The organism is Maribellus sp. YY47 (assembly GCF_023111095.1).
Classification (GTDB): Bacteria; Bacteroidota; Bacteroidia; order Bacteroidales; family Prolixibacteraceae; genus Draconibacterium.
The window spans coordinates 57,672-115,342 of the sequence record NZ_JALGYW010000008.1 but is presented as its reverse complement, the minus strand read 5'-3'; the positions used below and the strand labels follow the sequence as shown (position 1 = coordinate 115,342).

The window sequence follows — 57,671 nt, the reverse complement described above, 5'->3', positions numbered from 1 at the left end:
TTTAAAGTTCTCCTGATTTCGATTTCAACGAAAATCCTTTTCCTGCGGCGACAAGGCGCTATTTTCCATACACTATTTTGTCGTCGAGTACCACTACATGGTTTGCCTCCAGTCTTTTTTTGGCTTCAATAAAGTCCTGTACCACCAACAGCAGAACTGCTATATTCTTTTCGGCAATCAGGCGGGTATACGCATTTTCGACATGAATTCCGGCTTTAGCAATTTTAAGGAGCATTTCATCCAACCCTCCGGCCTCGTCTTCCATTGCCACTGCAATTACTTCTTCCATCGACACCGAATTACCCTTATCCGACAGCAATTTATAAGCGCGTTCGGGCTGATCGACCAGCAAATTAAGTATTCCCCAGCCATGAGGCATGCCGGTTAACGACAATGAACGAATATTGATACGCTCGCTTCTTAACGAAGCTGTTACTTCCTCAAAGCGGGTAATTTTATTCTCGAGAAAAACCGATAGTGTAAATGCCATGATCTCTTTTTTTGATTAGTTTATTACCAGGAACATAAAAGTAAAACTTATCGGACAAACATTATCCATGCAATTATTATTTTATTCCCCGGTAACATTTACCAAGGTGTTCTTCCGATACATTTTCGGTAAACAGCGATACCAAAACCAGAACAACCACGGAAACGGGTAATGCAATTACAATTGGATCCATAATCATCCAGGGGTATCCGCTGGCAATAGTTGGTGCTCCGAAAATGGCCTGACAAATACCAAGCGGTTCCGATTCTTTCAGGTGCATAAAGCCAAGAGCAAAAGCGCTCGCCAACAATCCGGCAAGGATGCTCCAGACCACTGCAGCTTTTGTTGTCCGTTTCCAATACAAGGCTCCAAAATAAACGGGTAAGAAAGTGGCGGCACAAATACCAAAAAAGATAGCTGTTCCCCTGGCAACAATTCCTCCCGGAAGTTTATAACCGATAATGATGCTGATGACAATAGCGACCAAAATGCCCAATTTGGAAATCAGCATCGAATTCATTTTTTTCTTCGGAAAAATATTCTCGATAAAATCGCGGCCCAAAGCAGTCCCCATGGTATGGAATTGCGAGCTAAGGGTCGACATTCCTGCAGACAGTAAGGCCAGCATAAACAGGTAAACAAACCATTCGGGCATTGCTGAATTAATGTAATTTGGAATGATCAAATCGACATTTCCCTGTGCCGCATCGATGGCCAGTTGCCCCGATTCTCTGTAAAAATAGACATTGGTAAGAGCGCCAACGGTATAAATAAAACCGGTTACTACGAAGATAAAAATGCCGCCAATCAAAACGGCGCGATTCAGTTCCCGGTTGCTTTTCACGGTCATAAAACGCACCACCAGCTGAGGTTGTGCCAGTACGCCAATTCCCACACCCAGAAAGATGTTGGTCGTTAAAATCCACCACCAGGCTGAGTTCATTTTCGGAAATGCAGTCCAGCCTTCGTGCCCTTTGGCCTGCAGGCTTTCCGGAACAAGGTTGGCCATATTGGTCAGCGCTTCGTGTGCCGAACTTACACCACCCAGTTTTACATAACTGACAATCAGCAGGAAAAACATACTTAAAAACATAATAGTCCCCTGGAGGGCATCGGTGTACATCACACCTTTCAGGCCGCCCGCAATTACATAGGCAGCTATAATGATCGAGAAAAAGGTAAGCGCCAGTGAAAAATCGATTTCAAAAATGCTTTCGATAAACCGTGCCCCGCCAATAAGCACCACGGCCGCGTACAGCGGCATGGAAACAAAAATTATTGCTCCGCTGATGATCTGTATCTTTTTCGATTGAAACCTGTTCCCCAAAAATTCAGGGAAAGTGTGTGCGTCAAGGTTGTGCCCCATCCTACGGGTGATACGCCCAAAGAAAATAAAGGCAATAAATATCCCGATAATAATATTGAGCGCTGTCAGCCAGATCAATCCCATGCCATAGACACCGCCAATACCGCCAAAACCAATAATTGCAGAAGTGGATATAAAAGTTGCCCCATAAGACATTGCCATTACAAAAGGATGAATTTCGCGCCCTGCAAGCAAATAATCTTTAGCGGTTTTGGTTTGTGTATACCCCCGGTATCCTAGATAAGCGATAACGAGGAGGTAGATTACAACTACCAATCCCAAAGTAAATGTATTCATAGTAGTTGTCTTAAATCTCTTCGGTTAATTGATGATCTTTATTTTCCCATTCCAAATCTTCCTGAATTTCTTCGGAAGTAGCTACCCCTTTGTTCCAAAACAGAAGGCCATAAACCACGCAGGCCACTAATCCTAAAATTGAAAACAGATAACCCAATATTATACCGGGGTCGTGTATTCCAAGCATAAGTCTGATTTTTATAGTTTAATTAATTTGATTCGTTTTGTCGTCCATACACCGTGCTGTCATCCAGAATCTTCAGTCCTTGTTTTTTCAATTTTTCAATTGTTTCCTCATAGTCAGGCACATCCAGGATAAGTATAGCCCTTCCGGTTGCTTCAATGATCCGTCCGGCAGCATTATTAAAATTCACCCCGGCTTGTGCAACCTGTAACAATAAATCGTCGAGGCCACCGGTTTCGTCCTTCATTTCAAGGGCAATTACCTCTCGTAAGGCAACTGAGATGCTTTTTTCGGAAAGTACTTCGTATGCTTTTTCCGGCTGATCGACCAACAAATTAAGGATGCCCCACCCATTGGCCGTATCGTTGATGAAAATCGAGCGGATATTGATTTTATTCTCTTTCAGAACCGTTGTTACCCGTTTAAAATGCCCGATTTTATTTTCAAGAAAAATAGATATTTCGTAAGCCATTTTTTTAGTTTAAGTCGGTTGATTTGATGTTAATTCTTTATTCCGCCGTTTCGCAGATCAATAACCCGTACAGCTTTTCCTTCCGGTTTGGGCAGCGAACCTGCTTCCACCAGTTTCACCGCAGGTTTAACCAGCACTTCATCCCTGATTTGTGCGGTAATCGACCGGGTTAAACTTTCGAGCCGACGGATATCGCCCCTGAACCAATCCTTTTTTACTTCCACTTCCACCACCATTTCATCGTTGCCGTTCATGGTTTCGAGCGTAATCATATAATCGGAGCCCACTTCAGGGATTTTCAGCAAAATGCCTTCGATTTGCATCGGGAATACATTACATCCTTTTATGATAAACATATCGTCGGAACGCCCTGTAATACGGTCGATGCGGCGGTGTGTGCGGCCGCATTTACACCGGTCCGGAATAATGCGGGTGATATCGCGGGTGCGGTAGCGGATCAAAGGCATAGCCTGACGGTCGAGCGTAGTAATTACCAATTCGCCATAGTCGCCGTCAGGAACCGGTTCCAGGGTATCAGGATTTACAATTTCGACCAGGTAAGCATCTTCCCAAATGTGCATTCCGTCCTGATATTCGCATTCGAAAGCCACTCCGGGCCCATTCATTTCGGTTAATCCAAAAGAATTATATGCCTTTACGCCGTACATTTCCTCGATGCGTCTGCGTTGTTCGTCGGTATGCGGCTCGGCGCCGATAACAAAAATCCGCAATTGAGTATCTTTCTTCGGGTCCAGTCCTTCGGCCTCAAAAACTTCGTACAAACGCCCCAGATAACTCGGAATGGCATGTGCCGCAGTAGTACCGTAGTCGCGCATCAGTTTTATCTGACGAAGACTGTTTCCTGCTCCTGCAGGAATGCTCAACGCCCCCAGCTTCTCAATTCCGTACTGAAAACCCAGCCCTCCGGTAAAAAGTCCGTAACCACAAATATTCTGAAACACATCGGTATCGCGCACGCCGGCTATAAACAATGAACGGGCCACTAAATTTGCCCACGAATCCAGGTCGTGGCGGTTGTGAAAAACAACAGTAGGGTTTCCGGTAGTACCGCTTGAACTGTGCAAACGAACAATTTCCTTTTTGGGCATGGTAAGAAAACCATACGGAAAATTTTCGCGCAAATCCTGTTTTGTTGTAAAAGGCAAATCCCAGATTTGTTCAACATCTTTTATATTGTCTGCCTTTATATTTTTTTGTTGAAAGACTTTATTGTAGAAAGGCGAACGCCCCGCATGGCCGAGGGTAGCCTGCAATCGTTCAACCTGTAATTTTTTTAGCTCGTTTCGGTGTAAAACCTCCAACTCCTCCTGCCAGTATTCTCTTTTCATCCGCTAAAAATTGTACATCAACATCAATAAAATTCGGTGGTTAGTAGCATTTGTTGTATCCTCGTACAAACCATCCTTAAAATCAAAGTTCCCGGTTCCGTAATCAGCTGAATCCAATTCATATTCCGCAACAAAGCGCAGGTTTTTATAATTGTAGGCAAAATATGGCGCAACACGGCAAGCCTGTTTAATATTAGGCATCAGCCCCAGGGTTTTGGCGGCGCCATCGAAATTATAAAGCTCCTCGGCGGTACCTAAATTTCCGGAAAGCCCGGCAAGGAATCCAACCTGATATTCATTTCCGTAAACAATATTGAGCAAAGAACTGTAATTGGAATAGTTGGTATAGGTCATTGCTCCTGTTGCTGCATCGTAATCTTTTACGCCGTATCCACCCAGCATCAGCATGTTTACCATATTCTGCCCCAGCATTCCTTTGGCCAGCACAAACAGTTTATCGCTTTTGTAACCCAAATAAGTCATGCCAACGAAACTGGTATTCAACTCTTCCGTTTTAAATTTCCCTTCGGTGCCTTCGGTAACATCAATGGGCTGAATGACATTGAATGCACCAGCCACACCTACACTTACACCACCCGAATTATAATAAAGACCTGCTACCAGTTCGGGGATTCCCGCATTTCGTTTGGCAAGGTTGGTACTGTTGGTATTGGGTGTATCGTAAAATCCTTTTGAAGCATATTGTTGCTCATAAAGCGCTGTCAATGACAATGTGAGCGTTTTGCTCATCCGGTAATCGAAGTCGACTTGCGGCGAACGGTTGAACGGGTTATAAGGGCTACCTGTATTTAAACCGCCTACCTGTGGGAAAAACGCACCGCTTCCGTTCCACAATGGATGCCAGGTTTGTCCGACCAGCAACGATGTTTTCTCCCAATCGAGTTTAACGTATGCTTTTCTTAACCGAAGCACCTCTGGATAACACGAAACGATTCCCGCGAAATCGGTTTCGAAATTTGCCGACGATTTGGCCCCCAAAATCTCGGGCCCGGTAATGTTCATACCGAAACGTGTCGCCATAGCAGTAAAACCGGTAATTCCCTGCCGGTTAAGATCTTCTCCGTTACCATCTTGTCCTTTGTAAAGTGGTACTAAATAGAAGTTATCTTGTGCGGCGTTTACTCCTTTGTATGAATCGTAATAATACTCACTTCTAACAAATCCGTAGAGCTGAACTGATGCTTTACCGACTTGTACAAAGTTTTGATCTTGTGCATGCGTTATTCCTGTAAGGACAAGAAATATCCATGCTATTGAAAAAAATTTGTTCATCTGATTTTTGGTTTTTTGTAAAGAAAGAATAAAGGTTGAATCGTTCCGGGACGGTATTAACTTCCCGGCCAAATAAAGGTTAATTCCCAAAGACTATTATGTGTAGCAATCCCAAACATCGCATTCAAAATTAACAAAATAAGAAGCCAAATCAATCGGGAGCTTACAATTTGACACCAATGACTTCTTATTTATTTTGATTTCAAACAAGCAGATAAAAAAAGACCCGTTCATTATGGTAAAAACATAAAAAACGGGACTTCTTTGGGTTGTCAGAAACCGGGATTACTTGTTCGCCAATGCAAACTCTCTTCCCGACATAAAAGCATTTCGGTTTAACTCTACAACAGCCTCGCCCTTGCTTTTAAAAATATGCTCAATCCCTCGAATAATTTTATCCGGATCAACCTGTACAAAAGGAGTTGCTGCTCCCAGCATCACCATATTCATGGCTCGTTTGTTGCCTATTTCGGTAGCAATCTGATCCGCATCGATGGCGACGAATCGCGGTTGTTTGCGAACTTCCTCCATCAGTTTTTCAACATCCGGATAATTGGGAATATTGATAAACGGCGTGGTATTGGTAACAATATATCCGGTGGGCGAAAGAAAGGGCAAATAGCGCAATGCTTCCATGGGTTCTACAGAAAGAATAATGTCGGCGCCTCCTTTGGGAATTAGGTCGGCTGCAATTGGCGCATCCGAAATACGCAGATGCGAGACCACAGCTCCTCCCCGCTGGCTCATTCCGTGTGTTTCTGCCTGTTTCAGAAAAAGGCCTTCTTCAAGCGCAGCGTCGCCCAAAATTGATGCGATGGATAAAATTCCCTGACCGCCAACTCCGGCTAATATAATATCAGTTTTCATCTGTTTTAATTTTATTGTTTTATGGGAATCCCGGGCTCCCGGGAGAATTCGCACCAAGTAGATTAAAGGATAACCCTGTATCCGTGCATGAATTCCATTCCCATGCTTACTTTATAATGGTTACAATTTTGGGTTTTGTTTGATTTTCTTTTCAGCACGGAGTCTTTTCGCTGCGGCCTGAATACATTCACGTCTGAAAATAATCACCGACACGCCTTCATAAGCAATTTCCTCTTCAATAGTGCTCACCATCAGTTCGTGGTACTTTTTCATCGGAACCAACATGCGGATGTGTTTCGGGTCAACGCCCACTCCTTCGCAAATGCTTTCGATTTTCCCAAGCGCTGAAGATTCCTGTCCGCCGGTCATCGAAACCGATTCATTGTCGGAAATCACCACCACAATATTAGAGTTATCGTTCACGGCATCGAGCAAACCGGTAATTCCTGAATGAGTAAAAGTAGAGTCTCCGATTACGGCAAACGAAGGAACCAAACCTGCATCGGCAGCTCCTTTGGCCATTGTAATGGAAGCTCCCATGTCGACACACGAATAAATACTTTGATACGGAGGCAAAGCGCCAAGCGTATAGCAACCTATATCAGAGAAAACCCTTCCTTTTGAATATTTATCCGCAGCTTCGTTCAGCGCCTTGTACATATCCTGGTGGCCGCATCCCTGGCAAAGTGCGGGTGGCCTGTTTACCACCAACTCAGGAACAGTTGCGCCTTCCAACGTTTCGAGTCCTAAAGCTGCGGCAACCAGGTCGGCATTCAGTTCGCCGTCGCGAGGTAAAGTACCGCTTAAGCGCCCACTTACTTTAATATGCTTGTTAAAGATGCCTTTCACAGCCTCTTCCACCAGTGGATAACCTTCTTCAAGCACCAGTACTTCTTCACACTCTTTCTCTATTTCGTGCAACATCTTTTCGGGCAGCGGATACTGCGAAATTTTCAGAATTGTGTACGGACATTCCTTGGTTTTATAATGTTCATTCAGGTAATTAATGGTAATTCCACAGGCAATAATCCCCAGGGTTTTATCGGTACCTTTCTTCAGAAAATTATATTCCGAAGTAAACGAGGCTTCTTCAAAGTCTTTCTGTTTTTTTAGCAAGCCTTTATACCGCTGACGGGCAATAGCGGGCAGCAACACAAATTGCGAAGGCTGCTGCGAAAGTTTTAACGGATTGGTTTCCTTCTCTGCCTTTCGGATCACTCCGGCACGCGAATGCGCTAAACGAGTGGTAATTCGCACCATTACCGGCACTCCCAGTTCTTCAGAAAGACTGAATCCATTGTAAACCATATCGTAAGCTTCCTGCTGATTGGAAGGTTCCAGTATCGGAATCATGGCAAACTTGGCGTAAAAACGTGAGTCCTGTTCATTTTGAGAAGAGTGCATCGACGGGTCGTCGGCTACGGTAACAATTAAACCGCCGTTAATTCCGGTGATCGCTGAGTTCATGAACGCATCAGCAGCCACATTCAGTCCCACATGTTTCATACAAACAATCGATCGTTTCCCGGCATACGACATTCCCAGCGCAGCTTCGTAAGCCGTTTTTTCATTGGCCGACCATTTACTTCTGATCCCTTTTTCTGCTGCCTGTTTACTGTCCTGGATAAATTCGGTAATTTCAGTAGAAGGAGTTCCCGGATAGGCATAAACGCCGGAGATTCCTCCATCGATAGCTGCCTGTCCAATAGCTTCAACTCCCAAATATAGGTTTTGCTTCATCTTGATTTTTTAATAAATAGACCGACAAAAATAGAAAAGCATCGTTATTAAACCGCTTTTAATTGTCAGTTACATATCAATTTCAGATTAAATAGAATCATTCAACGTAACGATTCTTTTCGGCAAGTAAAAACCAAACATAAAACGCGATTTTGTAACATCTGTTACAAAATATTGAAGCGAATTGCCGGATTTTTATCTCCGTAATTAAACCCATTACAACCATGATAAAAAAGTTGCTGCCTCCTGAAAAATGGAAATTCCCGGTGCTAATGATTACCAGCGTATTTGCGGGTCTGATTGCTTTCACATTTTATGTTTCGAAAGCCCACTCTTATCTTTCCGACCGACCGGAAACCTGCACCAACTGTCACATCATGGCGCCACAGTATGCTACCTGGACACACAGCTCTCACCGTGAAGTAGCGCACTGTAACGACTGCCATGTTCCGCATAACAATGTACTGAACAAATACTATTTCAAAGCCAAAGACGGTTTGCGGCACGCTACCATGTTCACCTTAAGGATGGAACCACAGGTGATATTTATACACGAAGCCGGGAAAGAAGTGGTTCAGAATAATTGTATTCGCTGTCACAGCCAACTGGTAACCGATCCCAAACTGACATCGTCAGTGCAAGCGCATGTTGCACATACCCAGGACCGCATATGCTGGGAATGCCACCGCGAAGTACCACACGGCAGAGTGAACAGCCTTTCGAGCGTACCAAACGCCCAGGTACCACTACCGGAAAGCCCGGTTCCTGCATGGATCAAAGAATATATTAAAAACAACTAAATACCTTTTCTATGACAACTCATTCAAAATCATCAAAACGAACCCTGTTAAACTGGGGACTTTTTATTGCAACTGTCGTGGTCGTTTTTTTATTGGGACTTTTAGCGTCGTCCATTATCGAACGACGCGCCGAAGCCGCCTATGTAAACGTGCCCAAAGTAGAAATCGGTCAGTTTGAACCCAGAAACGAAGTTTGGGGACAAAACTATCCGCGCGAATTTCAATCCTATTACGGAACTGCTGACACCACGTTCCGCAGCAAATACAACGGAAACACCATGATCGATATGCTGGAAGTGGATCCGAGACTCGTGGTTCTGTGGGCCGGCTATGGCTTTTCGAAAGATTACAACCAGGGACGCGGACATTATTACGCCGTTACCGATATACAAAATACTTTGCGCACCGGAGCTCCGAAAACAACAAAGGAAGGACCGATGCCATCCACCTGCATGACTTGTAAAAGCCCCGACGTACCGCGCTTAATGAATCAAAAAGGAGTAGCTGCCTTTTATACCGGAAGCTGGGCAGAACTGGGAGCTGAAGTAGTAAATCCTATTGGCTGTGCCGACTGCCACGATAATGAAACGATGAACTTAACCATCACCCGCCCCGCATTGGTGGAAGCTTTTGAACGAATGGGACGCGACATCAAAAAAGTGAGTCACCAGGAAATGCGCAGCCTTGTGTGTGCTCAATGTCATGTGGAATATTATTTCGACAAAAAGAAAGTAGATGGTGCACAGTACCTCACTTTCCCCTGGGATAATGGTTTTTCGGCTGAAGCCATGGAAGAATACTATGACAACATTGAATTCAGCGACTGGACTCATTCGATAAGTAAAGCTCCCATGCTAAAAGCCCAGCATCCGGGATACGAAACTTACATGACCGGTATTCATGCACAGCGCGGTGTTTCTTGTGCCGACTGTCACATGCCATACAAAAGCGAGGGAGGCCAGAAATTCACCGACCATAAAATGCAATCGCCGCTGAACAACATTGCCAATTCGTGCCAGGTTTGCCACCGCGAAGAAGCCGGAACTTTAATGGCCAATGTTTACGAACGTCAGGATAAAATCATCGAAAACCGCGACAAACTGGAAGAGTTGCTGGTAAGGGCCCATGTGGAAGCAAAAAAAGCCTGGGACCTTGGCGCCACCGATGCCAGCATGAAAGATATTTTACTTGGAATCAGACATGCACAATGGCGCTGGGATTATGCTGCTGCCAGCCACGGCGCATCTTTTCACTCGCCTGTTGAAGTAGGGCGTGTAATTTCGACCGGCATCACCATTGCTCAGGAAACCCGCATAAAACTGGCTCGTTTGCTCGCCAACCTTGGACACAACGAGGAAGTTCCTTATCCTGATATCGAAACAAAAGCCAAAGCTCAAAAATTTGTTGGCCTCGATATGGATCAACTCAACGCAGACAAAAAGGAATTCCTGGAAACTGTTGTTCCTGAATGGATGAAGCAGGCGGAAGAACGGGAAAAAACCTATGATCTAAACTAATCACACAAAAACTACGACATGATCAAAATAAAAATTATTGCTCTACTAGTATTGAGCCTCGTCGTCGCTCAAAACTCGATGGCACAGTTCTCTCTGAGCGGAGAATTCAGACCAAGAACCGAATTAAGTCACGGGTATAAAACGCTGGCTGCGGAAGATCAGGATGCATCGACGATAACCACGCAGCGTACCCGGTTGAATTTCGGATTCAAAAATGAATTCATAAATACGGGTTTGGTTTTGCAGGATGTCCGGCAGTGGGGAAATCAACCACAACTGGTTTCGAACGAAGATTTCTCTGCGTCGCTGCACGAAGCCTGGGCCGAAATACTTTTTACACCGGAGTTCTCTCTTAAAGCAGGCAGACAGGAACTGGTGTACGATGATCAACGAATTTTTGGAAATGTAGGCTGGGCACAGCAGGCACGGTCGCACGATGTGGCCCTGTTCAAACTAAAAAAAGACTTTGACCTCCATTTCGGAGTTGCGCATCACGAAAACGGAAACTTAACGGATAGTTATTACGACGGTCCGGATGCCTACAAAGATTTACAATTTGTTTGGTTTCATCAGAACTGGGAAACCATTCAGCTAAGTCTTTTGGTTTTAAACAATGGTGTTCCGGTTGTGGAAAATGCCGATCAGAAAACAAAATACAGTCAAACGCTAGGAGGAAGAATTACCACCAACGTAAAACCGCTTAAGCTGGCCGCCAATCTTTACTATCAGGGAGGAAAACATGTTTCGGGGAAAGACATCAGTGCACTTAATTTGTTATTGGAAGCATCGGCAGATCGTTTTACGCTGGGTGTTGAACATCTTTCAGGAACCTCCTACAACGATTCAAAATACAAAGCTTTCACCCCGTTGTATGGCACCAATCACAAGTTCAACGGTTTTATGGATTATTTCTATGTGAGTAACCACATCGGCAGTGTTGGGCTAAACGATGTTTATCTGAAATATGACTACAGCGGTGAAAAATGGGGATTCAATGCCCACCTGCACTATTTTGGTGCGGCGGCAGACTTCGCTGAAGATTTTGACCGCTATCTCGGTACTGAACTCGATTTGGCGGGAACATGGAAAGTAAATCCTATGACTAAAATATCACTTGGTTTATCGACGCTTTTTGCAGGTGACAGCTTAGAGTTAATTAAAGGCGGCGACAGTTCCGTTTTTCAATATTGGGGTTACCTGATGCTTTCAGTAACGCCTCGTTTTATGAATTAACTCAAGCCATTGTTGTTTTTGAATGTTCCGGACAGAAGGGACAAGAAAGAAGAGAGGGTAAAGAAGGGGAACATTCACCGCAGGTCAGCCGAATTGACCTGCGGGTGTCCCCTCTTTTAACAGATCGTCAAAAAAAGATCATTAGCTATTGAACATCATTCTGAAATTTTTATTCTTTAACCATCGGTTGTAAGCCGATAAACCATTAATTTCCTTTTGGGAATGAAACGAACGCGAATCATAAAGACTTTTAAAAAGCTTCACCGGTGGCCGGCTGTTGTCATTGCTTTTATTTCGGTTCTTTTTGCCACGTCCGGAATCATCATGAATCACCGCGGTGTGTTTTCAGGTGTTGATGTTTCCCGTAGCCTTTTACCCGAAAATTACACCTACAGCAACTGGAATCAATCTGCGGTAAGAGGCTCGCTGGAAATCGATTCGGCTACTGTTCTTATATACGGAAATATAGGGGTTTGGAAAAGCGATCCGGCTTTTTCAGCTTTTGAGGACTTTAACAACGGCTTTCCCAAAGGAATTGACAACCGAAAAATATATTCGCTGATTGCCTTCAAGCAAAACCTGTACGCAGGGACGCACCTCGGATTATATTTTCGTTCGTCAACAAACGGGAATTGGGAGAAAATTACCTTGCCCGTAAAAAACGACCGGATTACGGACGTTATCCTAAAAGGCGACTCCCTATTGGTGCTAACCCGCGATTATCTGCTAAGCAGTACCGACGGAGTCCGTTTTCAAACCGTTCAGCTTCCGGCACCAGTCAATTATAAACGAGAAACAGGTTTATTCGACACTTTCTGGCAACTTCACAGTGGGGAGTTGTTTGGATTAACAGGGAAACTAATTGTCGATTTGTTGGGCATTATTACCATCGTTTTATCGGTTACAGGCTTATTGCATTTCTTCTTTCCCGAAATTATCCGCCGGAGGAAAAAGAAAGCCCGGCCAACACAAAAATATGTTGGCATAAAAAAACAAAACCTCCATTGGCACAATGTTCTGGGCTATATTTTTGCACTGTTCCTGATCATTAACACCTTTGCCGGAATTCACCTGCGTCCGCCGCTATTGATTGCCATTGCAAGCAAACAGGTCGGAATCATTCCGGGAACGCACCTCGACAGCCCGAATCCGTGGATGGACAAACTCAGAAGAGTATATTGGGATGAAACCCGGGACAGATACATCTTCTCCACTTCCGATGGCTTTTATTTTGCCGATGAAACGCTCCAGCGTCCGTTACAGCCTGCACAAAACCAGCCACCGGTAAGTGTTATGGGATGCAACGTACTGGAAAAATTAAATCAACACCAATTACTGGTGGGATCGTTTAGCGGAATGTTTATCTGGAATATTGAAACCGGCCGGGTTTCCGATTTCTTCAGTGGAGCGCCGTACCAGGCGCCGTCGGGAATGGTACGTCCGATTGGAGCAAATATGGCTGCCGGACTTGTAAAAAGCAAAAACCAGGCCTGGTGGTTCGATTACAACAGCGGAGCGATCAGTCTAAGCGGAAAAGTTTTCCCCGATATGCCACAACAGATACGCAAGGCCTCTCCCATGTCGTTGTGGAATGTTTCGCAGGAGATTCACACCGGGCGAATCTTTGAAAGCATCCTCGGGCCCTTTTACATTTTATTTGTTCCGCTTGCCGGGATCTGTTTATTGATTGTTTTGATCAGCGGCGTAATCGTTTGGTGGATGGTGTATCGGAAAAAACGCGGTTAAATTCTACATCATTTTTTTTAGGCGATTGCAAATCGCCTGTCCAGTTCGTATCGTATTTTAAATGCAACTTACCACAAGAGGCAGGTGTTTTCCTCCAAACGGGTCCTGTTTAAAGTTAGAATAGAGATTGATTTCAGAAAAACCGGCTTCCGTTAGCGCTTTTAGCAAATCTTTGCTTTTTAAAGCCAGTAAACGAGTTTCGTTGCGGATGCTTAAAACTTTGTGTTTTAGCACCAGCTCGGTTTGAAAATCGATGTAATCGCCTGTTTCCCGAAACTGATAATGGCGAAGAAAAGTAATGTTCTCAGCATCGATACAGGGAAGTTCTGTTACCTTATCCTCCAGAATATAATCGTAGTTCAGAATTTGCAAAAGTAAAGTTCCGCCGGGCTTTAGAACGATACGCGTTGCCTTAAGCATATCAGTAACATCATCCAGCGATTTTAAATGCACCAGCGTATTTCCGAAACAAAGCACTGCATCAAACTGAGTTGCTGGAAAATCGGTTTCCAAATTCAACATATTTCCTTTTTGAAAATGCAGATTCGGATGGATTTTATTTTCCTGAGCCTGTTCGAGCAAATCTTCATTTAGATCAATTCCTGTAACCGATGCACCGCCAAGAGCCAGATTATAAGCCAGTTCTCCGGTTGCACAGCCAATATCCAGAATTGTCTTACCCGATAAACCGCTAAGTTTCGCCTCTACAAACTTTAGTTGTGCCGGGTTATACGGGAAAATTTCGGAATAATATTTCGAAATGGAGGTGTAAAAGATATTTTGAGCGTCAGCCAAAACAGTCGAATTTAATTATCGATCTGGGCCTGTACAATCAATTTAATTTCATCGGCCGAGCGAACACCTAAACCTGTCCACTTTGGCTCACCGTCTTTAAAAAGCATCAACGTTGGAATGCTGCGAATCTGGTATTTTGTCGCAATCTGCGGATTTCGGTCAACATCCACTTTTATGATCCTCACCTGTTCTTTTAGTTCGTCTTTTACTTGCTTCAGAATGGGCGGCATTTGTTTGCACGGACCACACCACTCGGCATAAAAATCAACTAAAACCGGACGGCTCGAATTAATTATATTATTGAACTTCCCTATCATCCTTATTTCCCTTTTTCTTTTTTACCCTGACCAGAAGATCGTTAATAAAGTCTCCCAGCAGATAACCAACAGCCGCGCCCCACAAGGTACTCCAGTACCAAACCGATTTTATCGCACAGGTTCCGCTGGTACAACCAACAAATTTCCAGTACAAAAATCCTCCGATGGCACCCAGTGCCAGAAAAATGAGCGCTATCTTTTTCTGTTTAATTATTTCCATAATTTGTTTTTCATCATCTAACAACAAGCGGAAATGCATTTGGTTTCAGCACGTTCGATAGATAATTGATATTAGAAATAGATTTTTTTGAAGCCCTTTTCTGCACTGAGGACGTATTGGTTTAAAAAAGGAAAATAAACTTTTTATTTTTTGAGCGAATGCAATCCGCATTCTTTACCCGATCCTTGCTCCCACCACCAGCGACCGGCACGAAAATCTTCGCCGGGTTGAATGGCTCTTGTACAAGGCTGGCAACCGATGCTCACAAAACCTTTATCGTGCAACACATTGTATGGAACACGGTTGGCTTTCACATACTCGATGGTTTGTTCCAGGCTCCAGTCCATCAACGGATTGAATTTGATGATACCGTTGCCTTCGTCCCATTCAAATTCCTGCATCCCGCTCCGGTTGTTTGATTGTGACGCACGTAAACCGGTGATCCAGATTTCGTTTTCGGCCAAAGCACGTTTTAACGGAATTACTTTCCTGATATAACAACATTCTTTGCGATTTTCGAGCGACTCGTAAAAACTAAACGGACCTTTCTCTGTCACCAACGCTTCCACTTCCTCAGTCGGAGGATAGTAAACCCGAATCGGTTTCTTGTATCTTTCCAGGGTACTTCGGTACACTTTGTAAGTTTCAGGGAAAAGCCGGCCGGTATCAAGCGTAACCACTTTTATATCCAGATCGTTGGCAAAAATAATGTCGGTAATTACCTGATCTTCGTAACCAAAACTCGTGGTAAAAACTACTTTCCCGGGGTGTTGTTCCACCAGAAATTGCAGCTTTTCGAGCATCGTTTTTTCGCTGTGCTGAGCGTTGTATTGTTCGGTTAACTGTTGTAGTTCCATATCTAAAAATTGTGACTTGTTGCAACTTATTGTGATTTGTAGTAATTGATTGTTTTAGTGACAATTAATCTCAACCAATCACGATCAATTACTATAAATATCTGTTCTTCGCTATTCCACGTACAAAACCAATCCTTTCAGGTATTCACTTTCCGGATGATAAATATCGATCGGATGATCAGCCGGTTGAGTGACCTGGTGCAGGATACGTACTTTTCGTCCGGCAATGGCAGCGGCCGAAAAAACAGCCTCGCGAAAGCGATCTTTTGTTACCACCTGCGAACACGAGAACGTAAATAAAACACCTCCGCTTCGTATCTGTTCAAACGCCCGTGTGTTAATCCGTTTGTAACCTTTCAGCGCCTGCGACAATGCGTTCTGATGTTTGGCAAATGCCGGCGGATCAAGAATGATCAGGTCGTATTTATCCTGAATGTCTTTTAAATATTCAAAACCATCGGCTACGAAAGCTTCGTGACGCGGATCGCCCGGGAAATTCAGCTCCACATTTTCGCGGGTCAGTTCGATCGCTTTTCCGGAAGCATCGACAGAATGTACGATGTTGGCGCCACCTTTCATGGCATAAAACGAAAATCCGCCGGTGTAACAAAACATATTCAGCACATCGCGGCCTTTTGAATAGGTTTGCACCAGCTTGCGGTTTTCGCGCTGATCGACAAAAAAGCCGGTCTTCTGCCCTTCTTCCCAGTCAACCTTGAATTTCAATCCGTATTCGAGCACTTCGCCAGTACTTTCGTTTCCCCACAGGTAGCCATCTTCCGATTTTACCTCGGCTTTAAACGGCAGTGTTTTACTGCTCTTGTTGTACACCGCTTTTAACTGATCGCCCAACACCTCCTGCAAGGCTTTTACCAGCACATCGCGGTTCAGGTACATCCCGATCGAATGCATCTGCAGCACAGCCGTTCCGTTGTAATAATCCACTACCAGCCCCGGCATTCCATCGCCTTCGCCATGAATGAGGCGAAAAACATTGGTTTCCGGATCGTCAACCAGGCCAAGCCGTTTCCGCAGGTTCCAGGCACTTTCAATTTTGCCTTTCCAGAATTCGAAATCAAGTGCTGTATCTTTGAACGATACGATACGAATGGCAATCGATCCGATCTGGTAATGCCCGATTCCCAGAAATTCGTTGTTGTTCGAATATATTTTTACGGAATCGCCCTCGGCAGGAGCGCCATGTATTTGTTTAATTGCGCCCGAAAACACCCAGGGGTGAAAGCGCCGCAATGATTGATCTTTCCCTGATTTCAGGACGATTTTCACCTCTTTGCCCGACATAAATTAATTATTTGAAAAATGTTCGAAAATCACCAATGCAGCCCAGGCATCGGTAGCAGCGTAAATTTGCTGAGCTTCGGTAAGCTCCGACGCTTCCCAGTTCGAAAGCTGCTGCCCTTTCGATATGCGGAAACCACAGGCAATGGCGGTCAGTTTTTTTAGGCTGAAATTCTGAATGCCCATATCTTTGGCCTGATCCTGCAATTCGACAAAACCGGCAGGTTCGAAAGCTGTAATTTCCTGCAAACCTTTGATATCGTCGCGAATGGCAACACCGGGTTTAATAATGCTTTTGTCAGATAAAATGGCACGAATTTCGTCGGGCAAACCCACCCGGTTCACCCGTATCAGATAGGCCGTGTGGCGGGTAGAAAGTTGCAGCAAGGCCACTTTGTTCCCCACTCCCTTTTTAAACGAAGGCTTGGTTTCGGTATCAAAACCAATAATTTTATGCTTCGACAGTTCTTCCACTGCCTGTTGTAATTTGTGATCCGAGTCAACCATAACGATCCGGCCTTCGAACCATTTCAAAGGCATTTCCGTCAGTTCCTCGTTACTAATACTTTCTCTAAACATCTGTATTATCTTCTTCGTTGGTGCCCCAGAAATTGTCCAGCCATTTTGGATTTCCTTTTCCCGGTGCAGGTTCGTCATTTTCTTCTTCAGAAAAATCGGTGTTGTTGACCAACAGCATATGAATGGCGCGAAGCACGTTCACCAGTTGCTGTCCCCAGAATTCTTTAAAATGAAAAATACACTCCGCCAAACTGTCGTTCATCACCTCCTCGTTTCCAATACTGTATGAGGTGATAAAGTCTTTCATATCCTGGTAAATATCGACCAGGTTTTCCGAAATACTGGCGGTCATGGTTTCTTCTCCAAACTGAATATTCGGATCAAAAACCTCGTAATAACTATCGTTTCGGTGTAGCGACTGCAGCCATTTCTGTTGCAGTGTGTTGTAATCAAGTTCAGAAACAAACTTTTCCAGCTCCTCATCCATCACAGGTTCAACCTCGGGCAGAATAGCTGCTTTCAAATAAAGCAAAGGCAGAATTTTCTGCAGTTTGCTCAAATTCTCCAGAGCTGTGTGGCGCGCCACGTTTTCAATGGTAGCACAATATTCGTTGGCTACGGTCACAAATTCCACCACATTTTTTGAATACACCACCGGTTGGATGCCAGAATTACTCATTTCTCCCGTTTAAAAAACTGCTGCAAAAGTAGTAAAGATTTTTAATAACTGCTGTAAGCTGAAAGCGAAGAGCGAACGACAGAGTGTTAAATGTTCAGTCGCAGTTGACAGGGATTGAGGAACTGAGGGCTTGAAGGACTGAAGGATGGAAGGATTGATTATTCAAAGTTCAGAGTTTAGAGTTCAGAGTTCAGGGATTGATGAGATTGATACAGATTGCCCCCTGCTGACTAATGACCGTTGACTCTCAGCTATTCAAGCATTTCAGCATTCACGCATTTATGCATTTTTGCATTGTGGCTGAAGGATTTAAGGACTGAGGGATTGAGAGATTGAGGGATTGAGTTAGATTGAAGAAGATTGAACTGATTGAATTTACAGAGACCAATGACTATTAATCAATGACCAGTGACCAATGACTCGCCCCGCGAAGCTCACAGCTTGTGGCTTGCACCTTGCACCTTGCAGCTATTTTAGTACCCCCTTCTGCAACTTCCAACTAAAATTTTAAGCGTTGGCACTAAACTTTTTCAGCCTAAATACGCTTAATAGGATACGTACCAAATACCAACATCATGAATCCTAATGTGGATGACTTTTTACAAAATGCACCGAGGTGGGGCAAAGAAATGGAAAAGTTAAGAGCCATCGTTCTCGATTGCGGACTAACGGAAGAATTGAAATGGCGCCAACCCTGTTATACGCTTAACGAAAGTAATGTGGTCATCATAAGCGGTTTCAAAGAGTATTGCCTGCTTGGCTTTTTTAAGGGGGTGCTGCTAAAAGACCCGCACCAACTGCTCACGCGGCCGGGCGACCACACGCAAGCGGGCCGGCAGATTCGGTTTAACAGTATCCGTGAAATCGAAGAAAAAGAATCAATCGTGAAAGCCTATATCTACGAAGCCATTCAGGTGGAAAAATCCGGGCTGAGGGTAAAACTGAAAAAGACCACCGACTACCAGATTCCCGAAGAACTTCAAAGCAAACTGGATGAAATGCCCGAATTCAAGGCCGCTTTCGAGGCGCTGACACCGGGCCGGCAAAGGGCTTATATTCTACACTTTTCGAAACCCAAACAATCAAAAACCCGCGAAGCAAGAGTAGAAAAGCTAATCCCCCAAATACTGGAAGGGAAAGGGCTAAACGACCTGTAAGCGGAGTTTAGAGTTTAGAGATTGAACAGTTTGATGCCAGCTGACCAATGACTATTGACCAATGACCAATGACTCGCCACTCGAAGCTAGCAGCTCGTGACTTGCAGCTTGCAGCTATTTAAGCATCTAGCATTCAAGCATTGTTGAATGGGTATTGATCCATTGTTTAATTGAAATTTCTGTTTATTTTTAATTCGACAGAGCAACAATGAACAACCAAAATACCGAATGTCTTGAACCCAACGCTTGCAAAAAACAAAAGCTCACTCACCCATACCCACACATATAAAAAAAAGAAAACCAACAAGTTCACAAGTAGCTACTAATAATATATGAGTTGCATTGCAACATACACTACCGGTACCAGCGATTATGAAAAAATAACATACATAATATTGCTTTTCTTTCCACTAAATCTTTTGAGACAGGATTATCCCAAAATTGATACCGTCGATTATGGAAAAGCTATTAGTCATGTCAATCATTATTTCCATTATGATTATAAAGACGAAAAATTAGTTGAATCATTTTGGTTTAATAATTTAGGGAAACACCTTATAACTTATTCCGGTTATGAAAGCTATAGTCAACACATGACTATTTTTGAATATAATGATCAAAATGAAATTTCATGTGTAAAGTATTTATCTTATACAAGTCCTCATAATGATAGTATTCCAAAATTGTATCACGAAGAATCGTATGAATTATACAAAAACGGAAAACGAGACAATAATACTCACAATGAGTTGCAGCAAAAATACTCATCTATGTATGAAGTTATTAATCCGGAGAACATAAAATGGAATTCAAAACTTGGTATAAGGCATGGCTGGGTTTTGCGGATTCGACAAGTCGAATCTCGTCCCTGCTTCAGTTTCAGTCGGACACTCAGACTCTCGTCTGACCGCTACGACCTCATACCACCACCGTTTAACACAGCCCCACCCGTGAAAATCCAGTCCATAAGAACCATGATGATACTAACCCGTAATTTTTAAATTTATTGAAATTATTTTTTTGTTATATTGTAGCATCTGATGTTAGATTAATTTTTGATATAAATGGATAAAAAGTTTGAATACCAATTTGATAGTTCACTCGGTATTTTATTTAAATGCTATTATGGATTAATCGATATTGAAGATATAGTATCTTCCTGGGAATATGCTTTTGAAAATAATTTAATTCCCAAACAGGGTAAAGGATTCGTTTTAGATTATCGAAATTCAAACTTTAATATAAAAATTGAAGAGTATACTGCAATAGTGGATTTCTATAAAAAACACTTGGATATATTCGGAGGTTTTAAAATTGCCATAATTACTGAGGAAGCAAGAGATATCGTAATTCCGATTTTAGTAGAAACCAAAGATGATGGCTATAGCTCTAAACCTTTTAGTACTTTGGAAGCTGCTACAAAGTGGGTGTTGGGTTGAAATTTAAAAAGTAATACACACGGTTTAATACTTAAAAGGTTTTTACAGGTTTACGAGCAGTATTCTCCGCTTTAAATCTGCGAGATAGGTTTTGATCCCGAAATGCGTTACGAAATTAAACACTTAACGTTGTAAGCGGCGCTAAAACACGATAGGATAAACAATTTTCAACATAGAAAAAATGAAAAACATTGGTCTGATCATCTCCCTGGCATTGTTCCTCATTTCGTGTAGCGAAAAAATTGAAAAACCCAACATCGTATTTGTTTTTGCCGATCAATGGCGGGCACAATCAACGGGGTATGCCGGAAATACCGATGTGCTAACCCCCAACCTTGACAAGCTGGCAACCGAAGGACTATGCTTTACCAACGCCATTTCCACCTGTCCGGTATGCACACCTTACCGGGCCATGTTGTTAACCGGGCAATATGTATTGAAAAATGGCATGTTTATGAACGACGTTTTGCTGAATCCCGATTCCCGGAGTTTGGGAAAACTGTTTAAACAGCAAGGATACCATACGGCATATATTGGGAAGTGGCACCTCGACGGGAATGGTCGTTCTGCATTTATCCCCAAAGAAAGGCGTCAGGGGTTTGACTACTGGAAGGTGCTGGAGTGCTCTCACAATTACAATAACTCGCTTTACTGGGGAAACGATGACGAACTGCACAAGTGGGAGGGCTACGATGCAGAAGAGCAAACGAAAGATGCAATTGCCTATATTAAAGAACAGGCAAAAAGCGGAAATCCATTTTGTTTGGTACTTTCCTGGGGACCACCTCACGCACCGTATCAAACGGCACCAAAAGAATTTCAGGATTTATATAAAAATAAGGATATACAGCTACGCCCCAATGTTCCGGAAGAACTGGCCGAAGAAACAAAAGCCATACTTCGGGGCTATTACGCCCACTGTTCTGCGCTAGATAGTTACATCCAACAATTGCAGGACGCTATCAGGCAAAGTAATATGGAAGACAATACCATTTTTGTTTTTACCTCAGATCATGGAGATATGATTAACAGCCACGGTCAGATGAAAAAGCAAAGAATTTATGAAGAATCAGCCAAAGTACCTTTCATTATTAAATATCCGGCACTATTGGGGAAAGAAGGCAGAAAAAGTGATTTCCTAATAAATACACTGGATATTTTGCCTACCCTGTTGGGTTTGTCGGGCCTCGATGTACCTGCCGGTTTGGATGGAGAAGATATAACCGACGTCATTCTAGGGAAAAGGGAGGATGACCGAAAAGCTGCTCTTGTCAGCTGTGTTCAACCCTTCGGGCAATGGTCCAGATCCCATGGCGGAAGAGAGTTCAGAGGACTCATTACAAAACAGTATACTTACGCTCAGGATTTATCGGGCGATTGGTTGCTCTTTGATAATGTTGCCGATCCCTACCAGTTAAATAACCTTACCGGAAATCCTGCTTTTGAATCCACTGCCAAAGATTTGGAAGAATTACTTTCCCGCGAACTCACCCGTCTCGACGATGAATTCTTAACGGGGCCTTCCTATATCGAAAAATGGGGACATACCATTGATTCCACCGGCACAGTACCTTATAGAAACTAGGAGGAACCAAGGATTGAAGGATTGAATGTTTGCTAACCTCTGACGATTGACTAATGCCCAATGCCTAATGACGGTTGACTTGCGGCTTGAAGCTATTTAAGCATTTCTGTATTCCCTTTGAACTATGTTCACCGCTCCCCTTGCCATTCGAGCAAACCATCCACCCGGTAAATTATTTTCTCGTTATCGATGTACCAGCGGAGCACTTCGCGCATTTTTTCGGGTTCGCCTTCCAGTTTAAAAATCAGCTCATCGAGTTTACGGGGAGAATCAAGGATTTTGGAAATTTTTTTCCCTATGGCTTTAAATTCAAAAGCTGAAATCTCCATTTGTTTCAGGGCTTTGCAAACATCGCAAACGCCACAGGGCGCCGCATCGTCTTCTCCAAAATAATTCAGCAGAATCTGACTCCGGCATTCCGACGAGCTACCCGCATAATGCAACACCGACTCAATGCGTTCGGCATACTCTTTTTTACGGATCTCGTAATTCTCTTTTGAAATTTTCAAGCGATCGATCGCCACCCTTTCCTTACTGAAATAAATAAACGGAGACTGGCTGCGCGGAACATAATCAATCACGTTCGACTTCCGAAGGTGTTTCAGGTAATTATAAACGCGGTCGTGATCGATTCCGGCACGTTTGGCCAGCAGTTCTTCGTCGATGGCCACATAACCGTTAAACAATCCGGTGTACGACCGAAGCAGCAATTTTATAAAATCGTCGAAGCTTGCATTGGCTACCTGGTATTTGTACAGTTCATCGCGCGAAATCACAAACGATATGCGGGAAGGATTATTTACCTCCTCGGTAAATTCGAGGTATCCTTCGCGTTGCAGAATTTTCAGGCTGCTGTATACCATGGCCTGCTGAAATTTGTAGGCCTGGGCAAAAGCCTGCAGGCCAAATTCGTGGATCATCCCCTTACCAAAGCCAACTGCGACCTGAAAATAGTTACAAAGCGCTTCGTAAATCCGCTTAATATTAGATATCTCGGGAAAAGCCGTAGTAACATGCTTTTTTAGTTTTGTCCGGTCGGCATTGTTAAAAAGCAGCACCGCCGCCGCCTTTTTGCCATCGCGACCTGCGCGTCCGGCCTCCTGATAGTAAGCTTCCAGCGAGTCGGGCGGATCGATGTGAACCACAAACCGCACATCGGGTTTATCGATCCCCATCCCAAAGGCATTGGTGGCCACAATTACACGCGTTTGCCCTTTCAACCAGGCATCCTGTCGTGCGCTGCGTACCAGGTTGCTTAATCCCGCATGATAATGACTGGCAGAGATCTTTTCCTGTTTCAGAAAATCGGCCACCTCGCGGGTGGCTTTACGGTTGCGCACATAAATCACCCCCGATCCTTTTGCTTTCTGAATGGTTTTCAGCAAATAGCCGTTCTTGTCTTCGACCTGCCGCACCAGGTAAGCCAGGTTCTCGCGCTCGAACGACATTTTTTGCAGGTTCTTTTCCGCAAATCCCAGTTTATCCTGAATATCGTCGGCAACCCGCGGAGTTGCGGTGGCGGTTAAGGCCAGTATCGGCACCCCTTTTAACGTTTTACGTACCTCTGCAATGTTCAGGTAACTGGGTCTGAAATCGTAGCCCCACTGCGAAATACAGTGCGCCTCGTCGACCGCCAGCAGGTTGATGTTCATTTGCTCCAGCCGCTCCATAAAACGTTCCGAGTTCAACCGTTCGGGCGAAACATACAGAAACTTGTAATCGCCCCAGACTGCACTGTCGAGGGTGAGTTTTATTTCGCGTTTCGATAAACCACTGTGAATGGCCAGCGCTTTAATGCCTTTACGGTTCAGGTTCTCGACCTGGTCCTTCATTAAAGCAATCAAGGGTGTTACCACCAAACACAAGCCGGGTTTCGAAAGCGAAAACACCTGGAAGGTAACCGACTTTCCTCCGCCGGTAGGCATCAATCCCAGGGTGTCTTTTCCTGCTGCAACCGACTCGATAATTTCGAGCTGCAAAGGCCTGAAATCGGGATAGCCCCAATACCGGGTTAATATTTGGTTGTACGTACTCATATAAAAGGTGCGAAAAGCTTTCGTTTTTCAATGCAGTGTTGAATTCCGCTGCTCATTTCATACAAATTAAGAAATCATTTCAGGCTTTAACAATTTTTATTGTTCAAAATAATTGCACGGTGAAATTAAGTGCCAGCAGTCTGCTATTTTTTTGTAGTTTTGCGCATTAAAATAATTCATAAAAAAGATTGCCATGTCGTTTATTGAAGACAAAATCCAATTTGAAGGACTCACCTTCGACGATGTTCTTTTACTTCCCGCTTACTCGGAACTTTTACCACGGGAAGTTGACCTCACCTCGCACTTTTCACGTAATATAATGATCAACACACCCATTTTGTCGGCAGCAATGGATACCGTTACCGAACACAAAATGGCCATCGCTATTGCCCGTGAAGGCGGAATTGGAGTGATTCACAAAAACATGGGAATTGAAGAGCAGGCGCACCAGGTAATGACGGTGAAACGTGCCGAAAACGGGATGATCTATGACCCGATCACGATTACCGCCGAAAAGAAAGTGAAAGATGCGCTGGATCTTATGTCCAAATATAAAATCGGTGGTATTCCGGTAGTAGACGGACATGGCTACCTGGTAGGGATCGTTACCAACCGCGACCTTCGTTTTGAAAAGAATATGGGCCGTCCGATTTCGGAAGTGATGACCAAAGACAACCTGGTTTCAACAACCGATTCTACTCACCTCGAAAAAGCTGCAGACATTCTGCAACAATATAAAATTGAAAAACTTCCCGTAGTTGACAAGAACAACAAACTGATCGGGTTGGTAACATATAAAGACATCACCAAGGCCAAAGACAAGCCATTCGCATGTAAAGATGAAAAAGGCCGTTTACGCGTAGCCGCCGGGGTTGGAATTGCCGGTGATACAATGGATCGTGTTGATGCACTGATCAAAGCCCAGGTAGATGCGCTGGTGATCGATACTGCTCACGGACACTCGAAAGGTGTGCTTGAAATGCTGAAAAGAATCAAGGCAAAATATCCGGAGAAAGACATTGTTGCCGGAAACATTGGAACTGCTGAAGCTGCCATCGCGTTGGTGAAAGCCGGCGCCGATGCGGTAAAAGTGGGAATTGGTCCGGGATCGATTTGTACCACCCGTGTAATTGCCGGTGTTGGTATTCCGCAACTTTCAGCTATTTACAATGTATCAAAAGCCATCAAAGGTTCTGGAGTTCCGATTATTGGTGACGGCGGTATCCGTTACTCGGGCGATATTGTAAAAGGTTTGGCTGCAGGTGCCGATTCGATTATGGCCGGAGGTTTATTTGCCGGGGTGGAAGAATCGCCGGGCGAAACCATTCTTTACCAGGGAAGAAAATTCAAATCGTACCGCGGAATGGGTTCGGTGGAAGCCATGCAGCAAGGCTCAAAAGACCGCTACTTCCAGGATATGGAGGAAGACATCAAAAAACTGGTGCCGGAAGGAATTGCTGCACGCGTTCCGTTCAAAGGTTCGCTGTACGAAGTGATTTATCAGTTAATCGGAGGTTTGCGTGCCGGGATGGGTTACTGTGGCGCTCAAAACATTAAAGCCCTGCAGGAAGCTAAATTCACCCGTATCTCGAATGCCGGTGTTGCCGAAAGTCACCCGCATGATGTGAGCATTACCCGTGAAGCACCGAACTACAGCAGCCGTTCGTAAGAACGCTGCTGCGATAAGGCGCACCTTGTAATTTATCGTTAAAACCTTGAATAAATGTATCGGGTCATCTTCTCATGTCTTTTAATTTTGAGTGCCGCACTTCATTTGCGGGCACAAGACGCGGAAATATTGCTGACAATCGATGGAAAACCGGTTAGCAAAGCCGAATTCGAATACATTTATCAAAAAAATAACACAAACGTTTATGCCGATTCTGACAAAAAAACGCCGGAAGAGTATCTGCCTTTGTTCATCGACTTTAAGTTGAAGGTAACCGAGGCAGAACGGCTAAAAATGGATACCAGCGCGGCATTTATCAACGAACTGGCAGGTTACCGCAAAGAGATTGCCGAGCACTACCTCACTGACATTAATTTTGAAGACCAGCTGGTGCACGAAATGTACCGGAGAATGACACAGGAAGTAGATGCCAGCCATATCTTGCTGCGCCTCGATAAAAATGCATCGCCCGAAGAGGAACAAAAAACGCTCAATAAAATCCGGAAAATCCGCCAGGAGTTATTGGATGGAAGAGATTTTGGTGAAGCGGCAGTGGAATATTCTGAAGATCCGTCGGCCAAAGACAACCACGGAAATTTGGGCTATTTCTCGGCATTTATGATGGTTTATCCGTTTGAAAATGCAGCTTACAACACTCCGGTTGGTGAAATTTCGGAACCTGTCCGGTCAAGTTTTGGATACCATATTCTGAAAGTGAATGATATTCGCCTCAATCAAGGTGAAATCCTGGTGGCGCACATCATGAAAAATGTTCCGGCAGATGCCAGTGCAGAAACCAAAAATGAGATAAAAACGCAGATTGATTCGATTTATGAGCAGGTAAAGAACGGAGCTGATTTTGCAGAACTCGCTAAGAAGGAATCCAACGACCGGCGTTCAGCGGTTAAAGGCGGAGAAATGCCGTGGTTTTCGCGCGGAAGAATTATTCCGCAATTTGCCAATCCGGCCTTCGACCTGAAAAACGTAGGAGACATTTCTAAACCGGTGGAAACGCCTTTTGGGTATCACGTCATCAAAAAGCTCGATCAAAAACCGGTGCCTTCGTTCGATGATGTGAAGAAAGAAATCGAAACGCGCATTGCCCATGATCCCGAACGCAGAACATCGAGCGAAAAAGCTTTTGTGGAGAAACTCAAAATGGAATATAATTTCTCGGAAAACAACTCTGCAAAACAATCGCTGGAGGGAAAAAATGTGGATTCGGAGAATATTCCCGCCGACCTGACTTTGTTTATCATCGATAATAAAAACTACACCACAGCCGATCTTCAAAAATGGCTTTCGGCAAAAAACATAAAAACAGGTTTTATCCTGTCGAATTACGATGAATGGGTAAATGCTGAAATCATCGCGCTGGAAGATTCAAAGCTCGAAGACAAGTATTCCGATTTCAGGTACCTGATGCGGGAGTACCACGATGGTATTTTGCTCTTCAACATTTCGCAGGAAAAGATATGGAACTTTGCCAGTGAAGATTCGCTTGGTTTGCAGGGATTCTACAACGAAATGAAAGAGAAACCGATGTGGAAGGACCGTTTTAAAGGCAGTATTATAAGCTGCAAAAACGAGGAAATAAGAGACCAGGCCGATAATTTGTTTGGCGCCGACTTAACTGTGGAGGAAGTGGCGGAACACCTGAACACCAACGGCGAAGTTTTCACAGTTGAAACCGGGGCCTGGGAAGAAGGCACCAATCCTGTGGTGGATTATTATGTGTGGAACGGCAGCGAACCCGAAAATTTTAACAGTTTAACTACGTTTATAAGGGGGGACAAAGTCGGCCCTGAGCCAAAACTACTCGACGAAGCACGTGGTTTGTACATTTCAGACTACCAGCAATACCTGGAAAAAAATTGGTTGAAGGAACTTCACGCGAGATATAAAGTAAAAGTAAACCGGAAAGTATTAAAAACGATTGATGGTGTTTAAAAAGGGAATAAAATATTTATTGATAATCGGTGCCTGCATCCTGTTAAAAGCGTGTACCGAAGCGCCGAAAGAGGAACCGGTAGCCCAGGTTGGCGACCGTTTTCTGTACAAATCAGACCTGCTCAAAATATTCCCAGGAAACGCCACCAAAGAAGACAGTTTGATCATTGCCACCGACTACATCAACAAATGGGTGAAGCAGGAATTAATGATTCAGAAGGCCAACGAAAACCTGTCGCAAAGTCAGAAAGACGTTTCCCGCGAATTGGAAGAATACAGGAATTCACTCATCATTTTCAGGTATAAAAATGAGTTGATGCAACAACGCATGGACACCGTGGTGTCAGAAGATCAGATTCAGCAATATTACGATCAAAACAAGGCCGCATTCAACCTCGACCGCTACATCGTAAAAGGGGTTTATGTGAAAATACCCAAGGAACTGGCCAATATTAACGCGTTGAAAACCATGGTGCAGGACATGACCGATGAAGGGCAAAGCGTACTGAAAGATTATTGCACGCGTTACGCCAAGAACTTTGAAATTGCCAACAACTGGATCGATTTCAAGGTCCTTAACCGCAGTCTTCCGGTTTCGATCGATGATCCTGAAGCTTTTTTGAGGAATAACAGCCTGAAAGAAATGACAGATGAAGATTATTATTATCTTGTCAGCATTCGCGACTACAAACTAACAAACGATCTGGCACCCCTCGAATTTGTGGAAAACGACATAAAAAATCTAATATTAAACCAGCGTAAGATCAAGTTTCTGCGCGAAGTGGAAAACAATATCTACAAAGAAGGAGAACGAAAAAAGAAATTTAAAATTTATGATACAGCTATCAATAATGAATAAAATGCAAAAGATTTTTGGAACGCTGTTGCTTACGTTTTTTATCGTAGGAAGCGTTGCCGCACAAGACAAAGTAATCGACCAGATTGTTGCCGTTGTAGGCGGAAATATTATTCTGAAATCCGACATCGAGAATATGCACATCAGCCAGCAGGCACAGGGGGTTACCTCCGAAGGCGATATGAAGTGCGAAATCCTTGAGCAATACCTGATCAACAAACTACTGGTTGCCGAAGCAGAGCTGGATACCTTGATTACTGTTACGCCCAGCGAAGTAAACCAGCAAATGGACGGAACGCTTCAGTCGTACATTGCCCACTTCGGTTCAGAAAAAGCAGTGGAAGCTTATTTCAAAAAACCGTTGGCTTCGGTAAAGGCAGACATGCAGGAATCGATCCGGGAACAATTGTACAGCCAGAAAATGCGTAATAAAATTGTAGAGAACGTTGCGGTAACTCCATCCGAAGTGCGTTACAATTACAGAAATCTTACCAAAGATGAAGTACCTACTGTTCCGACACAATATGAATACGAACAAATTACCATTCAGCCAAAAATTGACCTCGACGAAGAAAACCGTGTAAAAGCGCAGCTTCGCGACATCAAAAAAAGAATTGAGAACGGGTCCAGTTTTGCAGCCATGGCGGTGATTTATTCTGAAGGCCCTTCGGCAAAAGACGGTGGTGTAATTGGTTACTCGGGACGTGCTCAACTGGATCCTGCATATGCTGCAGCTGCTTTTAACCTGAAAGGCGACCAGGTTTCAAACGTGGTAAAAAGTGCCTTTGGTTACCACATTATTCAGTTGGTCGACAAACAGGGGTCAAAAGTGAACACCCGTCATATTCTGATGAAACCTAAAGTTTCGGTAGAAGCCAAAGAACAAGCCTACAACCGTCTCGACAGTTTAGCCAACCTGATTCGCAAAGATGAAATCAGCTTTGAACAGGCCTCTGCCATGTTCTCTTACGATAAAAACAGCCGCAACAACGGAGGTATGGCGATCAATCCAAACACCATGTCATCCAAATTTGCGGTAGAAGAACTGGACGGCGATGTAAGTAAAGTTTTGACCGGCATGAATCTTAACGAAATTTCAAAACCGTTTGAGACCATTGATCCGGAGAACCAGCAAATGGTTTACAAAATCATTAAGCTCACCAACAAGATCGATGCCCACAAAGCCGATCTTCAAAACGATTACCAGACACTCGCAGAAATGTACCTGATGAAGAAAAAGGAAGAAACGCTGGAAAAGTGGATTGCTGAGCGTCAGTCGCAAACTTATATCCGTATCGACAACACTTACGCCAACTGTAACTTCAAATTCGATCACTGGATAAAATAACACCGGAATTTAGCCCATGGAATACAAAAATGATGTTGCTGCGCTGGATGGCCTGCGCGAAAAATTTAACGAGCTCAAGGCGGAAATCAAAAAGGTGATTTACGGTCAGGATGAAGTTATCGATCAGGTTTTGGTTTCGCTGTTTAGCCGCGGCCATGTGCTTTTGATCGGTGTACCCGGACTGGCCAAAACGTTGCTGGTTACCACCATCGCGAAAACTTTGGGCTTGAAATACAATCGTATCCAGTTTACACCCGATTTAATGCCTTCAGACATTATCGGAACCGAGATTCTGAACAATGAGCGTAACTTTAAATTTGTACAGGGCCCCATTTTTGCCAACATCATTTTAGCGGATGAAATCAACCGTACGCCTCCGAAAACGCAATCGGCTTTGCTCGAAGCGATGCAGGAACGTGCAGTAACAGCAGCCGGGCAGCATTTCGATCTCGACCGGCCATTCTTTGTTTTGGCCACTCAGAACCCGATTGAACAGGAAGGAACCTATCCCCTACCCGAAGCGCAACTCGACCGTTTTATGTTTTCGGTTTGGCTCGATTATCCCAAGCTGGCCGACGAACTCACCATTGTAAAAAATACCACGTCAACACTTGATGTGACTGCCAACACGGTGATTTCGGGGAAAGAAATCATGTTCTTCCAGGAACTGATCCGCAAAATACCGGTAAACGACAATGTGCTCAGATATGCGGTGACACTTGCGGCCAAAACACGCCCGGGCACCGAAACCGCTGCCGATGTCTCCAACCAGTACCTGAAATGGGGCGCCGGACCAAGAGCATCGCAATACCTGGTTCTGGGAGCTAAAACACATGCGGCGCTTCACGGGAAATATTCGCCCGACATTGAAGATGTAAAAGCCATTGCTCCTTCCATTCTCCGGCACCGGATCATCAAAAACTACAAGGCGGAAGCCGAAAATATTTCAATCGACGACATCATTGCAAAACTGCTTTAATGCAACAACTTCGTTTTAATAGTACACCGACTCAAAAGCCGGGATTAGCTTTCCTTCTTCTGGCAGGATTGATGTTTATTACGGTTATTACACCGGCACAGGAAAAAAAGAGAGTCGACATTCTGAATGCAGGCTCGCTCGAAACAAGCACTGCCATTGCCAATGCGCAGCGCTGGCTCGACAATGTTATTATTAAACATGAAAACATTCTGATGTATTGCGACAGTGCATACACCTACGAAGGATCGAATCGGGTGGATGCATTTGGCCATGTTCATATCAATCAGGCTGACACACTCCATCTTTATGCCCGTAAAATTTTTTACGATGGAGACAGAAGCTTTGCCCAGGCCATTCATGATGTCAGACTCGAAAAAAAAGAGATCACCTTGTACTCCGATACGCTGGATTACGATATGAACCTCAATATTGGCTATTATGATTGTGGGGGAAAGATTGTGGACAGTACCAACACGCTGACCAGCAAAGTAGGCCAGTATTATTTGAATGAAGATATGGTTCACTTCACGGATAGCGTAGTTGGTTTTAACGATAAATACACACTGAATAGCGAAGACATAAAATACAACACCAAAACCGAAATTATTTATTTTTCTTCGGCCACAACCATACGCGATTCATCCAACACTTTATACGCTGAAGAAGGATGGTACAACACGCTTACCGGAGATGCCGACCTGAATAAAGCGCCGAGAATATACAACGACACTCAATTTTTGAAAGCCGAACAAATCACCTTTAACAAAACAACTGGGGATACGCACGCGTTGGGAAATGTATTTCTCGAAGACTATGAAAACCGCAGCATTGTTCAGGGACAAAAGGTGGATTACAACGAACAAACCGAAATGGCGCTCGTCACCGATTCTGCCGTTTTTATTTCCTACAACCAAACCGACAGTTTGTATTTGCATGCCGATACACTGCGCACCATGCCCGACACCATTGAAGGCGAAAACATCGTAAATGCCTATTACGGTGTGCGTTTTTACCGTAGCGATATCCAGGGTGTGTGCGATTCAATGATCTATTTCACCAAAGATTCTGTTGTGGAACTGCACGTCAATCCGGTATTATGGTCGGGGATTCAGCAATTAAGCGCCGAGAATATTAAAATGATACAACACAGCAATGCGCCCAACGAGTTACGCCTGTACAACAATAGCTTTATCATCTCGGAACAGGACACCGGCATGTTCGACCAGATCAAGGGAAAAAACATGGTGGGTTATGTCAAAAACGGAAAGCTCGATTACATCGATGTGGATGGCAACGGACAAACGCTGTATTATGCCCGCGAAAAAGAAGAAATTATAGGATTAAACCGCGCCGAAAGCAGTAATATTTCCATTCGTTTTCAGGACGGTAAAATTCATAAAATTGCTTTTCAAAAAAAACCCGAAGGCGAACTGAATCCGCTTGAGAAAGTGACAGATAACAACAAGAAACTCTCCAATTTTAACTGGCAGATTGAATTAAGGCCAGTTTCAAAAGACGATATATTTCGCAAAACCGAAAAGAAAGAATCAGCACCCGAAGAATCTGAAAAGGGAAAAGCAAAATCACCCTCCAAAGTTGAATAATAAACGGGAAAGTGCTATTCAAAAAGTAATCCGGCCTCTTTGATCGGAATACCTGTCTTTTTTTATTAATCACATACTCAAAATCAGATTATAAAGTATGAATATTAACTTTTCGCATAAAAAAGCGTCATTTATTTTCATTTTAAATATTTTTTTTGATATTTGCATGAAATCGTAAGAAAACGACATGAAATTCAACATTTCCATTATTAACATTCTCCTTGGTATTCTTCTTCTAACAAGACAGAAATGAGAATGGTATGTTGATTAACGATATTGGATAAATAAAAGCCATTCTCAAATAAGAGGATGGCTTTTTTGATGATTGAAAGATGAAAGTTGGAAGTCAGAAGATAGAAGATGGAAGATTAAAAAACTTGTAGTTTGAAGCTTGAGACTTGCAGCTAAAGAAAAGGAAATAATAACTGATAAATAAATTAAAATGAGCGACAGACTGTACATTTTCGACACAACCCTGAGGGACGGCGAACAGGTCCCGGGGTGTCAGTTGAATACGGTAGAAAAGATTGAAGTTGCCAAAGCATTGCAGGAATTAGGCGTTGACGTAATTGAAGCCGGATTCCCTATTTCCAGCCCCGGCGATTTCGAATCGGTAGTTGAGATTTCAAAAGCGGTTACCTGGCCAACCATTTGTGCCCTTACCCGCGCAGTACAGAAAGATATTGATGTTGCAGCTGAATCCCTAAAATACGCTAAAAAAGGTCGTATCCATACCGGAATCGGAACATCAGATTTTCATATTTACCATAAACTCAACTCCAACCCCGATGCCATCATCGAACGTGCGGTTGAGGCGGTTAAATATGCCAAAAAATACGTCGAAGATGTAGAGTTTTATGCCGAAGATGCAGGCCGTACAGGCAACGAATACCTGGCCCGTGTAATTGAAGCCGTTATTAAAGCCGGTGCAACCGTTGTAAATATTCCGGATACCACCGGATACACCTTGCCGCACGATTTTGGGGCAAAAATCAAATACCTGGTCGACAACGTACCCAACATTCACAAAGCAATTATTTCTACACACTGCCACAACGATTTGGGCATGGCAACAGCCAACACCATTTCGGGGATTATAAACGGTGCCCGTCAGGCAGAGGTTACCATTAACGGTATCGGCGAGCGTGCCGGTAATACGTCGCTGGAAGAAGTGGTAATGACCCTGAAGACGCATTACCAGGCGCTGCAAATTGACACAGGGGTAAACACCAAACAAATTTACCAGACCAGCCGTTTGGTTTCAACCTTGATGAACATGCCTGTTCAACCCAACAAAGCAGTAGTGGGGAGAAATGCATTCGCGCATTCATCGGGAATCCACCAGGACGGCGTGTTGAAAAACCGTGAGAATTACGAGATCATGGATCCGACCGATGTGGGCATCAACGAATCGGCAATTCTGTTGACAGCAAGAAGTGGTCGTGCAGCATTGAAACACCGCCTTGAACTGATGGGCTTCCAGTTGAGCAAGGAAAAACTGGACGAAGTATACGAAGAGTTCCTGAAACTGGCGGATAAGAAAAAAGACGTCCGTGATGACGATATCGCTTTGCTGGTTGGAGATGCCACCCGCAAAGAACACCGAATCAAGCTGAATTACCTGCAGGTGATTTCCGGCAAAAGCCTGAAACCAATGGCATCAGTAGTTTTGGATATTGCCGGTGAGAAATTCGATGCCACCTCGGCAGGAAACGGTCCGGTTGATGCAGCTATTTCAGCCGTGAAGAAAATCATTCACCGCCAGGTAGTGATCGAAGAATTCCTGGTACAGGCCATCACCCGCGGTAGCGACGACATTGGTAAAGTGCACATGCAGGTGGACTACCAGGACTCTATCTATCACGGTTTTGGAGCGCATACCGACATTATTACCGCTTCGGTGGAAGCTTTCCTTGATGCCATCAATAAATTGCCGGTAGGAGAATAAGTTCAGAGTTTAAAGTTTAGAGTTCAAAGAATAAATATTTTACGGAGATACCAGTTCCGAATCGAACACCCGGAATCAAGAATCCAACATTCGATATCGAGTATCCAGTATCAAGAATCCAGTATCAAGATTATGGAAGCAAAAACATTATTTGATAAAATTTGGGACGCACACGTGGTGAAGAAGGTCGAAGGCGGTCCAAATGTATTGTACATCGACCGTCACCTGATCCACGAAGTTACCAGTCCGGTAGCATTTTTAGGATTAAAAAACCGTGGGCTGAAAGTTTTCCGTCCCGACAAAACCACAGCTACACCCGACCATAACGTTCCTACACAGGATCAGCATCTTTCGATTAAAGATGAATTGTCGCGTAACCAGGTTGAAAAGCTGAAACAGAACTGCGCAGAACATGGCATTGTTTACCACGATTTGCAGTCGGAAGGACACGGTATCGTTCACATCATTGGCCCGGAAATGGGGCTTACCCAACCCGGAATGACCATTGTTTGCGGCGACAGCCACACTTCCACTCACGGAGCTTTTGGCGCCATTGCCTTTGGTATCGGAACAAGTGAAGTTGAAATGGTATTTGCCAGTCAATGTATTATGCAGCCGAAACCCAAGAAAATGCGCATCACTGTTAATGGTGAATTGAGCAAAGGAGTAACAGCAAAAGACATTGCGCTTTACATCATTTCAAAAATTTCGACCAGCGGTGGTACCGGTCACTTTATTGAATACGCGGGTTCGGCCATTACCGGCTTGAGCATGGAAGGTCGTATGACCCTTTGTAACCTGAGTATTGAAAGTGGCGCCCGCGGCGGTATGATTGCGCCCGACGAAACTACTTTTGCGTATGTAAAAGGCCGTCAGTTTGCACCAAAAGGTGAAGAATGGGACAATGCCGTTGCGAAATGGAAAGAACTGAAATCGGACGACGGAGCGGTATTCGACACAGAATACGTTTACGATGCAGCCGATATTGAGCCGATGATTACCTACGGAACCAACCCGGGAATGGGGGTTGGCGTAACGCAAAGCATCCCTACTTCGGAAGGAATGGAAGGCACCGACAAAACCACTTACATCAAATCGTTGCAGTACATGGGTTACCACGAAGGTGATTCGATGAAAGGCAAACCGGTTGATTATGTTTTCCTGGGGAGCTGTACCAACGGACGAATTGAAGACTTTAGAGCTTTTGCCGAATTTGTAAAAGGCAAGCAGAAAGCACCGGGAGTTGATGCCTGGTTGGTACCGGGATCAAAACGGGTGGAAAGCCAGATTCGCGAAGAAGGCTTGACCGAAATTCTGGAAGCTGCAGGGTTCGAACTACGTCAACCCGGATGCTCGGCTTGTCTGGCCATGAACGAAGACAAAATCCCAGAAGGAAAATATGCGGTTTCAACCACCAACCGAAATTTTGAAGGTCGCCAGGGACCGGGCTCCAGAACCATGCTGGCCAGTCCGCTTACCGCTGCTGCTGCCGCTGTTACCGGAGTTGTAACCGACCCAAGAGAAATGATGTAATTGGAAGGTTGGAATCTTAAGGATTAGAAGGTCAGAAGATACTATTTTGGAAATGCAGGTTGAAATGAATGAGTTGGCAGAATTTAAGGAATACATGAAGAAGCGGACCAAAAAATTTTCGCACGATTGTGTTAAGCTAGCGCTCAGCTTTCCGAGCAACATGCTTGGCAAACATGTCCAAAATCAGTTGATCAGATCTTCCACTTCTGTTGCGGCAAATTACAGGGCTTCCTGTGTGGCACAAACGATTCCGACAGTGATTGCAAAAATGAGTATTTCGATTGAAGAAGCAGATGAAAGTGAATTCTGGCTGGAATTTTCAAAAGATGAAAAACTTTCAGAAGAAAAGGAAACTCAATTGCTAATGAATGAAGCACATGAAATTGCCTCAATTCTTATTAAATCAAGGCTGACTCTTCAAAAGAAACTCTGACATTCAAAATTCTAATATTCAAATATTCAAAAAATGGCTTACGATAAATTTTCAGTAATCAATACACCGGCAGTGCCGCTTCCTATCGAAAATGTGGACACTGACCAAATTATTCCTGCCCGTTTCCTGAAAGCAGTGGAACGCAAAGGATTTGGAGATAACCTGTTCCGCGACTGGCGTTACGAAAAAGACGGAACACCCAAAGCTGATTTTCCGCTTAATAATCCCAAGTATTCAGGTAAAATACTGGTTGGTGGAAAAAACTTCGGTAGTGGTTCCAGCCGCGAACATGCAGCCTGGGCGATTTACGATTATGGTTTCCGCGTAGTGGTTTCCAGTTTCTTCGCCGACATCTTTAAAGGGAATGCCCTGAACAACGGACTATTGCCCGTTGTTGTTACTCCTGAATTCCTTCAGAAAATATTTGATGCGATCGAAAAAGATGCAACAACAGCTTTTGAAGTGGATCTCGAAAAACAAACTTTTACAATAACAGCTACAGGAGAATCGGCCGAGTTTGAAATCAATCCGTACAAAAAACATTGTTTGCAAAACGGTTTGGACGACATCGATTACCTCGTGGCAATGAAAGACGAGATCGCCGCATTTGAAGGATAATGTGAAAAGGATGCTCACCTAAAGAGGTCCGTGCGCTCGATAAAATAAACAGACAGGAAAAATGACAGGAAAAACAGTGGAAGTTTCAGGAAAGCAGCTCATCATAATGGATACAACCTTGCGTGATGGTGAGCAAACCTCCGGGGTTTCGTTCAGCGAACACGAAAAGCTGAGCGTTGCCCGGGTGCTTCTTGAAGACGTGAAAGTGGACCGTATTGAAATTGCCTCGGCACGTGTGTCGGAAGGTGAATTCAAAGGTACACAACGCGTCATGAAATGGGCCGCCGAAAGGGGTCACCTGGACAAAATTGAGGTGCTGGGTTTTGTTGATGGCAAAGTATCGCTTCAATGGATTGCAGACGCAGGATGTAAAGTAATCAACCTGCTTTGCAAGGGTTCGTACAAACACGTTACCGAACAACTCAGAAAAACGCCGGAAGAACACCTGAGCGATGTGCGCAAAGTGATTGCCAATGCCGAAGAGATGGGAATCAGGGTAAATGTTTACCTCGAGGACTGGTCGAACGGAATGCGCAGTTCAAAAGACTATGTACATTTTATGATTTCCGCTTTGCAACAGGAAAAAATCGGACGCATCATGTTACCCGATACCCTCGGGATCCTTGATCCGGATGAAACCTATGATTTTTGCAAAGAGATGATCGAAAATTACCCGGATGTAGATTTTGATTTTCATGCGCACAACGACTATGATTTGGCGATTGCCAATGTTTTCCATGCCTTAAAAGCCGGAATTCGTTGCGTTCACACCACCGTTAACGGTTTGGGTGAAAGAGCCGGAAACGCCCCTCTTTCCAGTGTCATTGCCACCATAAAGGATCACCTGAACATGCACACCAATGTGAACGAAACCCAACTCAATAAAATCTCGAAGTTGGTGGAATCGTTTTCAGGTATTCGCATTCCGACCAATAAACCTTTGATTGGGGAGTTTGTGTTTACACAGTGCAGTGGAATTCATGCGGATGGCGACAGTAAAAACAACCTGTATTTCAACGATCTTTTACCGGAACGTTTCGGGAGGACTCGTCAATATGCGCTCGGAAAAACCTCGGGCAAGGCCAACATCAAAAAGAACCTGGAGGAGCTGGGAATTGAACTGGATGCAGAATCGCTGAAAAAGGTGACCAACCGGATTATCGAACTGGCCGACGACAAAGAATCGATTACCAACGATGATTTACCGTACATCGTATCCGACGTGCTTCACAGCGACCTGGTGGAACAAAGGGTAAGAGTGATAAACTACTCGATTACATACACCATGGGGCTTCGGCCGGTTGCCAATGTGGCCCTCGAAATAGAAGGAAAAGAATACGAAGAATATAGCGATGGCGACGGTCAGTACGACGCATTTGTAAAGGCTCTGCATAAAATTTACAAGCGCTTGGGCAAATCATTCCCAAAACTGGTGGATTATGTAGTTACCATTCCTCCGGGCGGACACACCGATGCGTTGGTTGAAACCGTTATTACCTGGCAGAACAAGCATGAGTTTAAAACCAAAGGTTTGGATCCTGACCAGAATGCTGCGGCTATTAAAGCTACCATCCGGATGTTGAATATCATCGAGAATGAATTCAATCCCGAGGTTTTAGACAAGATAAATAATACAATTTCATAAAAACCAAATGGGTTAGAGCCGGAAAATCTCTGTCCCGTTAACTTCGGAGATCCTTTAAATCAAAAAAGAATCGCCGTTAATTTTTAAATCAATGAAAATTAATATTGCAGTACTTCCCGGAGACGGGATTGGGCCTGAAATCGTAGAACAGGCGATGAAATCGGTGAAAGCAATTGCGCAAAAATTTAATCACGAACTCGAATACGAATACGGACTGACTGGTGCAGCTGCCATTGACCAGGTAGGCGATCCCTACCCGGCTGAAACACACGATTTGTGTATGAAATCGGATGCTGTTCTTTTTGGCGCCATCGGAGATCCGAAGTTCGACAACAATCCAAAAGCTCCGGTACGTCCGGAACAAGGCCTGCTGGCCATGCGTAAAAAACTGGGTTTGTATGCCAATATTCGTCCGGTAGAAACATTTGAGTCGTTGTTGCACAAATCGCCTTTACGCCGCGAATTGGTGGAAGGAGCCGATTTTGTTTGTATCCGCGAATTAACCGGTGGAATGTATTTTGGCGAAAAAGGCCGTAAAGACGATGGAAACACGGCATTCGACACTTGTATTTACACGCGTGAAGAAGTTGAACGTATTTTAAAACTGGGTTACGAATTTGCTGCGAAACGGAATAAAAAGCTTACTGTTGTTGACAAAGCCAACGTATTGGAAAGCTCGCGTTTGTGGCGTGAAGTAGCTCAGGAAATGGCGCCCAACTATCCGGATATAAAAACGGAATACATGTTTGTCGATAATGCTGCCATGCAGATTATTCAGTGGCCCAAGAATTTCGATGTAATGGTGACTGAAAACATGTTCGGCGATATCCTTACCGACGAAGCAAGTGTAATCACCGGTTCGCTGGGACTATTGCCTTCTGCATCTGTTGGTATCCACACTTCGGTTTTTGAACCCATCCATGGTTCGTATCCGCAGGCTGCCGGGAAAGACATTGCCAACCCCATTGCCACCATCCTTTCTGCTGCCATGATGTTTGAATATGCTTTTAACCTGCAGGAAGAAGGGAAGCTGATCCGCGACGCTGTTGCTGCTTCCATGGAAGAAGGCTTGGTTACCGAAGACATTGCTGAAGGGCCGGCTTACAAAACTTCGCAGGTGGGCGACTGGATTGCACACTGGATCGAAAAAAATTAAGGGACATGCGGTTTGAAACCGCATGATTTTTCGGGCGATTGCAAATCGCCTGCACCTAAAAAAGAACCGTTCCCGAAAAAAGAGAACGGTTCTTTTATTTTATTCATTCACTTGAACAGTTCCTTCGCTTCCTTCAACTTTAATGTGTAATTCTCCTCTCCTTCTGTCAGTACCACATTATCCACTTTTTGAATATCTTCCTCATTGGTATTGTTGTATCGAATCGGTGGATTTCCAGCTGTACAAAACAGGTAGTTTTCTTTTACCAGATTGGTGGTTGCCCGGTGAAACCGTAAAGGCGACTTGGAAATATTGTAAATCAGGTTATGGGCAACCAACACATCAGTGGTTCCTTCATCCAAAAACATTCCGTTGCTTTCAGCTCTACCCGCATTTAATTGCACATCGTGAATGTGGTTGTTGACCAACTTGCTGCCCGGTTGTAAACCCAGCATATAAATTCCACCTCCATCGCTCAGCACGTTCATGATATCGTGAATGTGATTACCATCGATGACATTCGCCCGACAAGGTGTTGGAACCGGGCTCCACATCCATCCAATGGATATTCCCGAATAAGGAAGATCGTAAACATGATTGTCTTTTACATTTACTTCCGCCGTTAATCCACACCAGATTCCCACGGCACCGTAGAAAAGTGCGCCACATTGTGTCACTTTGCAATTCTTAACCGCATTTCCAATCGATACATCTTCCGGTGTTTCCTGCCACCAGGGCTTACCGTTTACCCGCCGATCCTGCCCTTCCCCAATCATGATTCCATTCCCGGCAATATCCGAAAACAACGAATTTTCAACGCTGCAATCTTTACATCCAACTGAAAACCAAAGACCTGCCCCACCCAAATTTTGAAAAACACAATTTTGGAAAACAACATTTTCAGCCCATGCGGCATTTATTGCTGCCGGAACCACTGTCCATTGCTGACCAGCCGAACGCGGATCATAATGACAAGCCTGAATACCGCAGTACCCCAGCTCAGGAATTTCCCACGCACTGTGCCGAAACGTAATTCCGTCGAAAGAAATATTTTTTATCGGCTGATCTTTTGATCCGTTTATCGATAAAAGGCCTTCAGAAACCGGAATAAAAACCTCCATATCTTCCGGATTTTGATCGGCCGGCAATTTCAACAATAGTTTATTGGTTTCAGCATCGAAATACCACTCAAAATCCATATCCAGAAAAGCCCTGTCATTCTCCAGAAAATACCTCGGATGTTCTTCCCAGCCATCAATGTTAAAAAAAGCAAGAGACTTCGCCCCAACAGAATCAATGGCTGTCAACTGATGTTTTTGATCATCTATCTCTTTAATACCGATTCTCGAAATCGACCAATCGTGCAGCAACACGAGTTCCACATCGCTTAAATTTTCAGGCTTCGGGAACTCATCCGCTTCAAAAAAGAAATTTGTCCGGCGATCTTCACCCGCTTTTTTCACCCGTAAAAAACCTTCATTCGGAAATCTCGCGCGCACGCATCGTTTATTTTCAACAAATAATTCCCGGGGAGTTTTCCCCGTTTCAATTTTTGCTTCCCATAATCCGTTTTCAAGCTTCTGCCAGCCACGAACCTGCACACCTCCCGAAATAACCGGATTTGCATGGCGTTCAGCTTTTACTGTCACACGAGCTTCGGGATGAATAAAATTAGACGACAATATGGAAAGTGGTTCATCCAAATAATAGGTGCCATCAGTCAAATGAATAGTAAAATTACCCTCCACGTCGCGAGGAAGAGCGTCCAGCGCTTTCTGAACCGTACGAAATGGCTTGTTTGCAGTTCCTGAATTTCCATCATCTCCGTTGGGAGAAACATAGAACTCGTTGCTGTTTTGCGTACACGAAATGGACATAAAAATCCCGGCAATGAGCCACCAATTTTTTAAAGAATACTGTTTATTCATAGTCAGCAGGTAAAGGTTATTGCTTCTAAAAATATCTAAATTCAGCCAAACGCCAATAGGGTTCACCCAATAAAACCCCGAACAATTGTCCATTTCAAACGTTATTTTCCCATAAAAACCCAACGGTTTTAATAGTAAAGAAATGATTACAGAAAAAACTGCATTGAAATCCAACCATCAGATAACAACGAAGGAAGCATTAACAGATTACTATACGGCTTTCCTCAGCAGACAGTTAAGTATCGCCGGACGAAGAGAAGTCCACAACGGGCGGGCTCATTTTGGCATTTTTGGCGACGGAAAGGAAGTGGCCCAACTTGCCTACGCCAAGTGTTTCAGAAAAGGCGACTGGCGTTCGGGATATTACCGCGACCAGACTTTTATGCTGGCCTTAGGCTTGCTGCAACCTGAAGAGTTTTTTTCGATGATATACGGTGATACCGACATTGAGATCAATCCGTCGACTGCTGGACGTAACTTTAACAACCACTTTTCGACGCGTAACATTACACCCGAAGGCGAAATCAAAGATCTGGCCGACCAATACAATTCAGCTTCTGACATATCGCCAACTGCCGGTCAAATACCACGTTTACTGGGACTGGCACAGGGCGCGAAGATTGTTCGTGAAACCCCTGATTTGATCCACCGGATCAAGAATAACATGAAAGGCAATGAAGTGGCATTCGGCAGTATCGGCGACGCCAGTACTTCTGAAGGTATTTTCTTTGAAACCATCAACGCAGCAGGTGTTATGCAGGTACCACTGGCAATTGCGGTTTACGACGACGGATTTGGAATCAGCGTCCCCATAGAACTGCAAACCACCAAGTCGAGCATTTCGGAAGTACTGAAAGGTTTCGAAAAAGAAAAGAATACCAACGGCGTAAAAATATACAAATGCAAAGGATGGGATTATCCGGAATTGGTAAACACCTTTAAACAAGGCATTGACTTCTGCCGGGAAACACAGACTCCGGTGGTTTTCCACATCTACGAACTCACCCAACCTTTGGGACATTCAACTTCGGGATCGCACGAGCGGTACAAGTCAAAAGAACGCCTCGACTGGGAAAATGAGTTTGATGCCCTAAACCAGATGCGAAAATGGATGCTTGAATCGGGTATTGCCGACCTCGATATGATTGAAGAAATTGAGAAATCAGCGAAAAAAAGAGTAAAAGAAGCGCGTAAAAACGCCTGGAATAACTATGTCAACGGATTCAGCAAAGAACGGGAAGCAATCACTTCTATTCTAAAAAGAATTGATGAAAAAAGCGACCTGCAGAGTTTACGCCGCTTTGAGAAAGTGACGGATAAAATTTTCCCGACCCGGCGTTCTCATCTAAGTTTTGCCAAACGCTTAAACCTGGAATTGCATCCGATGCCCGATTTACAGGAAGAAAGAACGAAGTTGAAAGCCTGGATTAAGCAATTTGAAGACCGAACCCGGGAATTTTACAGCAGTAGCTTGCACCGTAGCGGAGTGGATTCTATCCATAATATTCAGGCAGTGCCGGTGCAATACAACGAAAAGTCGGAGGAGGTAAACGGATCGCTTGTGGTGAACAAAAACTTTGATGCCCTTTTTGCCAAATATCCGAACCTGGTAACTTTTGGCGAAGATACCGGGAAACTGGGCGATGTTAACCAGGGAATGAAAGGAATGCAACAAAAGTATGGCATCCACCGTGTTTCCGACACCGGAATCAGGGAAGCAACCATAATCGGACAAGGAGTGGGACTGGCGCTTTGCGGCTTTCGCCCCATTGCCGAAATTCAGTACCTCGATTACCTGATTTATGCGCAATCGCAGCTAAGCGACGACCTGGCCACCATGCAATACCGGACTATGGGAAAACAGGCGGCCCCGGTTATTGTTCGTACACGCGGACATCAGTTGCAAGGTATCTGGCATGCCGGATCACCAATGCAAATGCTGCTGGGCTCGCTGCGTGGGATGTACCTTTGTGTTCCAAGAAACCTCACCCAGGCAGCAGGATTCTACAATACCCTGCTCGAAGGAAACGATCCGGCCCTGGTAATCGAACCGCTAAAAGCCTACAATGTAAAAGAGAAACTACCCGTTAATCACGGAGAATACAAAGTTCCGCTAGGGGTTCCGGAAATTATGCGGGAAGGGACCGATATTACCGTGGTAACATACGCATGGAACGTTCATCACGCCATAAAAGCGGCCGATTTAATTCAGAAATACAAGGGAATATCACTCGAAGTTATTGACGTGCAAACCTTAATGCCTTTCGATGTTAATCACAGAATCCTGGAATCAATCAAGAAAACCAACAAGGTGATCTTTATGGACGAAGATGTACCCGGTGGTGGTACCGCTTATATGATGCAAAAAGTGCTGGAAGAGCAAAAAGCGTTTGATTACCTTGATACTGCACCACGAACCCTGGCGGCAAAAGAACACCGCCCGGCCTATGGCATCGATGGTGAATATTTCTCGAAACCCAACGTTGAACGCCTTTTCAGAGAAGCCTATGAAATAATGAGGGAAGTGGAACCCTCCAGATTTCCGGAATTATAATCCGACAATAATTTGCCAGCGTATTGTACCCGACAACTCAGAATTCACTGTGTTGTCGGTGTACCATTGATCATTTAACCAGCTCTTTTAGCGCACCCTGATAATCTTCCCCGTAAAGCTGTTTGTAACGTTTGGCGTACTGATTATAAGCATCCTGCGCCAAACTGTATTTACCCTGCTGGTAAAGGATTTTACAACTGTATTTCAATGCCGATTCATTCACCTGGTCGAACATAAAAATTACTTCTGTAATTTCATTTATCAGGCTTGCATCCTCAACAATATCAAGAATATTAAATGCATCCTCCAGCCTTCGAACAATTCTTTTGGTAATATCAGCTTTCACATTATTCAGCCAGTCTTTTTCTATCCCGTCTAAAAAAGGACCTTTGGCTAATGTTTCGATACTTTCTTTTAATTCCTGAATAAAAAATTGCTGATCTTTAGAAGTATACACCTGCCGAATATATTCAAGGTCACAAAAAACTTCCTCGCTATGGCTGATTCGCCATTGACTACCATCGTATGAAATACTAATATCCCCGATGTCTTCCAGAATAAATCTTAACTTTTTGATATTAACACCGCGGTTATTTTTTGCTTTCTCTTCGGGTTTTTCCGGCCATAAATATTCCTGTATTTGAGTTGACGAAATCCCTTTGTTATCTTTCATGGTAAATAATAACATCATCAAAAAAAGGTCCCTAAGTGTAGGGCTAAACCGATAAGTGATGTCTTTGCCTCGCTCATCAAAAACCTGGAAACCACCAAATAATAATACTTTCCCTTTGGTCTTTGGTTTTTCTTCCGGATCGGCAGGAATGATTAACTTGTTTTTATTATCCTGTCTTTTTGCGCTATAAATACTTCTTTGTATCAGGAAAAAAATCACGGCGCCAACGATTAACAACATTACCGCAAGTAACAACTGATATTTTGAATCAGCTAACAGGTTTGAAGCCATATTAACCGGCTTGGTAAACACAAAATCAGAAGGAGGAAAATTGATGGAATACAAATTCACCTCATATCTATCATCTGTTTTTTTATGCATGGTAAGTACCACCAGTTTATTATGCGATGGCCATTGATAAAGGTCGGCGTAGGAATTTATGTCTGTAAACGTATAAGGGATTTTACTCCCGAAAAATAAACCCTGGTCGCCCAACATGCTTCCCTTGTATAGCTGAAGTTCGCTGACATAGTGATTGAGTGAAAAACAAAGCGTGTAAAACACATTTCTGGAATCATCGACGATCATGGTATTAAGCGGAGCAAAATTTGCTTTTCGCATTAACCGCGGTTCATACATTTTGGTTACATGATTGGTCTTGAAATTTATTTTAAACAAATCGTAGTAAAAGTTTTTCCCAAAAATCTGTTTACCGTCTTCATTTCCAACACCTCCGTACAAATAGTATACATTACTGTCTTTTTGGCTTTGTCCGAGTGCCGCCAAATAACGGGGCCCTATCCGGTCGCCGTTCATTTCTAATTCCGACCAGGTGGAAGAAGCCTCATCAAAAACGCGGAAAGTATTGAAGAAATTAAAAAAACCGTATCCGCATACGGCTGTATATTTTCCGTTTTCGGGATGCAACAAATGATTATGATGCCAATATTTAGGGAGATATGCGATCGTATCAAAGCTGTTATTCCAGCTTAGCATTTTTTCGTCAAATTTTGGAGAAAGTGTCCGATAGTCGGAATAAGCCACCAGCTCTCCTTTTTTATTGAAGAATACTTGTTGTCCGTCTTCATAGAAAGGATTTCCGCTTTTATACGTTAAGGTTATTTCCGTTCCTGTATTCAGGTTGTATTTAAGTAACTTTTTACTGCGCTGAACAAAATAAATTTCTTCCTGGTCTTCTTTGTAAACAATTTGAGGAAACTCATCGAATTCCAGAGTCCGGATCTTTCTCCAGTTCTGATGCTGTTCAACTACCCAGGCCGGATTAACTATTTCAGCCGATTTGCCGTGCACTGAATCTCTTACCGTTGTACCATCTGTAAACGACAATGGCCAGAAATAAGTCAGGTAATCGTTATTATAAAATTTTATATTTCGAACTGATATAGGGGGAACCTCGCCAATGCCTTTTCCGAAATTCTGCACACATCCGAATGCCCATTTCAGTTTTAACCTTTTAGGAAACGCAATACTATCTGTTACAATTTTGTCAGCAAACTGAAGGCTTATTTCTCTGGAATCGGGATCGACATTCAACCTGATTTTATACCATACATTAGTGAGCCTTTTTTGTTCAGGAGTCATGCCCAACTGCAGGTTTGTTTCTTTCCTGTCGACCAGTAAAATGAGATCCGGCGACGTTTCATCAATTTTACATATTAAATCAATTTTGTGCTCGCCTTCTTTATCCGTTAACCGAAAAATATAACCATATCGCTCGGCATATTCGCGAAAAGAAATTTCGAATTCAATCGTAAACTTGTCGAGGTATTTTATTGCACCATTTTTGGTCAGATCAATCCCGGTTCTTTCTTCCACCCCTACTTCTTTCGACCGAAAGTAAACGCCCCGGTGTTCATCTGCACGAACACCGACAGCAGCTAACAAAATGATTGAGAAACAATACAACAGCCGTTTTATATTCATATAAGATTTTTGTAAAACCATTTTAACAATTATAGGATGAACCACCGCACCTTCTGCTCCATGTAAAAAAAGGCACGACTCACCACTCAAATTGTAAGTTTACATTCTGCTTTAGTCAGGTTTTCAACAACAACACCAAGAAAGACATATTATAGTCTACAATGATATCGTTTTGATTAATTTTTAAGAAATTCTTAAACTTTTATCCAAACAATCTTCAATTCAACAAAAGAAAACGCTCTTTTCAAAACAAAAACGCTTAATACATCCCCCTGAATAACATCGTATTACAAATATATTAATCCTAAATTAATCCAGATTAACAAGAAATCAAAAAAAATTACTCCGGCACAAAAATAGAAAGTGATCGATCTACCGTATTTTGATCAGATCATTAACAAATAAACTACTTATGAAAAAATTTCGGTTGGAGTTCAGCCACGATCATCTAAAATGGCTGACGATTAAAAAATCAGTGGTTATTTTCGTTTTAAATGCACTATTGATGACCTGCTTTGCGTCAGCATTAAGTGCTCAGGGAGTTTTAAAGGGTAAGGTTACCGACGATTCCAACCTTCCTCTCCCGGGAGTATCGGTGGTTGTGCAAAACACGTCGAATGGGACGATTACGGATATGGATGGAAACTATGTCCTTAATAATGTAAAAAGAGGAGACGTTGTTGTTTTTAGCTTTATTGGCATGATTTCCCAGGAAATTACCTATTCAGGACAAGCGGAAGAAAACATTCAGATGCTTGTTGATACTAAAAGCCTTGAAGAGGTTGTTGTTACAGCATTAGGTATCCGGCGAGACAAAAAGACTTTGACTTATGCTTCTCAGGAGGTATCGGGAGAAGAATTAATGAAAGCCAAAAGCATTAACTTCATGGATGCCTTAAATGGAAAAGCCGCAGGTTTGGAGATTGAAAAGAGTTCGTCCGGAGCAGGAGGTTCAACGAGAGTTGTTCTCAGAGGATTCAAGTCGTTGGGAGGAACCAGCGAACCGCTCTACGTAATCGACGGTGTACCAATTATGAACATCAAACGCGGCCAGCCCGGAATGTGGGGTGGAGCTGACCAGGGCGACGGTTTGTCGCAACTTAATCCGGATGACATCGAAAGCATTAACGTATTAAAAGGCTTAAATGCCTCCATTCTTTACGGTAGCCAGGGCGCAAATGGTGTTGTGCTTATCACTACTAAAAAGGGACGTGAGGGGAAAACCAATGTAACGTTAAGTTCTACCACAACTTTTGAAAGTGTTCTGCTTTATCCCGAATTACAATTTGATTACGGTGCGTTAAACGGGGCAAAAGAAAGTTGGTCGTCAACCAAAGGCGGTACCAACTACTCTGAAGATCAAATGAAAGATTTCTTTCAGGTTGGTAACAACTTAGTAAACAGCGTAACGGTTAGTGGCGGAAACAAAGTAACTACGGCATATTTTTCTTACTCGAATACTTCTGCCGAAGGTATTATTCCCAACAACGAATACAATAAAAACAACCTTTCGTTAAAACAGTCAACCAAACTATTGGACGATAAGTTAACGCTGTCTTCCAATGTGATGCTGGCAACCGAAAATGTTAAGAACCGAAATGTTGCGGGGTATTACCTTAATCCATTAACGGGTTTATATAATTTCCCAAGAGAAAGAAACTGGGAAGATTACAAAACCAATTACAAGTATTTTGACGAAAAAAGGAACATGTATCTCCAGAACGTATATGTTGTTGACCACCATATCAGCAATCCCTATTGGATTATCAACATGGAACCCGAGGAAGAACAAACGAAGAGGATTATTGCAATGGTATCAGGCAACTATAGTATGACCGATCATCTTACTCTTGCCGCAAGAGGAACATATGAATACGTTGACCGCAAAATGACTCAGAAAGATTATGCCGGTTCAAACGTTACCAATGTTTCGGCAAACGGAAGGTATGTTTTCGCCAACAGCACCGATACCAAGTTGTATTCCGATGCACTACTGAAATACGACAACAAATTTGGAAAATTAGAAGCATCCGGATTTATTGGAGCAAGCTATTCAAAACATAGCTGGCTGGGGATGAGCGCCGACAATGGTACTAACAGTCTGTTGTATCCGAATGTATTCTCAACACAAAACTATCCGACCAACACAGTAATCACCGAATCGGGTGGCGAAACCATCCTGCAGTCGGTTTATGGTAGCATCAACCTGGGATATAACGACATGCTGTATCTTGATGTTTCTGCCCGAAACGACTGGTCTTCAACACTTGTCGGCACCACAGACGGACCATCCTATTTTTATCCATCGGTGGGTTTGGTTGCACTTCTTAGCAATGTCTTCGAATTGCCCGAATTTATTTCTTTCCTGAAAGTGAGAGGTTCCAGCGCCCAGGCAGCAAAAGAAGTGCCATGGAATGCCATTCGTTCAGATCATACCATATCAGGTTCTCTTGGAGGTATCAATAGAAACACCAGGCAACCCTGGACTGATTTGAAACCTGAAAAGATAACCAGTAATGAGCTTGGTTTTGAATTTAAATTGTTTGAAGGACGGGTTGGAGCTGATTTTACTTATTATTACAACAAGAGTACCAACCAGTTCCTGAACATAAGTTTGCCGCCTGAAGAAAGAGGTTTGTACACAACCAAAAACATTAACGTGGGTGAGATTGTAAACAAAGGAGTTGAACTTACCGTTGACTTTATTCCGGTTCAAACCAGTGCGGTGGAATGGAGTACTGCATTTAACTTTTTTACCAATAACAACGAGATTGTTGAATTGGATCCGGATGACCCAACCCGTATTATCGGAATGGGATCTTCAGAAGGTTACGAAACATTCCTGAGAGCAGGTGGCTCTTTTGGCGACCTCTACGGTTTTATGTTCCGCCGCGATGACCAGGGACGTATTATGCTCGACCCCAAAAACGGCAATCCTTTAAAAACAGCTGCAAAGCACGATGTTAATGACTGGACCGTGGGATATCTGGGGAATTTATTACCCGATTTTACTCTTTCGTGGAATAATAATATTCAATGGAACCGTGTTACCATTGGAGCACTTATCTCCGGTAAATTTGGGGGAAAATCGGTTAGTCAAACCGAATCAATGCTCGACGGCTGGGGAGTTAGCAAAAGGACAGGCGATGCAAGAGACCTGGGGTATGTTGAAATCAACGGTATCCAGGGAACGACTCCGGTAACTCAGATAGATCCTTATTTATACTATTCGGAAGGAAAAGGGACAGGAGGTCGTAATGGGATCCTTGAGCCTTACGTTTATGACCGAACCAGTATTCGTTTAAGCCAGTTGTCCATTGCTTATGACCTGGATGTTAAAAAGCTTAATCTTCCTTTGGCTGGTGTTAACCTGTCGCTTGTTGGCCAGAATTTATTTATCTTCTATAAGAAAGCGCCTTTTGATCCGGAGTTAGCAATGAGTACCAACAATAGTTCACAGTCGCTCGACAACTTTAACGTTCCTGCAACCAGGACTTACGGCTTTAACATTAAAGTAACTTTCTAAAACTGAAGAATTATGAAAAAGATATTTTTTGCAATCATATTTACTCTTGGATTTTTGGCATGTACCGATAATTTCGAAGAGGCAAACAGAAATCAATTCCAAATTTCGGATAAGGAACTTGAACAGGACTTTAACTTGTTGGGCTCGCCTTTTCAGAACATGCTTTACAATCTGTTCGGAGGGCAAATCGACGAAGACCTTTCTCACGACAACTGGGTGCGACACGTTGGATGTCCAACACCATTTGTAGGAGGAGCAAATAATACAACTTATTACATTACCTGGAACTCAAGCAACAACAACTGGAACCGCATTTATAACAATATTATGTCTCCGGGAGCACAGGTAATAAAAATGGCCAACGAAGGTGGCTATGAAGTATTTTCAGCCTGGGCAAAACTGGTGCAGGCATACGCCATCTCTAAACTTACCTCTTTTCACGGTCCGGTAATCTATTCCAATTATGGCATAAAAGGTCAATCCAATATTTACGACAGTGAACCTGAATTATACGACAACTTATTCGCCACGTTGGATGAAGTTCAGGCAGTTTTCGCTGCCAACAAAGATTACACAGGGTTGAAAAAATTTGATGCCAGCTACAACGGAGACATCAACAAATGGTTAAAGTTCATTAACTCCTTACGGTTAAGACTGGCCATCAGAATTTCAAAAACAGCTCCTGATCTGGCAAAAGCACAGGGAGAGAAAGCAATGAGCGATGCTGCCGGTTTAATACTTACCGAAAGTGATAATTTTAATGTAGCGCTCTATGGCAATAAATTGTATTTAGCCGTTATCTGTTTCGAATGGGGTGATACACGTATGAGTGCTGCAATGGAATCATTTTTGGTAGGGTTGAAAGACCCGCGAATTGAAAAATATTTTGAACCGGCTACCGACAATACACTGTATCCCGACCATCCTGCTTACCCTTACAAAGGCATTCACAGTGGGGCATATCTCGAAGCAAAAGACCAACGTTTAACTTATTCTACGGTAAGTGAATCCTTCAAATCGGTCACTTCCAGAATCTCATTTTCGTGTGCGGAAGTATATTTTGCAAAAGCTGAAGCTGCACTTCGTGGATGGGATGGTGCCGGAGATGCGCAGGAGAATTACGAAAACGGTGTAAAGGCTTCGTTTGCCCATTGGGGAGCAGGCGGAGTAGATGCTTACTTAGCTGATGCTACAAGCACACCAATCAACTATGTCGATCCAAAAGACTCCAGAAATAACTGGACTTCCAGGTCGAATATTACAGTGGCATGGAACGCTGCCGACAGCAATGAACGCAAACTGGAGAAGATCATCACCCAGAAATGGATCAACGATTTCACAAATGCCAATGAACCCTGGTGTGATCACCGGAGAACGGGTTATCCGAAACTGCCGTACAATACCAAAAACGATAGTAATTCAGACTGGGGAGTTATCCCTGCCAATGAATTCCTGAAACGACAGGTTTTTGCAATTGGCGAACGCGACAATAATCCGACAGGTGTTGCTGCTGCCGTTGCTACTATGGGGACAGGTGCCAAAGACGACATCGCAACCCGTCTTTGGTGGGATACCGGTGGTGCCAACTTCTAGTCTTTTAGTTCAGTAATCCATATAAAGGCCGCCTGATTGTGGCGGCCTTTTTTCTATTCTGCGTTCTTTCTATTCTGACTTTACCCCTTTTCTTAGCTTCATCTAAAACCAGGCTTATGAAATCAACATTTAAAATTCAGTTAACTGTAATTTTCATCCTTTTCCTGTTTCACTCACTGTCTTCCAACGGACAGATCAATAAAGAGCAGGACAAACTGGCCAAACCCATCGAAAACAAACTTCAGTTTAACGGTTATACCAACCACTGGCATAACGATTATACGATTTGGAATCGCTACGGAAACCTCTTTAAAACTGCCATCACTAATCTGCAACCAACCATCTTGCAAAGTAAAATTGACGTAGCTGACGACATGGGCATTCCCGGATTATTTCTGCAGGAGGGCTTCATCTCCGCTCTTTTCCAAAACCCTTATAAATTTCTTGACCAGCCCTCAAAAGAAGAACTCTCCGGAGAATTGACTGATGTCAATATACTTGCTATCGTTAGTCCGGGAACAGCTTTTGGAGCTGAACTGGAAGCACAAGCAAAAGTAATTTTTAGCTGGGCCACAGCATTAAACTGTTATCAATTCGAGGCAATCGATTTTGAACCCGTTTATGCCTTTGTTTCAAAAACCGGGGATAAAAAACTTTTTGCCATTCTTACCGCCGATCACGCCAAAGCAGAAAAACTCATTCAGCTCATCGCCGATACCCGGGAAATTACAACAAATTTCAACCTGAAAAAAGGATGGTTTGGCGCCTCCACCCTACTTAAAAGCGTTACCTGCACTCCCGGGCATCCGTTAGACATTATTGGCAGGGGAATGAATGAAGGAAACAGCTGGTTTATTTTTGATGGCTACATGGATTTCCTCGCCCAACAGGAAATAAAAACGTGGGTGCAGCAAGTCGACTTGCCGGTTTTAGCCGATGTCGGATTTTCGCCCATTTACGGATGTAAAGACTACGATGGACTACAGGTCCAGGACATGCAAACCAAACAGGCATGGATCGACTATGCACATCAAAAAGGCGGTTACGCGTTTCGCCCGGTTTATGATCCTCCCTCTGATGCTTTCGAATTCGACGGATACTTTGCCATTCCGGGAAACAAAGAGCAAATCGATAACGAGAATGTGCCGTTCATCAATAAAACAGGGATGCTAAGCGGAAACATGACTTCTTCAATGATGCTATTTGTTGAGAAAGAAAAGGAATTTACCCCAACTGCACTTTGGGAGGCCATTTTGAGCAGAAAAGCCATTGCCGTTTTTGAAAATGCGCTGATGATGGGGCCTGCAAAATTCAGGAATGCCCTCCAGTTGCTGTATCTCGACCGGTATTTTCTTGAAAATTATTTCAGTGATAACATCGACATGGAAGCCTCCGTTAATGGATACAACCTGCAAGTCGCGCTGCGAAACTACACCAATAGCTCCCTAAACGGAAGCTTATCGTTTACCTTCCCTTCCGGTATTGAAACAGCCGGGAAAGTCAGCGCTTCAGTTTCACTGGAGCCAGGCGAAACGCGGCAATTCAATGTTCCGCTTACCATCAGCAAACAAGCCATGGGATCGACCAATCCTGTTGCCGTTCATTTCAACTATGAAAGTGGAGCAAAAAACACTGTTGCCATGCTGGATCTGCCGCCTGCCATTTCAGCGCACCAGTTGCTGTACGGCCATGAACCCGAGGTTCAGTTTCCGGTTACCATTCATAACTTTTCTGAAAAGAAACCATTCCCGGTAAAAGTGGACGTATTCCGAAAAAATAAGTCCGACAAACCGGTATTTACACAAACGATGAACTGCGAAACCGGTATTTCAACTTTCAAAGAATTAAATTTCAACCTCGATCTTGAACCGGGAGAATACGATGTTCAGGTTCGCGCGTTGGGAACTGTTTTTAGCGGGCAACTGGGAGTTGGCCCTAAAACAGGAAATGTCTATGCTTATGAAGTAGATTTAAACAGCGATGGGATGAATGAATACCGCATGGAAAACGATTCGGTGGAAGTAACTCTTCTGCGCACCGGCGCACGGGTAATCGAATACATCGTAAAAAGCAAAAAAGACAATGTGCTGTTTAAGGCATGGCCCGAAAAAACCTACAACGATAAAAAGCCGTTTCGAAAATACGGTTATTACCCCTACGGCGGCTTTGAGGATTTCCTGGGACAAGCCAGCATGGAAACACACAAGATTTACAACGCCAAACTGGTAAAAGCTGAGGGCGATTTTGTACGGGTTGAGATGGATGCCGATTATTTTGGAAATCATCTAAAAAAAACGTTCACCCTTTACGGAAACTCGCCTCTGCTGGAAGTGAGGTATGCGCTCACTTTCAAAAATCCTGAAGCCAATGTAATCGGGCCTCAACCCATTCTGGAGCTCGGCGAAAAACACTGGACCGAAGATATTTTTACAGTTCCAACCACCGATGGATTAAAGGAATACCGCATGAAACCGGAGCAATACTATGGCCAGGCCATTCGGGTACAGGAAGGCTGGAATGCCGGTTACGACACCCAGGCTAAAGTAAGCTTTGTTGGCGCTTTCCCGGTTTCACAACCTTTGTTCCTGCACATGTGGATGAATCACCCCGACAACCAGGAAGCCCCGCATTATTACGTCGAATTTCAACCCTGGACACCCATCGTTCAAAAAACGACGATGTACTTTTCTTACTATTTATGGGGAAGCGGAAGTTCCTGGGAGCAGTGTGTCAACGAACTCCGAAACCGAAACCTGATAAGCACCCGGCAATAAACCAGATATTTTTCAACACTAAAAGCAACAGCAAATGAAATACTTCTTATACATCATCCTGGTAGTTTTTACCTCCGCTGGCTTTTGCTCAACAAGCCAGGCAAAAGAAAAGCAAGCAAAGCTGACAATTGAAAGCATGGAACTGGGATATCCTGTACCGGCGATCCCTTTTTATCATTTTATAGCCAAACTTGATTTGCCGGAAGCATCCATTATCGAAGTGGAAGCAGCTGTAAACGGGAAACCCATGCGTTTTGTAAACCTGTACAAAAGCGATGTACACGAAGATGTGAATAAACCGGCGCTGACACATCGCCCACCGTCAGGATATGCACTGTCGCAGGACAATACCCTGTACAAACAACCTGTTATTACCGGATGGATAAAATGGAATCCCGGAGAATCGTATGATATTACGGTTACCGTTCGGATAAAAAAATCGGCGCGACCTTCGGATGACGATACGTTTTTATCGGCAACTCAAACCGTAAAAGCGCCTGAGCAGACCGCAACATTTGATAACGCCTGGAAAAACTACAAGTCGCTTGTTTTAAGTGAAACGACTGGAATCGATCGCGAAAATGAACCGGTAGAAGTGCTGCTTCCTTTTTACCCGGATGAAGCCAGCGATCTGAAACGCGAGATCCGGGTTATGGAGGTCGATCCGAAAAGTTTTACTTTAACGGAAGTTCCCTGCCAGGTATTTGACATTCAGCGCTACACGGTTGAAGATAACCTGGAACCTGAAAAAGAAGGACAACCCAAGCGTCATATTCCTTTGTGGATGCCGACAGTTACCTGTAAACTGGCGTTTTTAGCTAATGTCCCGGCCAAAACCAGTAAGGTGTACCTGGTGTATTACAACAACGAAAAAGCGCTGGCTAAAACCTGGCAAACCGATCTTCAGGTCCAGGGAGAACTTCCCGGACTTCGAATTGACAATAACTACTTTAATGCGGTCCTTCATCCCAACTCCGGGCACCTTGATCAACTCACGCTTAAATCCAAACCCGAAGCGCCTTTGTTTCACCGGATGGAAACAAACGGAGCCATACACTGGAACCCGGGGATTTATGTTCCTCCCCGCGCCTGGACACACACCGCCGACTGGAAGCACGACCAGAACATGTACTCCATTTCCGGCCCGGTGCTTGCCACTGCCGAATTTTGGGGTAACCTGCGCGACATGCCCGAAGTAGATGCTTCGGTACGCTATACTTTTTATCCCGGTGTTCCGTATTTTGAAAGCACCACCAACATGCGCATTAACGAAACCGTTCAGACCATTGCCTTACGAAACGCCGAAATTGTTTTTAAACGGGAACTGATGACCCATGCTGCCTGGTACGATGTAATCCGAGATGAGGTAATTACCTACGATGTGGCGAACATGGCCGATCTTACCGACCTAAAAATGGAAGCCGACGTGCCATGGATCACTTTTTACAATGAAAACACCGGGATCGGATTTGCCGGCATTCAGCTTAGTTATGCCAATGCCTCGCTCGAATCAAGGTCGCGCTTGCTGAATCCTTATTTCTACATTACAGCCGGCCCCTGGATATACTGGGCCAGAGCCTTGTCGCTCAGCTTTCTGGGATCGAACATGCAACAGGTAATTCCGGCCATAAAAGGCAGTTTGTTCACCGAAAAATGGGCCTACCTGGTTTATGAAACTGATCGGGAGGTACCTTACCGCGAAGTATTAAACTGGCAAAGAAAACTAACTCAACCCTTGCGGGTTCAGCTTGTGGAAGAAGTGGATGAACGGGTCTCTAAATCGTTGATTGAAATCTATATCGATGAAGGCAAAAGTGGCTGGGAAGAACGTGAAACCGGAAAACACAAATAAGCCTTCCGTATCTCGTCCTGTAAAATCAGTGCGCACTATTTTTTCCTTAAAATCATTTTTTGATTATCTGCATCTACAATTTGTTTGACAAACTGAACATATTCGGCATATTTCTCCGGTGGAAATATGCCTTTGTTTTTTATGTCGCTGCGCAAATAGGTAACCAGGTTCTGATCATATTTCATTTCCGACTTGTACACGCCAAACTCAGTTTCAATCTTTACTGGTTCGGGTAAATATTCTACGTCATAAACATCAGGGATAAGAAAGGTAACAGAATCCATATCATGGTAAAAAAGCTGCGTTTTAAACGGATATTTCCTGTTCTTTGATTTTTGTGGAACCGATGAGTGCCTATTCAAACTATTCACTGGAATAAACATCCGGTCACCCATTTTTGAAGCCAGCCGATCGATATCCAGTAACCTGAATCGTGTAGCCAATGGAATTCGGTCAGGCCGGTTATCGAATTCTATCCTTTTATATTTTGCCCCGGTGATTTCACTCGTTTTATATGCATCTTCAATAAGATCTTCGTGTGTTTTCAGCAGATCTTTTTCAATATACTCGTACTGAAGCCCTTTTAACTCAACTGTATCGTTAACAACCGCATTGCCCTCTTCATTCAGCTCAATAGAAGCCTTCAATTTCCAGGTATTGTCGTTTATTCCGTAATCGCTTGTTCGGATTAACCGACTCTTGTTCTTCTCGACAAGCAAGGCATTTCTATCGGAGGTAAAACTTCCCAAAAAACCAAAAGGAGAAAAATGGTTTGTACATTCCAGAAAAATTGTGTCCGAATTGAGCGGAACCGTAAGAATAACGTGATTG

43 protein-coding genes (1 of these 43 only partly in view) are annotated in these 57,671 nt (G+C 43.7%); 24 read left to right on the top strand and 19 right to left on the bottom strand.

Features of this window, described 5'->3' with window-relative positions:
* Positions 1-58: 58 nt before the first annotated feature.
* The 8 genes from MR764_RS08320 to MR764_RS08285 all read right to left on the bottom strand — a co-directional run bounded on the left by MR764_RS08320 (position 59) and on the right by MR764_RS08285 (position 8,058).
* Positions 59-490, bottom strand: a complete 432-nt coding sequence (locus MR764_RS08320) for a hypothetical protein (RefSeq protein ID WP_247978949.1) — start codon at positions 488-490, stop codon at positions 59-61.
* A gap of 76 nt (positions 491-566) precedes the next feature.
* Positions 567-2,153, bottom strand: coding sequence for a sodium:solute symporter family protein (locus MR764_RS08315; RefSeq protein ID WP_247978948.1), 1,587 nt, complete (start codon positions 2,151-2,153; stop codon positions 567-569).
* A 10-nt stretch (positions 2,154-2,163) separates the two neighbouring features.
* On the bottom strand, positions 2,164-2,340 hold the full coding sequence (locus MR764_RS08310) for a symporter small accessory protein (protein ID WP_247978947.1): 177 nt from the start codon (positions 2,338-2,340) through the stop codon (positions 2,164-2,166).
* 22 nt (positions 2,341-2,362) lie between these two features.
* Entirely contained in the window at positions 2,363-2,809 is a 447-nt protein-coding gene (locus MR764_RS08305) for a hypothetical protein (protein ID WP_247978946.1), read from the bottom strand.
* Between the two features lie 29 nt (positions 2,810-2,838).
* Positions 2,839-4,158, bottom strand: coding sequence for a phenylacetate--CoA ligase (locus tag MR764_RS08300; RefSeq protein WP_247978945.1), 1,320 nt, complete (start codon positions 4,156-4,158; stop codon positions 2,839-2,841).
* A 3-nt stretch (positions 4,159-4,161) separates the two neighbouring features.
* On the bottom strand, positions 4,162-5,451 hold the full coding sequence (locus MR764_RS08295) for a hypothetical protein (protein ID WP_247978944.1): 1,290 nt from the start codon (positions 5,449-5,451) through the stop codon (positions 4,162-4,164).
* A 285-nt stretch (positions 5,452-5,736) separates the two neighbouring features.
* Positions 5,737-6,318: an indolepyruvate oxidoreductase subunit beta gene (locus tag MR764_RS08290; RefSeq protein ID WP_247978943.1), complete on the bottom strand. Its 582-nt coding sequence runs from the start codon at positions 6,316-6,318 to the stop codon at positions 5,737-5,739.
* Positions 6,319-6,438: 120 nt separating this feature from the next.
* Complete coding sequence (locus tag MR764_RS08285) at positions 6,439-8,058, bottom strand: thiamine pyrophosphate-dependent enzyme (RefSeq protein WP_247978942.1); 1,620 nt, start codon at positions 8,056-8,058, stop codon at positions 6,439-6,441.
* A 224-nt stretch (positions 8,059-8,282) separates the two neighbouring features.
* Here MR764_RS08285 and nrfH point away from each other — a divergent pair, with 224 nt between their 5' ends.
* The 4 genes from nrfH to MR764_RS08265 all read left to right on the top strand — a co-directional run bounded on the left by nrfH (position 8,283) and on the right by MR764_RS08265 (position 13,354).
* A complete protein-coding gene (gene nrfH, locus MR764_RS08280; RefSeq protein WP_247978941.1) occupies positions 8,283-8,858 on the top strand; it encodes a cytochrome c nitrite reductase small subunit in 576 nt (191 codons plus the stop codon).
* An 11-nt stretch (positions 8,859-8,869) separates the two neighbouring features.
* Positions 8,870-10,375: an ammonia-forming cytochrome c nitrite reductase gene (nrfA, locus tag MR764_RS08275; RefSeq protein WP_247978940.1), complete on the top strand. Its 1,506-nt coding sequence runs from the start codon at positions 8,870-8,872 to the stop codon at positions 10,373-10,375.
* An 18-nt stretch (positions 10,376-10,393) separates the two neighbouring features.
* Positions 10,394-11,608, top strand: a complete 1,215-nt coding sequence (locus tag MR764_RS08270) for a hypothetical protein (protein WP_247978939.1) — start codon at positions 10,394-10,396, stop codon at positions 11,606-11,608.
* A 222-nt stretch (positions 11,609-11,830) separates the two neighbouring features.
* On the top strand, positions 11,831-13,354 hold the full coding sequence (locus MR764_RS08265; RefSeq protein ID WP_247978938.1) for a PepSY-associated TM helix domain-containing protein: 1,524 nt from the start codon (positions 11,831-11,833) through the stop codon (positions 13,352-13,354).
* 57 nt (positions 13,355-13,411) lie between these two features.
* Here MR764_RS08265 and MR764_RS08260 read toward each other — a convergent pair whose 3' ends face one another.
* The 7 genes from MR764_RS08260 to MR764_RS08230 all read right to left on the bottom strand — a co-directional run bounded on the left by MR764_RS08260 (position 13,412) and on the right by MR764_RS08230 (position 18,040).
* Entirely contained in the window at positions 13,412-14,149 is a 738-nt protein-coding gene (locus MR764_RS08260) for a class I SAM-dependent methyltransferase (RefSeq protein ID WP_247978937.1), read from the bottom strand.
* Between the two features lie 11 nt (positions 14,150-14,160).
* Positions 14,161-14,466 carry a thioredoxin gene (trxA, locus tag MR764_RS08255; protein ID WP_247978936.1) on the bottom strand — a complete coding sequence of 102 codons (306 nt, stop codon included), beginning with the start codon at positions 14,464-14,466 and terminating at the stop codon, positions 14,161-14,163.
* Positions 14,447-14,686: a DUF6132 family protein gene (locus tag MR764_RS08250; RefSeq protein WP_247978935.1), complete on the bottom strand. Its 240-nt coding sequence runs from the start codon at positions 14,684-14,686 to the stop codon at positions 14,447-14,449. The genes trxA and MR764_RS08250 overlap by 20 nt, the downstream gene beginning before the upstream one ends.
* A gap of 143 nt (positions 14,687-14,829) precedes the next feature.
* The gene (locus tag MR764_RS08245; RefSeq protein ID WP_247978934.1) at positions 14,830-15,543 is read right to left on the bottom strand and encodes a phosphoadenylyl-sulfate reductase; all 714 of its coding nucleotides are present in this window, start codon (positions 15,541-15,543) and stop codon (positions 14,830-14,832) included.
* A gap of 111 nt (positions 15,544-15,654) precedes the next feature.
* The gene (locus MR764_RS08240) at positions 15,655-16,845 is read right to left on the bottom strand and encodes a class I SAM-dependent rRNA methyltransferase (RefSeq protein ID WP_247978933.1); all 1,191 of its coding nucleotides are present in this window, start codon (positions 16,843-16,845) and stop codon (positions 15,655-15,657) included.
* Between the two features lie 3 nt (positions 16,846-16,848).
* A complete protein-coding gene (locus tag MR764_RS08235; protein WP_247978932.1) occupies positions 16,849-17,421 on the bottom strand; it encodes a 3'-5' exonuclease in 573 nt (190 codons plus the stop codon).
* Positions 17,414-18,040: a DUF5063 domain-containing protein gene (locus MR764_RS08230; RefSeq protein ID WP_247978931.1), complete on the bottom strand. Its 627-nt coding sequence runs from the start codon at positions 18,038-18,040 to the stop codon at positions 17,414-17,416. The genes MR764_RS08235 and MR764_RS08230 overlap by 8 nt, the downstream gene beginning before the upstream one ends.
* 629 nt (positions 18,041-18,669) lie before the next feature.
* Here MR764_RS08230 and MR764_RS08225 point away from each other — a divergent pair.
* From MR764_RS08225 to MR764_RS08215, 3 genes are all read left to right on the top strand, one after another.
* Positions 18,670-19,197, top strand: coding sequence for a YdeI/OmpD-associated family protein (locus MR764_RS08225; protein WP_247978930.1), 528 nt, complete (start codon positions 18,670-18,672; stop codon positions 19,195-19,197).
* Between the two features lie 1,064 nt (positions 19,198-20,261).
* The gene (locus MR764_RS08220; RefSeq protein WP_247978929.1) at positions 20,262-20,636 is read left to right on the top strand and encodes a hypothetical protein; all 375 of its coding nucleotides are present in this window, start codon (positions 20,262-20,264) and stop codon (positions 20,634-20,636) included.
* A gap of 181 nt (positions 20,637-20,817) precedes the next feature.
* Entirely contained in the window at positions 20,818-22,221 is a 1,404-nt protein-coding gene (locus tag MR764_RS08215) for a sulfatase (RefSeq protein WP_247978928.1), read from the top strand.
* 128 nt (positions 22,222-22,349) lie between these two features.
* Here MR764_RS08215 and MR764_RS08210 read toward each other — a convergent pair whose 3' ends face one another.
* Positions 22,350-24,257, bottom strand: coding sequence for an ATP-dependent DNA helicase RecQ (locus tag MR764_RS08210; protein WP_247978927.1), 1,908 nt, complete (start codon positions 24,255-24,257; stop codon positions 22,350-22,352).
* 193 nt (positions 24,258-24,450) lie between these two features.
* On the opposite strand from MR764_RS08210, the gene guaB reads away from it, so the two are divergent.
* The 12 genes from guaB to leuB all read left to right on the top strand — a co-directional run bounded on the left by guaB (position 24,451) and on the right by leuB (position 39,996).
* Entirely contained in the window at positions 24,451-25,926 is a 1,476-nt protein-coding gene (gene guaB / locus MR764_RS08205; protein WP_247978926.1) for an IMP dehydrogenase, read from the top strand.
* Between the two features lie 54 nt (positions 25,927-25,980).
* Positions 25,981-27,876, top strand: a complete 1,896-nt coding sequence (locus MR764_RS08200) for a peptidylprolyl isomerase (RefSeq protein ID WP_247978925.1) — start codon at positions 25,981-25,983, stop codon at positions 27,874-27,876.
* Entirely contained in the window at positions 27,866-28,735 is an 870-nt protein-coding gene (locus MR764_RS08195; RefSeq protein ID WP_247978924.1) for a hypothetical protein, read from the top strand. The genes MR764_RS08200 and MR764_RS08195 overlap by 11 nt, the downstream gene beginning before the upstream one ends.
* A gap of 1 nt (position 28,736) precedes the next feature.
* Positions 28,737-30,080: a peptidylprolyl isomerase gene (locus MR764_RS08190; protein ID WP_247978923.1), complete on the top strand. Its 1,344-nt coding sequence runs from the start codon at positions 28,737-28,739 to the stop codon at positions 30,078-30,080.
* A gap of 16 nt (positions 30,081-30,096) precedes the next feature.
* Positions 30,097-31,059: an AAA family ATPase gene (locus MR764_RS08185; RefSeq protein WP_247978922.1), complete on the top strand. Its 963-nt coding sequence runs from the start codon at positions 30,097-30,099 to the stop codon at positions 31,057-31,059.
* Positions 31,059-32,663: an OstA-like protein gene (locus MR764_RS08180; RefSeq protein WP_247978921.1), complete on the top strand. Its 1,605-nt coding sequence runs from the start codon at positions 31,059-31,061 to the stop codon at positions 32,661-32,663. The genes MR764_RS08185 and MR764_RS08180 overlap by 1 nt, the downstream gene beginning before the upstream one ends.
* A 442-nt stretch (positions 32,664-33,105) precedes the next feature.
* The gene (locus MR764_RS08175) at positions 33,106-34,611 is read left to right on the top strand and encodes a 2-isopropylmalate synthase (RefSeq protein ID WP_247978920.1); all 1,506 of its coding nucleotides are present in this window, start codon (positions 33,106-33,108) and stop codon (positions 34,609-34,611) included.
* 132 nt (positions 34,612-34,743) lie between these two features.
* A complete protein-coding gene (gene leuC / locus MR764_RS08170; RefSeq protein ID WP_247978919.1) occupies positions 34,744-36,144 on the top strand; it encodes a 3-isopropylmalate dehydratase large subunit in 1,401 nt (466 codons plus the stop codon).
* 64 nt (positions 36,145-36,208) lie between these two features.
* The gene (locus tag MR764_RS08165; RefSeq protein ID WP_247978918.1) at positions 36,209-36,577 is read left to right on the top strand and encodes a four helix bundle protein; all 369 of its coding nucleotides are present in this window, start codon (positions 36,209-36,211) and stop codon (positions 36,575-36,577) included.
* A gap of 33 nt (positions 36,578-36,610) precedes the next feature.
* Entirely contained in the window at positions 36,611-37,195 is a 585-nt protein-coding gene (leuD, locus tag MR764_RS08160; protein WP_247978917.1) for a 3-isopropylmalate dehydratase small subunit, read from the top strand.
* A gap of 61 nt (positions 37,196-37,256) precedes the next feature.
* Positions 37,257-38,840: an alpha-isopropylmalate synthase regulatory domain-containing protein gene (locus MR764_RS08155; protein WP_247978916.1), complete on the top strand. Its 1,584-nt coding sequence runs from the start codon at positions 37,257-37,259 to the stop codon at positions 38,838-38,840.
* Positions 38,841-38,931: 91 nt separating this feature from the next.
* On the top strand, positions 38,932-39,996 hold the full coding sequence (leuB, locus tag MR764_RS08150; RefSeq protein WP_247978915.1) for a 3-isopropylmalate dehydrogenase: 1,065 nt from the start codon (positions 38,932-38,934) through the stop codon (positions 39,994-39,996).
* A gap of 107 nt (positions 39,997-40,103) precedes the next feature.
* Here leuB and MR764_RS08145 read toward each other — a convergent pair whose 3' ends face one another.
* Positions 40,104-41,924: a right-handed parallel beta-helix repeat-containing protein gene (locus MR764_RS08145; RefSeq protein ID WP_247978914.1), complete on the bottom strand. Its 1,821-nt coding sequence runs from the start codon at positions 41,922-41,924 to the stop codon at positions 40,104-40,106.
* Between the two features lie 142 nt (positions 41,925-42,066).
* On the opposite strand from MR764_RS08145, the gene MR764_RS08140 reads away from it, so the two are divergent.
* Positions 42,067-44,478, top strand: a complete 2,412-nt coding sequence (locus MR764_RS08140) for an alpha-ketoacid dehydrogenase subunit alpha/beta (RefSeq protein WP_247978913.1) — start codon at positions 42,067-42,069, stop codon at positions 44,476-44,478.
* Between the two features lie 70 nt (positions 44,479-44,548).
* On the opposite strand, the gene MR764_RS08135 is transcribed toward MR764_RS08140, so the two are convergent.
* Positions 44,549-47,095: a hypothetical protein gene (locus MR764_RS08135; protein ID WP_247978912.1), complete on the bottom strand. Its 2,547-nt coding sequence runs from the start codon at positions 47,093-47,095 to the stop codon at positions 44,549-44,551.
* Positions 47,096-47,507: 412 nt separating this feature from the next.
* Between MR764_RS08135 and MR764_RS08130 the strand changes: the two genes are divergently transcribed.
* The 4 genes from MR764_RS08130 (at position 47,508) to MR764_RS08115 (ending at position 56,840) form a co-directional block, all read left to right on the top strand.
* The gene (locus tag MR764_RS08130; protein ID WP_247978911.1) at positions 47,508-50,621 is read left to right on the top strand and encodes a SusC/RagA family TonB-linked outer membrane protein; all 3,114 of its coding nucleotides are present in this window, start codon (positions 47,508-47,510) and stop codon (positions 50,619-50,621) included.
* A 12-nt stretch (positions 50,622-50,633) separates the two neighbouring features.
* The gene (locus tag MR764_RS08125) at positions 50,634-52,214 is read left to right on the top strand and encodes a SusD/RagB family nutrient-binding outer membrane lipoprotein (RefSeq protein ID WP_247978910.1); all 1,581 of its coding nucleotides are present in this window, start codon (positions 50,634-50,636) and stop codon (positions 52,212-52,214) included.
* A 116-nt stretch (positions 52,215-52,330) separates the two neighbouring features.
* Positions 52,331-54,988: a hypothetical protein gene (locus MR764_RS08120; RefSeq protein WP_247978909.1), complete on the top strand. Its 2,658-nt coding sequence runs from the start codon at positions 52,331-52,333 to the stop codon at positions 54,986-54,988.
* 34 nt (positions 54,989-55,022) lie between these two features.
* Complete coding sequence (locus MR764_RS08115) at positions 55,023-56,840, top strand: hypothetical protein (protein ID WP_247978908.1); 1,818 nt, start codon at positions 55,023-55,025, stop codon at positions 56,838-56,840.
* Between the two features lie 35 nt (positions 56,841-56,875).
* On the opposite strand, the gene MR764_RS08110 is transcribed toward MR764_RS08115, so the two are convergent.
* A protein-coding gene (locus tag MR764_RS08110; protein WP_247978907.1) for a DUF3857 domain-containing protein crosses the window boundary here: on the bottom strand, positions 56,876-57,671 show its 3' end. The gene runs 1,115 nt beyond the window's last position; the window shows 796 of its 1,911 coding nt (coding positions 1,116-1,911); the start codon falls outside the window, past its right edge; its stop codon occupies positions 56,876-56,878.

Excerpts from the sequence above, each read along its gene's own strand:
- MR764_RS08320 (WP_247978949.1), bottom strand. The coding sequence starts at position 490 with ATGGCATTTACACTATCGGTTTTTCTCGAGAATAAAATTACCCGCTTT.
- MR764_RS08315 (WP_247978948.1), bottom strand. The coding sequence starts at position 2,153 with ATGAATACATTTACTTTGGGATTGGTAGTTGTAATCTACCTCCTCGTT.
- MR764_RS08310 (WP_247978947.1), bottom strand. The coding sequence starts at position 2,340 with ATGCTTGGAATACACGACCCCGGTATAATATTGGGTTATCTGTTTTCA.
- MR764_RS08305 (WP_247978946.1), bottom strand. The coding sequence starts at position 2,809 with ATGGCTTACGAAATATCTATTTTTCTTGAAAATAAAATCGGGCATTTT.
- MR764_RS08300 (WP_247978945.1), bottom strand. The coding sequence starts at position 4,158 with ATGAAAAGAGAATACTGGCAGGAGGAGTTGGAGGTTTTACACCGAAAC.
- MR764_RS08295 (WP_247978944.1), bottom strand. The coding sequence starts at position 5,451 with ATGAACAAATTTTTTTCAATAGCATGGATATTTCTTGTCCTTACAGGA.
- MR764_RS08290 (WP_247978943.1), bottom strand. The coding sequence starts at position 6,318 with ATGAAAACTGATATTATATTAGCCGGAGTTGGCGGTCAGGGAATTTTA.
- MR764_RS08285 (WP_247978942.1), bottom strand. The coding sequence starts at position 8,058 with ATGAAGCAAAACCTATATTTGGGAGTTGAAGCTATTGGACAGGCAGCT.
- nrfH (WP_247978941.1), top strand. The coding sequence starts at position 8,283 with ATGATAAAAAAGTTGCTGCCTCCTGAAAAATGGAAATTCCCGGTGCTA.
- nrfA (WP_247978940.1), top strand. The coding sequence starts at position 8,870 with ATGACAACTCATTCAAAATCATCAAAACGAACCCTGTTAAACTGGGGA.
- MR764_RS08270 (WP_247978939.1), top strand. The coding sequence starts at position 10,394 with ATGATCAAAATAAAAATTATTGCTCTACTAGTATTGAGCCTCGTCGTC.
- MR764_RS08265 (WP_247978938.1), top strand. The coding sequence starts at position 11,831 with ATGAAACGAACGCGAATCATAAAGACTTTTAAAAAGCTTCACCGGTGG.
- trxA (WP_247978936.1), bottom strand. The coding sequence starts at position 14,466 with ATGATAGGGAAGTTCAATAATATAATTAATTCGAGCCGTCCGGTTTTA.
- MR764_RS08250 (WP_247978935.1), bottom strand. The coding sequence starts at position 14,686 with ATGGAAATAATTAAACAGAAAAAGATAGCGCTCATTTTTCTGGCACTG.
- MR764_RS08245 (WP_247978934.1), bottom strand. The coding sequence starts at position 15,543 with ATGGAACTACAACAGTTAACCGAACAATACAACGCTCAGCACAGCGAA.
- MR764_RS08240 (WP_247978933.1), bottom strand. The coding sequence starts at position 16,845 with ATGTCGGGCAAAGAGGTGAAAATCGTCCTGAAATCAGGGAAAGATCAA.
- MR764_RS08235 (WP_247978932.1), bottom strand. The coding sequence starts at position 17,421 with ATGTTTAGAGAAAGTATTAGTAACGAGGAACTGACGGAAATGCCTTTG.
- MR764_RS08230 (WP_247978931.1), bottom strand. The coding sequence starts at position 18,040 with ATGAGTAATTCTGGCATCCAACCGGTGGTGTATTCAAAAAATGTGGTG.
- MR764_RS08225 (WP_247978930.1), top strand. The coding sequence starts at position 18,670 with ATGGAAAAGTTAAGAGCCATCGTTCTCGATTGCGGACTAACGGAAGAA.
- MR764_RS08220 (WP_247978929.1), top strand. The coding sequence starts at position 20,262 with ATGGATAAAAAGTTTGAATACCAATTTGATAGTTCACTCGGTATTTTA.
- MR764_RS08215 (WP_247978928.1), top strand. The coding sequence starts at position 20,818 with ATGAAAAACATTGGTCTGATCATCTCCCTGGCATTGTTCCTCATTTCG.
- MR764_RS08210 (WP_247978927.1), bottom strand. The coding sequence starts at position 24,257 with ATGAGTACGTACAACCAAATATTAACCCGGTATTGGGGCTATCCCGAT.
- guaB (WP_247978926.1), top strand. The coding sequence starts at position 24,451 with ATGTCGTTTATTGAAGACAAAATCCAATTTGAAGGACTCACCTTCGAC.
- MR764_RS08200 (WP_247978925.1), top strand. The coding sequence starts at position 25,981 with ATGTATCGGGTCATCTTCTCATGTCTTTTAATTTTGAGTGCCGCACTT.
- MR764_RS08195 (WP_247978924.1), top strand. The coding sequence starts at position 27,866 with ATGGTGTTTAAAAAGGGAATAAAATATTTATTGATAATCGGTGCCTGC.
- MR764_RS08190 (WP_247978923.1), top strand. The coding sequence starts at position 28,737 with ATGCAAAAGATTTTTGGAACGCTGTTGCTTACGTTTTTTATCGTAGGA.
- MR764_RS08185 (WP_247978922.1), top strand. The coding sequence starts at position 30,097 with ATGGAATACAAAAATGATGTTGCTGCGCTGGATGGCCTGCGCGAAAAA.
- MR764_RS08180 (WP_247978921.1), top strand. The coding sequence starts at position 31,059 with ATGCAACAACTTCGTTTTAATAGTACACCGACTCAAAAGCCGGGATTA.
- MR764_RS08175 (WP_247978920.1), top strand. The coding sequence starts at position 33,106 with ATGAGCGACAGACTGTACATTTTCGACACAACCCTGAGGGACGGCGAA.
- leuC (WP_247978919.1), top strand. The coding sequence starts at position 34,744 with ATGGAAGCAAAAACATTATTTGATAAAATTTGGGACGCACACGTGGTG.
- MR764_RS08165 (WP_247978918.1), top strand. The coding sequence starts at position 36,209 with ATGAATGAGTTGGCAGAATTTAAGGAATACATGAAGAAGCGGACCAAA.
- leuD (WP_247978917.1), top strand. The coding sequence starts at position 36,611 with ATGGCTTACGATAAATTTTCAGTAATCAATACACCGGCAGTGCCGCTT.
- MR764_RS08155 (WP_247978916.1), top strand. The coding sequence starts at position 37,257 with ATGACAGGAAAAACAGTGGAAGTTTCAGGAAAGCAGCTCATCATAATG.
- leuB (WP_247978915.1), top strand. The coding sequence starts at position 38,932 with ATGAAAATTAATATTGCAGTACTTCCCGGAGACGGGATTGGGCCTGAA.
- MR764_RS08145 (WP_247978914.1), bottom strand. The coding sequence starts at position 41,924 with ATGAATAAACAGTATTCTTTAAAAAATTGGTGGCTCATTGCCGGGATT.
- MR764_RS08140 (WP_247978913.1), top strand. The coding sequence starts at position 42,067 with ATGATTACAGAAAAAACTGCATTGAAATCCAACCATCAGATAACAACG.
- MR764_RS08135 (WP_247978912.1), bottom strand. The coding sequence starts at position 47,095 with ATGAATATAAAACGGCTGTTGTATTGTTTCTCAATCATTTTGTTAGCT.
- MR764_RS08130 (WP_247978911.1), top strand. The coding sequence starts at position 47,508 with ATGAAAAAATTTCGGTTGGAGTTCAGCCACGATCATCTAAAATGGCTG.
- MR764_RS08125 (WP_247978910.1), top strand. The coding sequence starts at position 50,634 with ATGAAAAAGATATTTTTTGCAATCATATTTACTCTTGGATTTTTGGCA.
- MR764_RS08120 (WP_247978909.1), top strand. The coding sequence starts at position 52,331 with ATGAAATCAACATTTAAAATTCAGTTAACTGTAATTTTCATCCTTTTC.
- MR764_RS08115 (WP_247978908.1), top strand. The coding sequence starts at position 55,023 with ATGAAATACTTCTTATACATCATCCTGGTAGTTTTTACCTCCGCTGGC.